Annotated in this window: 55 protein-coding genes, 3 tRNA genes and 1 CRISPR repeat array (2 of these 59 running past the window's edge); of the genes, 32 read left to right on the top strand and 26 right to left on the bottom strand. The window is 51.2% G+C overall.

Annotated features, from left to right (window positions below; translation table 11 throughout):
* A protein-coding gene (locus E3E23_RS02740) for a DUF362 domain-containing protein (RefSeq protein ID WP_167906164.1) crosses the window boundary here: on the bottom strand, positions 1 to 161 show its 5' portion. 43 nt of this gene lie to the left of the window's left edge; 161 of the gene's 204 nt are visible here — the first part of the coding sequence; its start codon is at positions 159 to 161; its stop codon lies off the left edge, out of view.
* Positions 145 to 855 carry a transcriptional regulator gene (locus E3E23_RS02735; RefSeq protein WP_167906163.1) on the bottom strand — a complete coding sequence of 237 codons (711 nt, stop codon included), beginning with the start codon at positions 853 to 855 and terminating at the stop codon, positions 145 to 147. Before E3E23_RS02735 ends, E3E23_RS02740 begins: the two co-directional genes overlap by 17 nt.
* A gap of 135 nt (positions 856 to 990) precedes the next feature.
* Here E3E23_RS02735 and E3E23_RS02730 point away from each other — a divergent pair, with 135 nt between their 5' ends.
* Both E3E23_RS02730 and cas2 read left to right on the top strand, forming a co-directional pair.
* The gene (locus E3E23_RS02730) at positions 991 to 1,671 is read left to right on the top strand and encodes a thioredoxin family protein (RefSeq protein WP_167906637.1); all 681 of its coding nucleotides are present in this window, start codon (positions 991 to 993) and stop codon (positions 1,669 to 1,671) included.
* Between the two features lie 141 nt (positions 1,672 to 1,812).
* A CRISPR array of direct repeats spans positions 1,813 to 4,249; the repeat unit is 30 nt; unit sequence GTTTCAATTCTCCTAGAGTCTTATTGCAAC.
* A 522-nt stretch (positions 4,250 to 4,771) separates the two neighbouring features.
* The gene (gene cas2 / locus E3E23_RS02725) at positions 4,772 to 5,029 is read left to right on the top strand and encodes a CRISPR-associated endonuclease Cas2 (protein ID WP_167906162.1); all 258 of its coding nucleotides are present in this window, start codon (positions 4,772 to 4,774) and stop codon (positions 5,027 to 5,029) included.
* Here the strand turns inward: cas2 and cas1b are convergent.
* The 9 genes from cas1b to E3E23_RS02680 all read right to left on the bottom strand — a co-directional run bounded on the left by cas1b (position 5,026) and on the right by E3E23_RS02680 (position 14,826).
* A complete protein-coding gene (gene cas1b / locus E3E23_RS02720) occupies positions 5,026 to 5,994 on the bottom strand; it encodes a type I-B CRISPR-associated endonuclease Cas1b (RefSeq protein ID WP_167906161.1) in 969 nt (322 codons plus the stop codon). The two genes, cas2 and cas1b, sit on opposite strands and share 4 nt — an antisense overlap.
* A 10-nt stretch (positions 5,995 to 6,004) precedes the next feature.
* Positions 6,005 to 6,517 carry a CRISPR-associated protein Cas4 gene (cas4, locus tag E3E23_RS02715; RefSeq protein ID WP_167906159.1) on the bottom strand — a complete coding sequence of 171 codons (513 nt, stop codon included), beginning with the start codon at positions 6,515 to 6,517 and terminating at the stop codon, positions 6,005 to 6,007.
* A 107-nt stretch (positions 6,518 to 6,624) separates the two neighbouring features.
* Positions 6,625 to 9,255, bottom strand: a complete 2,631-nt coding sequence (gene cas3 / locus E3E23_RS02710) for a CRISPR-associated helicase Cas3' (RefSeq protein WP_167906158.1) — start codon at positions 9,253 to 9,255, stop codon at positions 6,625 to 6,627.
* Entirely contained in the window at positions 9,255 to 10,088 is an 834-nt protein-coding gene (cas5b, locus tag E3E23_RS02705) for a type I-B CRISPR-associated protein Cas5b (RefSeq protein ID WP_167906157.1), read from the bottom strand. The genes cas3 and cas5b overlap by 1 nt, the downstream gene beginning before the upstream one ends.
* Positions 10,088 to 11,269, bottom strand: coding sequence for a type I-B CRISPR-associated protein Cas7/Cst2/DevR (gene cas7i / locus E3E23_RS02700; protein ID WP_167906156.1), 1,182 nt, complete (start codon positions 11,267 to 11,269; stop codon positions 10,088 to 10,090). Before cas7i ends, cas5b begins: the two co-directional genes overlap by 1 nt.
* Complete coding sequence (locus E3E23_RS02695) at positions 11,269 to 11,571, bottom strand: hypothetical protein (protein WP_167906155.1); 303 nt, start codon at positions 11,569 to 11,571, stop codon at positions 11,269 to 11,271. Before E3E23_RS02695 ends, cas7i begins: the two co-directional genes overlap by 1 nt.
* The gene (locus E3E23_RS02690; protein WP_167906154.1) at positions 11,537 to 13,243 is read right to left on the bottom strand and encodes a hypothetical protein; all 1,707 of its coding nucleotides are present in this window, start codon (positions 13,241 to 13,243) and stop codon (positions 11,537 to 11,539) included. The genes E3E23_RS02695 and E3E23_RS02690 overlap by 35 nt, the downstream gene beginning before the upstream one ends.
* Positions 13,224 to 14,012: a CRISPR-associated endoribonuclease Cas6 gene (cas6, locus tag E3E23_RS02685; protein WP_240920722.1), complete on the bottom strand. Its 789-nt coding sequence runs from the start codon at positions 14,010 to 14,012 to the stop codon at positions 13,224 to 13,226. The genes E3E23_RS02690 and cas6 overlap by 20 nt, the downstream gene beginning before the upstream one ends.
* Positions 14,013 to 14,127: 115 nt before the next feature.
* Positions 14,128 to 14,826: an acetate--CoA ligase family protein gene (locus tag E3E23_RS02680; protein ID WP_167906153.1), complete on the bottom strand. Its 699-nt coding sequence runs from the start codon at positions 14,824 to 14,826 to the stop codon at positions 14,128 to 14,130.
* 146 nt (positions 14,827 to 14,972) lie between these two features.
* Here E3E23_RS02680 and E3E23_RS02675 point away from each other — a divergent pair, with 146 nt between their 5' ends.
* Positions 14,973 to 16,271: a DUF4139 domain-containing protein gene (locus E3E23_RS02675; protein WP_167906152.1), complete on the top strand. Its 1,299-nt coding sequence runs from the start codon at positions 14,973 to 14,975 to the stop codon at positions 16,269 to 16,271.
* Here the strand turns inward: E3E23_RS02675 and E3E23_RS02670 are convergent, their stop codons facing one another.
* Positions 16,272 to 16,505: a hypothetical protein gene (locus E3E23_RS02670; RefSeq protein WP_167906151.1), complete on the bottom strand. Its 234-nt coding sequence runs from the start codon at positions 16,503 to 16,505 to the stop codon at positions 16,272 to 16,274.
* Positions 16,506 to 16,601: 96 nt separating this feature from the next.
* On the opposite strand from E3E23_RS02670, the gene E3E23_RS02665 reads away from it, so the two are divergent.
* The 3 genes from E3E23_RS02665 (at position 16,602) to trmBL2 (ending at position 22,112) form a co-directional block, all read left to right on the top strand.
* Positions 16,602 to 17,132, top strand: a complete 531-nt coding sequence (locus E3E23_RS02665) for an SWIM zinc finger domain-containing protein (protein WP_167906633.1) — start codon at positions 16,602 to 16,604, stop codon at positions 17,130 to 17,132.
* A gap of 53 nt (positions 17,133 to 17,185) precedes the next feature.
* On the top strand, positions 17,186 to 20,851 hold the full coding sequence (rgy, locus tag E3E23_RS02660) for a reverse gyrase (RefSeq protein WP_167906150.1): 3,666 nt from the start codon (positions 17,186 to 17,188) through the stop codon (positions 20,849 to 20,851).
* A gap of 466 nt (positions 20,852 to 21,317) precedes the next feature.
* On the top strand, positions 21,318 to 22,112 hold the full coding sequence (gene trmBL2 / locus E3E23_RS02655; RefSeq protein ID WP_167906631.1) for an HTH-type transcriptional regulator TrmBL2: 795 nt from the start codon (positions 21,318 to 21,320) through the stop codon (positions 22,110 to 22,112).
* Between the two features lie 5 nt (positions 22,113 to 22,117).
* On the opposite strand, the gene E3E23_RS02650 is transcribed toward trmBL2, so the two are convergent.
* Genes E3E23_RS02650 through E3E23_RS02640 form a run of 3 tightly spaced genes read right to left on the bottom strand, consistent with a single transcriptional unit; the run spans position 22,118 to position 23,387 of the window.
* A complete protein-coding gene (locus E3E23_RS02650; RefSeq protein WP_068666338.1) occupies positions 22,118 to 22,330 on the bottom strand; it encodes an ArsR family transcriptional regulator in 213 nt (70 codons plus the stop codon).
* Complete coding sequence (locus E3E23_RS02645) at positions 22,327 to 22,656, bottom strand: Sjogren's syndrome/scleroderma autoantigen 1 family protein (RefSeq protein ID WP_167906149.1); 330 nt, start codon at positions 22,654 to 22,656, stop codon at positions 22,327 to 22,329. The genes E3E23_RS02650 and E3E23_RS02645 overlap by 4 nt, the downstream gene beginning before the upstream one ends.
* A 5-nt stretch (positions 22,657 to 22,661) precedes the next feature.
* On the bottom strand, positions 22,662 to 23,387 hold the full coding sequence (locus E3E23_RS02640; RefSeq protein ID WP_167906148.1) for an arginase family protein: 726 nt from the start codon (positions 23,385 to 23,387) through the stop codon (positions 22,662 to 22,664).
* A 138-nt stretch (positions 23,388 to 23,525) separates the two neighbouring features.
* On the opposite strand from E3E23_RS02640, the gene hxlAB reads away from it, so the two are divergent.
* The 13 genes from hxlAB (at position 23,526) to E3E23_RS02575 (ending at position 35,207) form a co-directional block, all read left to right on the top strand.
* A complete protein-coding gene (gene hxlAB, locus E3E23_RS02635) occupies positions 23,526 to 24,746 on the top strand; it encodes a bifunctional 3-hexulose-6-phosphate synthase/6-phospho-3-hexuloisomerase (protein WP_167906629.1) in 1,221 nt (406 codons plus the stop codon).
* Between the two features lie 9 nt (positions 24,747 to 24,755).
* Positions 24,756 to 25,508 (top strand): hypothetical protein, encoded by a 753-nt coding sequence (locus E3E23_RS02630; protein WP_167906147.1) that lies wholly within the window; start codon positions 24,756 to 24,758, stop codon positions 25,506 to 25,508.
* 1 nt (position 25,509) lies between these two features.
* Positions 25,510 to 26,154 carry a TIGR02253 family HAD-type hydrolase gene (locus E3E23_RS02625; protein ID WP_167906146.1) on the top strand — a complete coding sequence of 215 codons (645 nt, stop codon included), beginning with the start codon at positions 25,510 to 25,512 and terminating at the stop codon, positions 26,152 to 26,154.
* Positions 26,151 to 26,330, top strand: coding sequence for a hypothetical protein (locus E3E23_RS02620; protein WP_167906145.1), 180 nt, complete (start codon positions 26,151 to 26,153; stop codon positions 26,328 to 26,330). The genes E3E23_RS02625 and E3E23_RS02620 overlap by 4 nt, the downstream gene beginning before the upstream one ends.
* Before the next feature lie 3 nt (positions 26,331 to 26,333).
* Positions 26,334 to 27,140 carry a glutamate cyclase domain-containing protein gene (locus E3E23_RS02615; protein ID WP_167906144.1) on the top strand — a complete coding sequence of 269 codons (807 nt, stop codon included), beginning with the start codon at positions 26,334 to 26,336 and terminating at the stop codon, positions 27,138 to 27,140.
* Between the two features lie 8 nt (positions 27,141 to 27,148).
* Complete coding sequence (locus E3E23_RS02610) at positions 27,149 to 27,769, top strand: HD domain-containing protein (RefSeq protein WP_167906143.1); 621 nt, start codon at positions 27,149 to 27,151, stop codon at positions 27,767 to 27,769.
* 102 nt (positions 27,770 to 27,871) lie between these two features.
* A complete protein-coding gene (locus E3E23_RS02605; RefSeq protein WP_167906142.1) occupies positions 27,872 to 28,384 on the top strand; it encodes a KH domain-containing protein in 513 nt (170 codons plus the stop codon).
* A 28-nt stretch (positions 28,385 to 28,412) separates the two neighbouring features.
* Positions 28,413 to 29,729 (top strand): aspartate--tRNA(Asn) ligase, encoded by a 1,317-nt coding sequence (gene aspS, locus E3E23_RS02600; RefSeq protein WP_167906141.1) that lies wholly within the window; start codon positions 28,413 to 28,415, stop codon positions 29,727 to 29,729.
* Positions 29,730 to 29,789: 60 nt separating this feature from the next.
* On the top strand, positions 29,790 to 31,835 hold the full coding sequence (locus E3E23_RS02595) for a hypothetical protein (protein WP_167906140.1): 2,046 nt from the start codon (positions 29,790 to 29,792) through the stop codon (positions 31,833 to 31,835).
* A 58-nt stretch (positions 31,836 to 31,893) separates the two neighbouring features.
* On the top strand, positions 31,894 to 32,250 hold the full coding sequence (gene pth2, locus E3E23_RS02590; RefSeq protein ID WP_167906139.1) for a peptidyl-tRNA hydrolase Pth2: 357 nt from the start codon (positions 31,894 to 31,896) through the stop codon (positions 32,248 to 32,250).
* Between the two features lie 3 nt (positions 32,251 to 32,253).
* A complete protein-coding gene (gene truD, locus E3E23_RS02585) occupies positions 32,254 to 33,504 on the top strand; it encodes a tRNA pseudouridine(13) synthase TruD (protein WP_167906138.1) in 1,251 nt (416 codons plus the stop codon).
* Between the two features lie 64 nt (positions 33,505 to 33,568).
* Positions 33,569 to 34,279, top strand: a complete 711-nt coding sequence (locus E3E23_RS02580) for a phosphoglycolate phosphatase (RefSeq protein WP_167906626.1) — start codon at positions 33,569 to 33,571, stop codon at positions 34,277 to 34,279.
* A 10-nt stretch (positions 34,280 to 34,289) separates the two neighbouring features.
* Positions 34,290 to 35,207 (top strand): GNAT family N-acetyltransferase, encoded by a 918-nt coding sequence (locus E3E23_RS02575; RefSeq protein WP_240920721.1) that lies wholly within the window; start codon positions 34,290 to 34,292, stop codon positions 35,205 to 35,207.
* Between the two features lie 17 nt (positions 35,208 to 35,224).
* Here the strand turns inward: E3E23_RS02575 and E3E23_RS02570 are convergent, their stop codons facing one another.
* Positions 35,225 to 36,373 (bottom strand): M20 family metallopeptidase, encoded by a 1,149-nt coding sequence (locus tag E3E23_RS02570; protein WP_167906137.1) that lies wholly within the window; start codon positions 36,371 to 36,373, stop codon positions 35,225 to 35,227.
* 115 nt (positions 36,374 to 36,488) lie between these two features.
* Between E3E23_RS02570 and E3E23_RS02565 the strand changes: the two genes are divergently transcribed.
* From E3E23_RS02565 to pyrG, 5 genes are all read left to right on the top strand, one after another.
* Positions 36,489 to 36,566 (top strand) — tRNA-Ala (locus E3E23_RS02565).
* 10 nt (positions 36,567 to 36,576) lie between these two features.
* Positions 36,577 to 36,654 (top strand) — tRNA-Val (locus E3E23_RS02560).
* 591 nt (positions 36,655 to 37,245) lie between these two features.
* Positions 37,246 to 37,533: a DUF357 domain-containing protein gene (locus E3E23_RS02555; protein ID WP_167906136.1), complete on the top strand. Its 288-nt coding sequence runs from the start codon at positions 37,246 to 37,248 to the stop codon at positions 37,531 to 37,533.
* A gap of 12 nt (positions 37,534 to 37,545) precedes the next feature.
* Positions 37,546 to 37,926 carry a DUF555 domain-containing protein gene (locus tag E3E23_RS02550; protein ID WP_167906135.1) on the top strand — a complete coding sequence of 127 codons (381 nt, stop codon included), beginning with the start codon at positions 37,546 to 37,548 and terminating at the stop codon, positions 37,924 to 37,926.
* Positions 37,927 to 38,124: 198 nt separating this feature from the next.
* A complete protein-coding gene (gene pyrG, locus E3E23_RS02545; protein WP_167906134.1) occupies positions 38,125 to 39,723 on the top strand; it encodes a glutamine hydrolyzing CTP synthase in 1,599 nt (532 codons plus the stop codon).
* A 14-nt stretch (positions 39,724 to 39,737) separates the two neighbouring features.
* Here the strand turns inward: pyrG and E3E23_RS02540 are convergent, their stop codons facing one another.
* The gene (locus E3E23_RS02540) at positions 39,738 to 40,631 is read right to left on the bottom strand and encodes a hypothetical protein (RefSeq protein ID WP_167906133.1); all 894 of its coding nucleotides are present in this window, start codon (positions 40,629 to 40,631) and stop codon (positions 39,738 to 39,740) included.
* Positions 40,632 to 40,746: 115 nt separating this feature from the next.
* On the opposite strand from E3E23_RS02540, the gene E3E23_RS02535 reads away from it, so the two are divergent.
* Positions 40,747 to 41,139 carry a 30S ribosomal protein S8e gene (locus tag E3E23_RS02535; RefSeq protein ID WP_167906132.1) on the top strand — a complete coding sequence of 131 codons (393 nt, stop codon included), beginning with the start codon at positions 40,747 to 40,749 and terminating at the stop codon, positions 41,137 to 41,139.
* Between the two features lie 132 nt (positions 41,140 to 41,271).
* Positions 41,272 to 42,192 carry a zinc ribbon domain-containing protein gene (locus tag E3E23_RS02530; protein ID WP_167906131.1) on the top strand — a complete coding sequence of 307 codons (921 nt, stop codon included), beginning with the start codon at positions 41,272 to 41,274 and terminating at the stop codon, positions 42,190 to 42,192.
* Between the two features lie 2 nt (positions 42,193 to 42,194).
* Here E3E23_RS02530 and E3E23_RS02525 read toward each other — a convergent pair whose 3' ends face one another.
* Entirely contained in the window at positions 42,195 to 43,274 is a 1,080-nt protein-coding gene (locus E3E23_RS02525) for an NOG1 family protein (RefSeq protein ID WP_167906130.1), read from the bottom strand.
* Between the two features lie 62 nt (positions 43,275 to 43,336).
* Complete coding sequence (locus tag E3E23_RS02520) at positions 43,337 to 44,143, bottom strand: MBL fold metallo-hydrolase (protein ID WP_167906129.1); 807 nt, start codon at positions 44,141 to 44,143, stop codon at positions 43,337 to 43,339.
* Between the two features lie 56 nt (positions 44,144 to 44,199).
* Between E3E23_RS02520 and E3E23_RS02515 the strand changes: the two genes are divergently transcribed.
* The 3 genes from E3E23_RS02515 to E3E23_RS02505 all read left to right on the top strand — a co-directional run bounded on the left by E3E23_RS02515 (position 44,200) and on the right by E3E23_RS02505 (position 47,368).
* Entirely contained in the window at positions 44,200 to 45,015 is an 816-nt protein-coding gene (locus tag E3E23_RS02515; protein ID WP_167906622.1) for an undecaprenyl-diphosphate phosphatase, read from the top strand.
* Entirely contained in the window at positions 45,012 to 46,295 is a 1,284-nt protein-coding gene (glmU, locus tag E3E23_RS02510; RefSeq protein WP_167906128.1) for a bifunctional sugar-1-phosphate nucleotidylyltransferase/acetyltransferase, read from the top strand. The genes E3E23_RS02515 and glmU overlap by 4 nt, the downstream gene beginning before the upstream one ends.
* A 65-nt stretch (positions 46,296 to 46,360) precedes the next feature.
* The gene (locus tag E3E23_RS02505; protein WP_206205605.1) at positions 46,361 to 47,368 is read left to right on the top strand and encodes a DUF835 domain-containing protein; all 1,008 of its coding nucleotides are present in this window, start codon (positions 46,361 to 46,363) and stop codon (positions 47,366 to 47,368) included.
* Positions 47,369 to 47,381: 13 nt separating this feature from the next.
* Here the strand turns inward: E3E23_RS02505 and E3E23_RS02500 are convergent, their stop codons facing one another.
* Positions 47,382 to 48,557 carry a CBS domain-containing protein gene (locus E3E23_RS02500; RefSeq protein ID WP_167906620.1) on the bottom strand — a complete coding sequence of 392 codons (1,176 nt, stop codon included), beginning with the start codon at positions 48,555 to 48,557 and terminating at the stop codon, positions 47,382 to 47,384.
* A gap of 140 nt (positions 48,558 to 48,697) precedes the next feature.
* On the opposite strand from E3E23_RS02500, the gene E3E23_RS02495 reads away from it, so the two are divergent.
* Positions 48,698 to 48,783, top strand: a tRNA-Ser gene (locus tag E3E23_RS02495).
* A 20-nt stretch (positions 48,784 to 48,803) separates the two neighbouring features.
* On the opposite strand, the gene E3E23_RS02490 is transcribed toward E3E23_RS02495, so the two are convergent.
* Both E3E23_RS02490 and map read right to left on the bottom strand, forming a co-directional pair.
* Complete coding sequence (locus tag E3E23_RS02490) at positions 48,804 to 48,956, bottom strand: hypothetical protein (protein ID WP_167906126.1); 153 nt, start codon at positions 48,954 to 48,956, stop codon at positions 48,804 to 48,806.
* 125 nt (positions 48,957 to 49,081) lie between these two features.
* Complete coding sequence (gene map, locus E3E23_RS02485) at positions 49,082 to 49,969, bottom strand: type II methionyl aminopeptidase (RefSeq protein WP_167906125.1); 888 nt, start codon at positions 49,967 to 49,969, stop codon at positions 49,082 to 49,084.
* 97 nt (positions 49,970 to 50,066) lie between these two features.
* Between map and E3E23_RS02480 the strand changes: the two genes are divergently transcribed.
* Entirely contained in the window at positions 50,067 to 51,548 is a 1,482-nt protein-coding gene (locus E3E23_RS02480) for a TrkH family potassium uptake protein (protein ID WP_167906124.1), read from the top strand.
* Positions 51,545 to 52,399 carry an energy-coupling factor ABC transporter ATP-binding protein gene (locus tag E3E23_RS02475; RefSeq protein ID WP_167906123.1) on the top strand — a complete coding sequence of 285 codons (855 nt, stop codon included), beginning with the start codon at positions 51,545 to 51,547 and terminating at the stop codon, positions 52,397 to 52,399. The genes E3E23_RS02480 and E3E23_RS02475 overlap by 4 nt, the downstream gene beginning before the upstream one ends.
* Here E3E23_RS02475 and E3E23_RS02470 read toward each other — a convergent pair.
* The 4 genes from E3E23_RS02470 to E3E23_RS02455 all read right to left on the bottom strand — a co-directional run.
* Entirely contained in the window at positions 52,359 to 53,189 is an 831-nt protein-coding gene (locus E3E23_RS02470; protein ID WP_167906122.1) for a hypothetical protein, read from the bottom strand. The genes E3E23_RS02475 and E3E23_RS02470 overlap by 41 nt on opposite strands.
* On the bottom strand, positions 53,173 to 53,727 hold the full coding sequence (cyaB, locus tag E3E23_RS02465) for a class IV adenylate cyclase (RefSeq protein WP_167906121.1): 555 nt from the start codon (positions 53,725 to 53,727) through the stop codon (positions 53,173 to 53,175). The genes E3E23_RS02470 and cyaB overlap by 17 nt, the downstream gene beginning before the upstream one ends.
* Before the next feature lie 92 nt (positions 53,728 to 53,819).
* Complete coding sequence (locus tag E3E23_RS02460) at positions 53,820 to 54,209, bottom strand: DUF86 domain-containing protein (RefSeq protein WP_167906119.1); 390 nt, start codon at positions 54,207 to 54,209, stop codon at positions 53,820 to 53,822.
* A gap of 117 nt (positions 54,210 to 54,326) precedes the next feature.
* On the bottom strand, positions 54,327 to 55,254 hold the 3' portion of the coding sequence (locus E3E23_RS02455; RefSeq protein ID WP_167906618.1) for a lysyl aminopeptidase. It continues 110 nt past the right edge of the window; the window shows 928 of its 1,038 coding nt (coding positions 111-1,038); its start codon lies beyond the right edge, outside the window; it ends in the stop codon at positions 54,327 to 54,329.

The raw sequence follows: 55,254 nt of genomic DNA, 5'->3' as shown, positions 1-55,254 counted from the left end.
GGACAGGCGTTGATGCATATGCGGCAGGATATGCACTTCTCCTGGAAGAACTCCCACTTCGTTGAACTGACCTTTATGGCCAGCGCCGGACAAACGCCAGCACATCCGCCGCAGAGGTAGCACCTGTCTTCGTTCACAACGATTCTAATCTTCTCCGGCATCTTCTCCACCGCCGAGCTTTTGTTTCAGCTTTTCCTCATCGAGTTTGATGATCCCGTCTTTTATCCTTAACGGTATGAATCTGTCCAGTTCTTGGGCCTTGACGATGACTTCCCTCTCCTTGAGGTTCAGCCTGTCGCTCAGCTCCTCAACGGTCGCTTCATCGTTGAGGAGCAGGTAGTGCAGAATAGCGAGCTGGGTCATGTCGCCTATCTCTTTGAGGTAGCGCTCCTTTATCTCCTTCATCAGTTTGTCCCTTCTGCTCTCAATCGCCTGGAGGGCTTTAAGAACCTTTTCAAGCTCTTTCCTGAGCTCGAGGAACGAATCAACCATGCCTGGGAGACTCTCGTGCTCGGGAGGTATACGGGTGAGGTCTATCTCCACCTTATCGATCGAAGGTGTTCCGAGATCGAGCCCTTTGTACCAGAAGAGGTTGGGAGTTACAGTGGTAACGTAAGTTCTGGAGATGGCTATGTCGTAGTACTTTCTAGCGGGACCAATGAACGGCCCTTCCCTTTCATAAGACTTGAGAATGCCTTCGCGTTCCATTATTTTAAGGTGTTTGGCAACAGCCGTCGAAGAGACGCTGACTTTACTGCTGAGAAAGCTAAAGTAACATTCGGTACAGGTGAGGTGACTGAGCAGATCGCGCCTCACCTTGTTCCCCAATATGTAAAAGATATCCGGTTCAGTCATGACCCACACCACCCAAATCTGTGACGCAAAGCTTATATAGTGAACATTCAACCTTAGGTTGCAAACCTGGAGATTAAACTCCACCAGGTATTGTGCTCAAAGCGTTATAAACCTTTAGCTATGGAGGTGCTGAGAATGGGATTGATTAGCGATGGAGATAAGAAGGTCATCAGGGAGGAGTTCTTCTCCAAGATGACGAACCCAGTCAAGATTATCGGATTCATCGGCAAGGATCACTGCCAGTACTGTGACCAGCTGAAGCAGCTCGTCCAGGAACTCTCGGAGCTCAGCGACAAGCTCAGCTACGAGTTCTACGACTTCGACAGCGAGGAGGGCAGGAAGCTCGCCGAGCAGTACGGCATCGACCGCGCCCCGGCTATTACCATAACCCAGGACGGCAAGGACATGGGCGTCAGGTTCTTTGGCCTTCCGGCCGGCCACGAGTTCGGTGCCTTCCTTGAGGACATCGTCGATGTCAGCAACGCCCGGACCGACCTCATGCCCGATACGAAGGAGGAGCTTGCCAAGGTCGACAGGGACGTCAGGATACTCGTCTTCGTCACCCCGACCTGCCCGTACTGCCCGCTCGCGGTCAGGATGGCCCACAAGTTCGCCATCGAGAACACCAACGCCGGCAAGGGCAAGATAAAGGGCGACATGGTTGAGGCCATCGAGTATCCGGAGTGGGCCGACCAGTACAGCGTCATGGCCGTCCCGAAGATCGTCATCCAGGTGGACGGCGAGGACAAGGTTCAGTTCGAGGGAGCTTACCCGGAGAAGATGTTCCTCGAGAAGCTTTTGGCCGCCCTCGAGTGAGGGGCTTTTTACCCTTTTCTGTTTCTGTGAGCTTTCCATAGTGCTTTTCACTTGATGCTAGCTTGCTGCGATTTCCCTCCAGGCCCATCTTTTACACAATTAGATTGTTGAAGGATTGCAGAATTATGTAATTAATCCCTGCCCAGAATTTTCCCGGAGTCTTATTGCAACCTGGAATAACCGTAAGTCATGCCAACGACGTATTAGTAAGTTTCAATTCTCCTAGAGTCTTATTGCAACAGGTGACGGGAATGGTCGAGGCTAAGGACCAGGCCCGTTTCAATTCTCCTAGAGTCTTATTGCAACCTTAAGAGTGTTTAGGCCCTCGATCTCATAAGTGGTTTCAATTCTCCTAGAGTCTTATTGCAACTCATTCAGCTATGAGATAAAGACACCCAACTACCTCAAGTTTCAATTCTCCTAGAGTCTTATTGCAACACGCGGGTCTGGTGCTTGGGGAGTTTATCATCGCGGGTTTCAATTCTCCTAGAGTCTTATTGCAACGGAGGAAAAGACGAGCTTGTTTGGGTAGGAAAATACAGTTTCAATTCTCCTAGAGTCTTATTGCAACACCCATGCCCCAGTACAAACACTTGAAACCCCTCGCCGTTTCAATTCTCCTAGAGTCTTATTGCAACGCTATTCCGTTCAGGGTCTCTGGGTTGTGAGTAACTATGTTTCAATTCTCCTAGAGTCTTATTGCAACACTTTGGAGCTCGCCGGCTTCAAGCTGTGGTTTGAGGAGTTTCAATTCTCCTAGAGTCTTATTGCAACCCACTCAAAAAGGACCCTTCACCTCACAGCTCGCAGGGTTTCAATTCTCCTAGAGTCTTATTGCAACTTGGCGTATCAGTTCCCGCACATAGTCACTGAAGTTCGTTTCAATTCTCCTAGAGTCTTATTGCAACCGCCCTCCTTCCAGCTCTAACCGGAACTTCCTCCTTGTTTCAATTCTCCTAGAGTCTTATTGCAACCATAATCTTGAACTTCCCAAACGGCGAAGGCATTTTTGTTTCAATTCTCCTAGAGTCTTATTGCAACGCCACGGCGGCGGCGGAGATGCAGACGAGGCCGCGGGTTTCAATTCTCCTAGAGTCTTATTGCAACGGAGATGAACCCGAGGGTCAAAACCTACTTTAGCGAAAGTTTCAATTCTCCTAGAGTCTTATTGCAACTTGGACTACTGCTCGGTCGGGGTGGTAAAAAGTGACCCGTTTCAATTCTCCTAGAGTCTTATTGCAACTGTCAAGTGGCGGCGCCCGAGTCCGGATTTAAACCCGTTTCAATTCTCCTAGAGTCTTATTGCAACACAACTTGCTTCCGCTGATAATAAAACCCCGCACCATGTGTTTCAATTCTCCTAGAGTCTTATTGCAACGGGCGGGGCCTGTCCACTCCACCTGCAAGGGATAAGGTTTCAATTCTCCTAGAGTCTTATTGCAACTTTGAGTAAAGCCTGAACTCGTCGAGAATGACACTTGAGTTTCAATTCTCCTAGAGTCTTATTGCAACCGCCGCGAACTGCGGGAGATAGCCCGCATCTACCGGGTTTCAATTCTCCTAGAGTCTTATTGCAACGATAATTCTCGACACGATGCATTCTGCAAAAGGAACGTTTCAATTCTCCTAGAGTCTTATTGCAACAGAAAAATCACAAACAGGTACAGGTCTCTGCACGGTAGTTTCAATTCTCCTAGAGTCTTATTGCAACCTGGCTGACCACCGAGCTCCCCAAAGACGAACTTATGAGTTTCAATTCTCCTAGAGTCTTATTGCAACCCCCACCATCTTCGCAAAGATTTCTGCCAAGTACAGCAGTTTCAATTCTCCTAGAGTCTTATTGCAACCAATCCTCACCGAGGCCAGAAAGTTCGGATTCCACAGTTTCAATTCTCCTAGAGTCTTATTGCAACGTCTATCAGCTTGTTCACCATCGTCATTGCATCTCTAGTTTCAATTCTCCTAGAGTCTTATTGCAACTGTCCTCATCGAATACTATTACGACATTCAACCAGTGTTTCAATTCTCCTAGAGTCTTATTGCAACTACTCTCCAGGTTTCAGTAGTTGAGGGCTCAGGCTAGTTTCAATTCTCCTAGAGTCTTATTGCAACACGGATGAAGAGGGCAACCTTGACGTGACGATCCTTGGTTTCAATTCTCCTAGAGTCTTATTGCAACACTGAGGATGTAGCTGCCCTCCTTACCCCTCGCCAAAGTTTCAATTCTCCTAGAGTCTTATTGCAACCCGTCCGGAAGGTCCCGGGGAAGTTCAATATAAACCGTTTCAATTCTCCTAGAGTCTTATTGCAACGCTGCAACTCCAGCGTGATTACTTAAGTGAAGTAAGTTTCAATTCTCCTAGAGTCTTATTGCAACTTCGCTCCCGTGAACCCTACTCAGCCTGCACAAGAGACGTTTCAATTCTCCTAGAGTCTTATTGCAACAAATTTCAATACAGACGCCAAACGTCACCATAACTGGTTTCAATTCTCCTAGAGTCTTATTGCAACCGCTTTTTCAAATAAATGCGCTTCATCAATCGCCAATGTTTCAATTCTCCTAGAGTCTTATTGCAACAGGGCGGTTTTCTCCTTCTTTTGCCCCTAAAAATTCTAAGAGGTCTTGAATATTATAAGTCTTTTGGCAGAGGGGTAGTAGCTAAGTCCGCCGCGGCCGTGTAGGGCGCGTTCAATTGGCTTGATTTGGAAGATGCCGCAATTCCTACCTTTGGATTTCTAAATAGGCCCTAATGTACATGAGCCTTCCAAAGCGGTCCAAGACGATTAATTTTGAATAAGAGCGTGTGAGAAGCCGGATCACGAAAATGGTCGGATTTGGTCTGGAAAGAGGTTTAAAACCCAATTGAACTCTCCCATTCGCAGTTTTCGAAAAAATTTCGTTACATTTATTTTGGCATTATGTAACGTCAGGTCATAAAACACAAAAAACTATCAATGACTTCCAACGGGTTTTTAGAATCCTGTTTCCCGTGAACGTCGCTTAAAGGCCCCTACTCGAGAATCTCTTCCTCTTGAGGCTGCATCGAAAATCCTTCGAAACCCCTAAAAGGGAAAAGGCCGTACTGTTTAAGGTGGGCCCATGTACGTGGTAATCGTCTACGATGTGGCCGTTGAGAGGGTGAACAAGGTCAAAAAGTTCCTCCGCCAGTATCTTCACTGGGTTCAGAACAGCGTCTTTGAGGGCGAGGTAACCCTGGCCGAGTTCGAACGCATAAAGGCAGGCATTAAAGACCTCATTGATGAGGATGAAGATTCTGTGATCATCTACAAGCTCCGCTCAAAGCCGAAAAGGGAAAGCCTTGGAGTGGAGAAGAACCCGCTGGAGGACATTCTCTAAAACCACGCCACAAGCGGCTCATACTCAGCAACTCCTACAAGGTGTCTTATCAGCTTATACGCCTCAAGCCTGATCAAGCGCTGCTTCGTTACGTTCTTCTTCAGCTTTGGGTGCTTCACACTCGTTCTAATTTCCTTGTTGTAGACCTCGATTACCTTCTTCATTCCGTTCTTGGTGAGCAGGATGCCGTTGAGATCCTCCCTGAAGTGCCCCTTTTTGACGATCCCCTGCTTCACGAGTCGGTTGGCTATCCTGTCCACAAGTATCGGCTTGAAAATCTCGCTTAAGTCAAGAGCCAAGGAAAAGCGCCTCTCGCTCGGCTCGTGGAGGTAGCTCACCGTTGGGACGAGCTGGGTGTTATAGAGCTCGCTCACTATGGTGGCGTAAAGCCTGGAGTTGAGGAAGCTTATCAGCGCGTTCATCTCGTTCTGAGGCGGCCTCCTCGTGCGCTTGACTATCTTGAAGCCATCGGGCAGATGCTCGTCCCAGAGGGCATGGTACTCCTGCCTTATCCTCGCCTCAATGTTCATTATTTCGGTTATCTTTTTCGCATCCCCAAGCTCATCGAGGAGATCCGAGAAGTTCGCCTCAACCTTCCAGCGCTTTAAGTTGCGCTCCATGTTTTTTGCTCCTCCGATGACAAAGAGCTTGGCTAACTTAAGCCTCTTTTCTCTGTCGAGGTAATGCTCCGCCTGCCGTATCACCAGCTCACCAGAGTGCAGGCTCTCTCTTGGATAAAAGCTGCCGTCATAGTGGCCGTAGTGGTTGAAGAAGTGAACAGCTATCCCTTTCTGAGCGAGGAAATGCAAAGCCTGGGAGGTTATTGTCACGTGGCCGTAGATGTAGATGTCATAAATGCCCTCCACTGCGAGGGGCTTTCTCCCCTCTTTGTTCTCGAAGTAAAGGGTGTTCTCCCTGCGGAAAAGCGTTCCGTCCGAAAGTATGGTGATAGAGCGCTTTCTCATAAATACCACCTCAAACCCAGCACAGCTCATAATACGCGCACTTCTTGCACTTCTTGGTCTTCACTCGCTCTGGAGGTCTCGGAAGTGACTTTATCCTCTCAACTTCCCTGATTGCCCCCTCGACTTCCTCCTCGCGGCTGTCGAGCGTTATCTCATTAATCTCCTTGAGTTGCGGATAGTGGAGAACCGCCTTCGCTTTGATGCCGTGTTGCTTGAGGTAGTAAAGGTAGTACAGCGCTTGCATCTCGTGAGCCTTCTCCATGGATTTGCTCTTTTTGACCTCGTGAACCTCTATGATGTCGCCCCTGCGGATGAAGTCTATCTTTATGCTCCCAATCTGAACTTCCTTCTCCTCGCTGCCATAGCGCCGTTCGTGGAGGAATTTACCGAGGTCAACCCACTCGCTCTCCTGCTCCATCGTGATGCCCTTAGCGAAGTACCAGAGCTTGGTAGGGCAGATGAAGAGATAGTTTATCTCGGTGCCGCGGATGAGAAGTTCGTCGTGAGGATATTCAGAGGGCATAGGACGGCCTCCAAAGAACTAAACCCACGGGTGTAACGCCTGCTACACTTTTTGATGAGTCTGTTTTTGGTGTAATTTTTGCTACACAAAAAGGTGTAAAAACAGGCTTACAAAATGTCCTCAGCATCCATGTCCTCTCCGAAAGCCGCGTCTATTCCACGTTCCCAGAGGATTTCGAGTTGTCTTTCATCCAGATTTCTGAGAACCGGGAACCCTTTGAAGCTTCTGCCTTTAATGGCGTTCAAAAGGTGAGCGTCTTTGAGTACTGTCCACACCGGGACACTCACGGAGAACTCTTGAAGGAGTTTCCTGAGTTCCCATTTGTTAGGTTTTTGGCCGTTGAGTTCTTTTGAAATAAGATCTCGAATCTCTGCCCAACTCTTGCTCCAGTTGCGAGATTCGGAGAGAACCTCACCAAAAACCTTTGCAGTTTCATCGCCGTATTTTTTGCCGTACCATACCATCAGTTGCGGAATTACAAAGTAAATGCCACCTATCTGACGGAAGACCCTCTGAGCCTCAGTCTTCTTTTCAAGTGTAAAGTAGTCGAGCTTTCTAAGGAGCTCTTTAATCTGCCTTGTATACTCTTCAAGGATTCCTCCACTGTAGACCTCGTTTATCGCGTTCCTCTCGGCTTCGTAGTCAATGGTTTTTCCTTCGAGCGATTTGATGATCTTCGCGGTTTTTTGTAAGACTTCTCTGCCGATTCCCTGGCCGTAAACTGCACTTGTCCCTCTATCAACGCCAGAGAATACAATGATATTGGGTGAGTTTACGGCATAGTCAGTATCCCTATTTCTGTAAACCCTCCCCCATCTCTGCACCTGGCTGTCTATCGGCGAGATTTCGGTTATCATGGCATCAAAGTCCAAGTCCACCGATGCCTCAACGACTTGAGTTGCCACTAGGATGACCCTTTCTCCGGCATTGAGCCTCGATTTGAGTTCGAGAATTACTTCGGACTTCCTCTTCTCCGGCAGGCGGGAGTGGAGAAGGTGCACACTCCACCCGTTCAGTTTCTCAGAGAGCTCCCTGTAGGCTTCTACTGCCTTTTTGACGTTGTTAAGTACTATCAGGACGCTTCTAAACTCATGTTCTTCAAAATCCTTGATAGCCAAAAGAACCTCCTGAAAACCATCAAAGCTAACACCCTCTTTGGAGTAGCGGAAGAGACTCCCCTCAACGAGTTTGACGCAATGCCTTTTCAGATGGAGATTCTTGACGTTAAGCCCGTGTTTTCTCGCCTCTTCAAGGACATCGACGATTTCAAAGCCCTCTTTTTCGAGAAAATGTCCTATGTGTGGTGGCAGCGTCGCGGTAATTACAAGCACTTTTCCCTTAGCTTCTTTTATGAGTTGAAGTGTCTTCAGAAAGACCGCCGCCATTTCTGGGGTGTAAGTTTGAACCTCGTCCACGACTATGGCTGATTCAGGATAAACTGAGACAACCTTATCGGAGCCGTAGTAATTTAGGGAAGTCAGAAACACCTGATCGGGCGTCGAGAGCATCACAGGCATTGCCAAAAGCCCAGCGGAGTTCACCTTCTTCTCAACCTCGATGTCGTTTCCGGCACCTTCGACGTATTCCATGAATGCCGTCGAGTGAAGCAAGCCCACAGATTCGTCGTCAAAGTACTCCTCTGAAAGCCTCTTGTAGAGGTCGTTGAGTGCAACCCTGAGCGGGAGCGTGTAAACGAGCTTGCCTCTGCTCTTTGCCCAGAGAACGCCAAGTTCAGTCTTTCCAGATCCTGTGGGTGCAACGACGACGAGGTAGTCCGAATCCTTTCTATTGAGCAGCTTCTTCTGCCAGAGTTCTTCGAGAGTGAGCCCTGTCTTCCTCAGCTTCTTCTCAATTCTTTCCCTGATTCTCTCCTCAACGTCCTCAAAGACCTTTGAAATGTCGAGCACGGTCTCAATAGGAAAGTCCCCGCTCGCAGAATAGTCGCATCTCCTAAGCATGCCGAGGAAAACGAGGAAGTCAACGTCAAGTCCCTCAGGATTGTAGATTGGAACGCTCTCTGAAAGGTCATCATCCCACGTTTCCACTTTCTCCTTTAGTGCCTCTATGCGAGAGAAATCGGGTTTTATCTCAGCTACTGCCTCCTGGATGAAGTCTTCGTCAAATTGCTGCTTTATGGCTGTGAGGTAGTCCTGCAAAAATCTCTCAAGCTCTTTACGCTTCGATGTCAAAAAGTCAAGATACTTCTCAACGTCCTCAGGGTAAAGTTCGACTATGTGCGAGAACTCTTTGTCATCTGAGAAGAACTCGTTATAGTGATGGATAAGAACTGCCGCCCTTATCTTTGCTTCCTCATCTATGTCCCCAAGAAGCCCTGCACTCCAAAGAATGGAGAGAATCTCATGTCGAGCTTTTATGTTTCCACTTCCCTCGAGAAGTTCCTTAAGTTCTTCTGGAAACTCTTTTCCGTAGAGTCTCCTTTGGAAGTCAAGGTTTATCTTGCCGAGGTCATGGAGGATTATTGCCTTTGCGAGCCCTTTGAAGAGCACGTTCCTTTTTTCTGGATCTCTGAGAGGTTCATAGGTTATCGCACTTCCAAGGCGTTCAATGAATTTATACAGCTCGGCACATCTTCTCAATGCGGTGTTCACATGGTCAATCAAGAGAGCATCTTTATCGCCACTTTTTGCCTTGAGAAGACGGAACAGCTTAGTGGTAGCGTTTTCTTCCAGATTTTTATTTTCTCTCTTGAGAAACTCGTCTATTGTAACCTGAGACATCACAACCACCCGCTCGCACTCCCATCGGTAACAACCTTGAGTGTCTTTCCTTCGATTGAATACTCCTCAAGCCTTACTTTCTCTTTGAACTTCAGGAACGTCCAGGCACCAACGTAGATTACAGATTTGAACTCAACGTCTCTGAATGTATTGGTGTTTATCTCTGCCTTGTGCCTCACGGGCTTTCCATCGTTCTTGAAGATGACCTTTACGGGAATAGCGTACGTTGGATACTCCTTTTTCCTCAGCATTTCAATGGATGCAGCAACGTAGGTTGGATACCTAATCGCAACTTCTCTCGCTGTTTTTTCTGTCCCTTCAGTGAACTCCACCCTCCTCACGAAGACAACGTCCTCGCTCCTGCCGAGGGACAGCACCTTCCTTGGCTGCTTAAGGGCTTCTTTTATCTCGTTCAGTAAGCTCTCTTCTCCCTTTAGAAGGAGGTAAATCCAGCCGTTGAAGAGCTCCTGCTGCAAAACGGGACTTCTCTGAGAGGTTACGGGGAAGCCGTAGAGGGGGAGGTTTTGGTTCCACAGTGTGGGTTTTCCCCTGAAGCGGACGAGCGATATTCCCGTTTTTGTCGCCTTTATCAGCTGCTGGTAGTTCCAGAAAACGCTCTCAAAGCCGCCGTGAACGCTGACCTTTAGATCCCACCAGGTTTCAATGCCGCGCTCAAGACCATACCAGTCGTTAAGAGCGTTTTGGAGCATGCCGATTATCGTTGACTTTGGTGGCAACGGGTAAGTCTGGGCATAATAAAAGGTAAAGGGGTTGCGATACTGAGCGAAGGGCTGGAATAGCTCTATGAACAGCGTTTTCTCGGCCATGGCCATCACTTGAGCTTTACTTCTATGCTCGGGTCTTTGAAAACCTTCACCTCTGAGAGCTTTTCTCCGTCTTGGAGGAGCTTTTCAATCGCCGACAGAACCCTAGACTCATTGAGTTCAGCTACATTGATGTCCTTTGGAAGACCCACTATCTGGAACATTGGCTTCCTGCTCTTGGAGACGACGTGCCTTATCCTGATGACCTTCTTCCCATTCTCCTCGCGTTCCTCGATTTCGTCGTATTCCTCTTCGCTGTATTCGTCTAGGAGCTGGATTCTGTCCTTAAACGTCTGGTAGGGGGTGTCCTTATAAATTCCAAGAACAAGAAGTCTCGGTCTAAGATCTTCCTCCCTGCCCTTAATGGAGCGCTTTAGATTGAGTATACCCTCGATGAGCTTCTCCATGCGCTCTTTCTTTTCTTCGGGGAGCAGGGAATACCTTATGTGGACGAGTTTGTTGTTAACGTTCTCGAAGCTTTCAAGCTTTACCTTCTCACTCTGGACGAGTTCTCTCGTCTCCTTCCCCTTTTTGAGGATGAACCTGACCTTACCATCGTTGACTACTATGTCCTCGATTTTCATCTTGACTTCCTTTCTCTCCTCGTCCCTGCCCAGGGTGACCTCGCTTCCGAGGGTTACGAAAACATCAACTGTTCCGACCTCGTCAAGGTCAACGACGAGCGAGTAGAGGTAGAATGTCTCGTGTTCCTCGGCCGTGAACGGGTTTGGCTTCATCTCGCCGTAAACTTTCCTCATCCTGTTGGCCATGCCAAGGTTCGCGTTGAAGAGCGCGTCGTAGTTAAAGGGCGTCATTGAAACCGCGTGGCTTAACTTTGCAGGGGCACTTCTGAAGTTCTGGGGTGTCGTTGAAGTTATCAAGTATCCAAAGAGGTCGAACTCTGGATAGAGGAGTATCTCTCCTGTGAGAAGCAGGTCCGTTGCGGGCTGTATCACAGTGTTATCACCACTTCCCGCGCGGTGAAGCTTTTCTCCCTCAGCCACTTCCCAGAGGCCGAGTTTTCTGCCAGTTTCGAGTAAGCTATACCTCAGCGCATACCTGCTCACGAGCGTGTACTGCCTTCCATCCCAGCGGGTTATCTTCTTGAGTTCCTGGTAATTCCCGCTCCCTTGGTCGTAGTTGAGGGAGCTACCATAAAAGACGACGTCCATAACGAGGAACCTGCTCATTAACCACCACCTCCAGCCATTATGCCAAGTATAACAGAGTAGGCAACTTTCTCAAATTCTGCCTCGGAAGAAGGAAAGACTTCCATAAGCGCGGAAGCAAGTTTTTTAGCGTTAGGGTTGTCCTTGGAGTGGGCGTTGATAGCTCTGAGCAGAATCCAGAGAAACTCGTTCTGGTCGTTTGCCTTGACTGCATTGAGTAGGTCAAACACGAGCTTCTGCTGGTAGTTGTTCGAGCCGGCCTTGCCAAGAACTTCTCCGCTCAGCTTTTTAATCTTCCACAACTTTTCCCTCTGAACCGACATCACCACCGCCTCCGGCGAGACCAATAATCAGGACGAGAGCGAAATCCTCCCAAGATTCATCGTTGTTCAGAACGCGCCTGAAGAGGTAGTTGTTAACCGTTGCAACTTTGTCTTTGCTTTTGGCTTGGAGGAGTGCTTTGAGCAGGATATTGACAAAGGCATTTCTGTTGTGCCTTCTTAGCGCTGAGAAGAGTGGATGAATTATATTCTTTCCGTTAATTTCCTGTGAGAGCTCTTTGAGTACCGCGGCAACATGAACCATATCTCTGTAGAAGTCCTTCGCCTCAACTGCCGCCCGCTTTGGACGATCGAAGAAGGCCTTGTCAAATAGGGTCCTGGAAGTTCCTTCTTTCCTTAACTTTGCGTCAATAGCGAGAGCATAGAAGCTTGCCTTCCAGTTGAGGAAACCATTGTCCTTCACGGCATTCCACACGTGCTTTGAAATCAGCGGATAGAGCGTTTTCTGCTTTATAAACTCACCGAGGAGCCAGACGTTTGAATCGCCAGTTGGTATTGAGGTGTTTATCGCATCCCTAATCTCGTTGTCTAGGATTATTGAGGCGTGGAGCTTGGGGATACCTACGTATTCGACGCCCTTGAGCTTCTGGTTTTCGATGTTTTCAAATTCAATGATGTATAGATTCTCAAGAGAAAACCTTGCCTTGGTTTCCACGATTTCGTCTATTATTGCAGACCATGTTAGTCTGAAGAGCATTGCCTTGCCATTGGAACTTTGAATGTGAACTTTCAGCCTCTTGTTTATCGCGTAGCAGCTTTGGAGTTCTGGAGTGTAAATCATTACGTAGCTTCCGGGGATCCACTGGAAAGCGTTGAAAAAGGACAGGAAAATAGCATAGGCCGGCATTCCTGCAGGGAGCATTTTTGTTATCTGCTCGACAGTTAAAGGCTTCGTGTAGCTCACGTTTGGGAATTCAACAGGGGAATAGAGGAAGGGGTTTATCGTTGAGTCAGGAATCTTTTCGTACGTCGGTAGTTTTCCTTTCTTAATTTCCTTCAGCCGATCGTAATTCATCTTGAGAAGCCAGTAAAGGTACTGGAAGGCCATTATTGGCTTCTTTTTGGGATTGTACAGGAAGAAATTCCTGTGATCCTTAGGTATCTGGAGCTCGTAGTGACCAATTGTCTGAAAAAGGCGTTCTTGTGCGTTTTCAAAATTGTTCTCTTCATCGTTGAGAAGTTCTTCAACAAGATCTTTTGAAACCTCCTGGAGATTTTTCTGTTCTTTTTCAAGGAAATGTCTCTCCTGGTCTATTTTCTTGGAAAGTTCCTCCACCTTTGTTCTCAGCTCATTTGCCTTTTTCTCACTTTTCTCAATTTGCTTTCTCAGCTTCTTTTCCATTTTTCTTGGGCTTTTTGAGAGCTCGTCGTTTAAGGTCTTGAGAGAGTTCTCGACATCTCGAAGCTTCTTCCCAATGTCGGATATCTGGGATTTCAAGTCTTGAACGTTCTTAATGTACTTGTGATAAACTGAGTGATGAAACAGATACGCCAGAGGAAAATACCCATAGTAAACTTTTTCCGGCTCCTCTTTGATGCGCCTCTGGAGCTCATTCAAGTCCCAGCCGTAAACTTCCTCCATCAAATTCACGAATCCCAAAATGCCTGCGTCAATGAACCAGTTTCCAGTGAACCTAAGTTCTTCCCCTCCCATCAACTTTCACCATCCCAAACCCGATCGAGTTCTTCTCCCCGAAACCAGCTTGGTAGCCAACCCTCAGCAGTTCATCGTCGCCGTAGGCCCTGAAGACGAGATGCCACGCGATCTGGAAGATGCCTGGCTTGACCTCGAAGCGCTTGGGCTTGGCGTTGAGGACCTTCATCTCGAACTCTTCCGGTGGCCTGTCGCCGTGAATGCGGGCATACTTCTCGCGCAGATTCTCTTTGATTCGCTCGTAGAACTCCGGCTCGTTGGGGCCAAGGTCATAGCTCCTCGGCTTTCCGAACTGAACCCTCTTCGTCGTCACGGCTATCGGTGAGAGGGTCACGAACTTCCTCCCGCTCAGTTTTTGTGGCTCAGCGAGAGCTTGGACTTCCTCAACCGTGAACTTCTCGCCCCAGAGCTCTACCTCAGGTTTCTGGAGCAGGCCGCCGATGAAGGCTTCAGCAATCTCGGCGATGGGCGTCGAGAAGTAGAAGAAGCCCCGTCTGTAGCCGAGCAGATGGCTTTTGTCCTCCGCCAACTCTCTCTTCTCGGCCATGAAGAGGGAATACGTGAAGAGCTTCGGGACCTTTGGATTGTGGAGGCTTAGGCTGAGGTTTGGATTGACGCTCTGAATCCTTCGGTAGACAAGTCCCTGGAGCTTGTGCTGGTGGTTGAAGGGTATCTTAAATGGTTCATTCTTCGGAAGGAGTCTTATTGCAAACCTCACGTGGACATCACCAACTTTCTTGTTCATGGTAGCTCGGATGTAAACACACATGGTAACGGGTTCGTGTTTATAACCTTTTCTACTGGAGCGCGTACGGAAGAAGAAATTCAAATTCGGATTGGGTCAATTGAGGTCTGAGTAAAAGAGAACCAAGAAAAAGAGGACATCAGAGAAGCATCCTCGCGTCAACGGCAACCGCGCTGTCCTCGTAGGCGAAGATCGGGTTGATGTCGAGCTCCTTGATCTCCGGAAGCTCCAGAGCCAGCTCGCCGACCTTGACGATTATGTCAGCGAGGGCCTCGATGTTCACCGGCTTCTCACCGCGGGCTCCAGCGAGAATCGGATAGGCCTTTATCTCCTTTATCATGTCAAGGGCCTCTTCCTTGGTTATCGGGGCAACGCGGAAGGAAACGTCCTTGAGAATCTCGACGAAGATTCCACCGAGACCGAACATGATGGCTGGACCGAACTGCGGGTCGCGGATCATTCCGACGATGACCTCCTTGCCGAGCGGGAGCATCTTGTAGACGATGACACCCCAGAGGTCCGCATCCGGCTTGTAGTTCTTGGCGTTCTCCATGATGGTTCTGAAGGCCTGTCTGGCCTCCTCGTCGTTCTTGATGTTGACCTTAACTCCACCCGCGTCGCTCTTGTGGATGATTTGCGGAGAAACAATCTTCATAACGACCGGGTAGCCGATTTCCCTTGCGAACTGAACGGCCTCCTCCTCGTTGGTGGCGACCTTGAAGTCCGGAACCGGGACGCCGTAGAGCTTGAGTATCTCCTTGGCCTCCGGTTCGACGAGCGGCCTGTTTTCGGCCTTGGCCTTCTCAATGATTGCCCTAGCCTTCTCAATCCTGTCCATATCAATCACCCCATCAGCTTGACAGTTGTGAATCTCCTGGGAGAGTTAAAAGGGTTTCCATTTGCCAACCTTCCGTTTCAGTCTCGTTTGAAGCAATGACGGGGTATAAATACTATGCCGCCGAAAAAGATACTGGGTGATTTATGATGAAGAGAAAAATGCTCGTCGGACTTGGGGCTGTGCTGATTCTGATTCTGGCGGTTTTTTCTTTCCAGGGAGAGAAGGCTGTAGATAGCAACACCACGGTCGTTCTGTACAACTCCGTTAAGATCGGGGTAATTGAGAAGACGATCGAGGTGGAACTCGAGGGAGGAATAAACAGCGTTTCCCTCGACGAGTTGGCGGGTTTGGATATAGCTGAGGTCACGATAAGACCGCTCGACGACGGGGCGAGAGTCCTCGGAATCTTCAGTCGAGGTTCTACTGGTGACATTTACAGCGCCAACGTCGGGAGCGAGGTCGAGGTGAAGCTGAGGAGCGGCGATACCGTTACCGGAAAGTTCCTTGGCATCAAGGACGGCAAGCTTGCTATCCAGGGCGATGCATACTACATCATCAACCCGGACGAGGTGGTTTACTTTAAAGCCAAGAACCTCGAGGGTGCTTCGAGCGTTTACGCATCCATCCAGGCCGATAATGCCGGCAGATACAGCTTCGACGTCATCTACCGCGTTTCCAACATGAGCTGGTCTTCCCGCTACAAGCTCTACATCGAAGATACCGCCAAACTCTACGGCTACATCGTGATAGACAACCCCACCGCTCAGACCTTTGAGGGTGCGAAGGTTCTCCTCGTTGCCGGTGATGTCCAGCTTTATCAGAAAGCCTTCCCACAGCCGGGGGTTATCTATGCAAAAGCTGAAGAGGGAGTCGTGGAGCTGAGTGAGCCCCAGAAGATCGAGGCCTTCTACTTGTACAAGCTCGGTATAGTCGACCTGAACCCGTCGAGCAAGATGGCCTTTCCGTACATAAGCTTCGAGGTTCCCTTCGAGCGTGAGTATCTCTACGAGAGTTATCCCTACGGCGACGGGGCGGTCTATGAGTCAATCTCGTTCAAGACGGAGCAGGTTCTTCCAGCAGGGGTTGTCGAGATTTACAGGGAAACCGAGGACGGAACTCTCCTTATAGGGGAACGCTGGATAGAGCACACGCCCAAGGACGAGACCCTCAGGATAGGCATAGGAAGGGACTACGACCTCAAGGGGAGCACGGTTATCCTTGAGGAGGAGCACGGCGATGGATACGCCTACTACAAGGTAAAAGTAACGGTTGAGAACTTCGGCGAGGAGACGAAGACGGTCATAGTGAGGCACTACAAATGGGGCAAGCTGCTGAGCTCGAGCATTGACCCTATCAATGAGACCGTCAACTACGTCGAGTTCAAGGTCACTCTGAAACCCGGAGAAAAGAAGGAGATAGTTTTCGACTACGAGAGCCGCTGGTGATTAAGACTTCCTCAGCGTTATCTCGAACCTATTTTCACCTTTTGTCACGTCCAGCACGAGGCCCTTGTCGTAGTCTATAAACCTCGTCCCAACGAGGGCGTAGCCTTCCTCCTTGAGGAACTCCACCATCTTCAGCCCGAGCTCGTCGAACAGCTTCGCCGCCATCGCGGCCATGCTCGGCTCCTTTATGTCAAGCTCATCGTGATACCTGCGCGCGAGTTCGAAGACATCCATACGTTATCACCATTAACTATTATCCCTGCTGTGATAAAACGGTTGCGGTCGAAAGGCTTAAAACCCTCCGGTCAGTTACTAAAACAAGTGGTCAGCATGGACGAGAGGACTCTCAAAAAAGGGGAGCGCTACTATAAGGCCGGTAAGGTTCTCTGGGTTGTTAAGTATAAGGACAAACTCTTCTCCAAGGTTCTTGGGACGTATCCATACTATGTCGAGCTTGACCTCTCCACCGGTGAGAACAGGTGCACCTGCCCCCTGGGTGGAGACTGCAAACACGTTGCCGCCGTGATAAAGGCCCACGAAAACGGCTTCTACTTCGAGGCCCTGGAAGACTATGCTCTGCTGTATCCTGAGGCCGTGGTATTGGAGATGCTGGCGAGCGTTCCGGAGCTGGCGCTGGATGTTACCCTCAAGGAGCTCCGCTTTGCGATGAGCACCGATGAGAGCGGCAGCGAGGTGGCGAGGCTCTTCAGAAGGGTGCTGAGGCTTGCCGAAATCACGAAAAGGGTTGAAGTGCTTCACGTCCTCGAGGAGATTCTTGACGAATACAAACACGTCTTCAGCGATTACGAGCTGGCCCTAAAGCTTGAGGATGAACTGAGGGAGCTTAAGACGAGGCTCTAAAAAAAGCCTTATAAATTCCTGAAACACCAAATAGGAACTTAGAGGGTGGGAAAATGAAGGCCGTTTATCGGGAGATGTGCCCAAACTGCGTCGGTAGAATCTCCGATGAGAGACTGTGCAGTAAGAATCCCTGCGATGAGTGCCTCCCCGAAGCTGTTCACGCTAATTCTTATTTGGAGCTTATAACTGCTGTGAGAAATGCGCTTAAGCTGCGTGGCACACTCAAGGCCTGGGAGGAGCTCTACCAGCTTGAAAGCCAAACGCGCGAGATAGAGGAGTTCTTCGAAAAAGCTACTGGCTTCACCTTCTGGAGCGCCCAGAGGACGTGGGTCAAGCGGCTGGTCAGGGGAAGGAGCTTCTCAATCATAGCCCCGACGGGAATGGGCAAGAGCACCTTTGGAGCCTTTATGGCAGTTTGGCATGCAACCAAAGGCAAGAAGAGCTATATCGTCGTCCCAACGACTCCGCTGGTAATCCAGACAGTTAAGAAAATCGAGAAGATAGCAGAGAAAGCCGGCATTAAGGTTAACCTCGCATACTACCACGGCAATCTCAGGAAGAAGGAAAAGGAAGAGATGGTCACCAGGATTCAGAACGAGGACTACGATATCCTGGTCACCAGCGCCCAGTGGCTCGCTCGGAAGTTCGACGAGGTTCTGAAGGGCAGGCACTTCGACTTCATCTTTGTTGACGATGTGGATGCCTTCCTCAAGGCCTCAAAGAACATAGACCGTTCGCTTCTCCTTCTCGGCTTCACGGAAGAAATAATCCAGAAGGCGTGGGAGATAATAAGGCTGAAGAAGAGCATGGCGCGCTATCTAAACGGCCGCGCCGAAGACAGGGACGAGAGGCTCAAGGAGCTTAACGAGGAGATAGAGAAGCTCCAGCGCGAGATAGAGGAGTTCAAGGTCAGAAACAACGTCGGCATAATGATCATCGCCTCGGCCACTGGGAGCGCGAGGGGGGACAGGATAAAGCTCTACCGCGAGCTGCTTGGCTTCGAGGTGGGGAGTGGACGTTCCGCGTTGAGGAACGTCGTGGACAGCTATCTGAAGCCGAGCAAAGACATCAAGGAGCACGTGGAGGAGCTCCTCGCGAGGCTCGGTAGGGGCGGCATAATCTTCACCCCCATCGATCAGGGGCTGGCATATGCCGAAGAACTGGCGAATTATCTCAAGGAAAAGGGCTTCCGCGTTGAGCTCGTTTCGTCCAGGAACAAAAAGGCAATTGAGAGGTTTGAAAACGGCGAGGCTGACTACTTGATCGGCTCGGCCACCTACTACGGCTCTCTTGTCAGGGGTCTCGATTTACCCCACCTCATCCGTTATGCGATCTTTACGGGCGTTCCAAAGTTCAGGTTTTCCATAGACCTCGAGAGGCCGACCATCTACCGCGCCCTTGGTTTGATGAGCGAGATTATGGACTTCCTGAGCGACGAGCAGAGGAAGGAGGCGGAAAAGCTTCACGCAAGGCTGAGGAGGCTCATCAGAAACATCCCCCAGTTTGAACTCCTAAAAATCGAGGAGGCGCTGGCAGAGGGGCTGCCGATTGAGGGTGGCTTCCAGAACCACGTCCTTGACGTTTTCAGACAGGTCGTGGAGTTTCTCAGGAGGGTTCTCAAGGACGGGGAGGTTCTGAGAAAGCTCGCCGAGGATCCCTTCATCAGCCTAAAGGAAGAGGGCGGAAAGTGGTACATCGAGATTCCAGACGTGAGGACGTACATACAAGCAACGGGAAGGACGAGCAGGCTCTTCGCGGGAGGAATAACCAAGGGACTAAGCGTCCTGATAGTGGACAACGAGAAGGTCTTCAACGGTTTAGTTAGACAGATGCGCTGGCGCTTCACCGAGTTCAAGATGGTGCCCTTCGAAGAGCTGAACCTCGAGGAGATACTCCGTCAGATCGATGAGGACAGGGAGAAGGTAAGGCTCGTGATGGCGGGCAAGATAAGCGCCAAAGTCAAGGATCTCGTTAAATCCGCTTTGATGATAGTCGAGAGCCCGAACAAGGCAAGAACCATAGCCAACTTCTTCGGCCAGCCGAGCAAGAGGAGGATAGGCGACCTCGTCGCTTATGAAGTGAGCATAGGCAACAGGATGCTGACGATTTTGGCGAGCGGCGGACATATGTTCGACCTTGTGACCAACGAAGGCTACCACGGCGTCCTCGTCGAGCAGAATGATGGAATGCTGAAGTTCATCCCAGTTTACGACACCATCAAGCGCTGCCGCGACTGCGGCCATCAGTTCGTGGATTGGGAGGAGAAAGGTATCTGTCCGCGCTGCGGCTCGACCAATGTCCGCGATGCGCTCGAAAACGTCAAGGCCATGCGCGAGATAGCACAGGAGGTTGACGAGATACTCATAGCGACGGACCCCGACACCGAGGGTGAGAAGATAGCTTGGGACATAAGGAACGTCCTCTCACCTTACACCCCGAACATCAGGCGCATAGAGTTCCACGAGGTCACGAGACCTGCAATACTGAGGGCCATCGAGGAGGCGCGCGACATCAACGAGGGCCGCGTGAATGCCCAGCTCGTGAGGAGGATAGAGGACAGGTGGATAGGCTTCGAACTCAGTCAAGAGCTCCAGCGCGTGTTTGAAAACAGGAACCTCTCAGCTGGAAGGGTTCAGACGCCCGTCCTTGGCTGGGTCATAGAGAGGTATAAGGAGTTCACGGAGAGCGAGACTTACTTCCTCGGTTTAACCCTCGAGAACGGCCTAAGCGTAACACTCGAGGTCGGCAAAGACGGCAAAGAAGTCAAGCCCCCCGAGGAGATCGTCGTTGAAGATGTTAGCATCGAAGAGCGCGAGATAAACCCATCCCCACCCTACACCACCGATGCGATGCTGCGCGATGCATCAACCTTTCTCAAGCTTTCGGCTCCAGAGACGATGCGCTTGGCTCAGGACCTGTTCGAGCTGGGTTTAATCACCTACCACCGTACCGACTCGACACACGTCAGCAGCACTGGAATAGAGGTTGCCAAGGAATACATAACTCAGGAAATCGGAGAGGAGTACTTCAAGCCGAGGCCTTGGGGTGAGGAGGGAACCCACGAGGCCATAAGGCCGACGAGGCCGATAGACACGGGCAGGTTAATGCAGCTTATCCGTGATGGCGTTATTACTCTTCCCAAGAACCTCACGAGGAATCACTACAGGCTTTACGATATGATATTCAAGCGCTTCATGACCAGCCAGATGAAAGCCGCGAAGGTTCTCTATGAAAAGGCCACCATCGATGCCAGCGTTGGGAAGGCTGAAGTGGAGGGCTACGTGGATATACTTTACGATGGATGGGCCCGCATAAGGAAGCTGCCCCTCAGGGAGCTGCCAAAGCTTGAGAAAGGACAGAAGCTCAAGGTGGTTGAGAGCAAGAAGTGGAAGGCACCGAAGGTCCAGCTATACACCCAGGGTGACCTCATTGCGTTAATGAAAGAAAAGAAGATAGGCAGGCCCTCTACCTATGCCAAGATAGTTAAGACGCTCCTCCAGCGTTACTATGTCATCGAGACCCGCGGGCGGAAGAAGCTCGTGCCGACGGAACAGGGCATTAAGGTTTACCACTACCTCATCAGCAAGTACAAAGAACTGGTCAGCGAGGAAAAGACCCGTGAACTTGAGGAGATAATGGATCAAATAGAAGAAAATAAAGTTGACTACCAAACGGTGCTTAGGCAGCTTTACAGTGAGATACAGGAATATCTGAAATGAAACCTGCGATCTAGATAGATGGCGCGCTTGACGCGAGCTTTTTTAAAATCTTTTAAACTTCTAAAATTTATCTTCTGGACTTTTGGTGTTTATGCCCTGACTCTGTGTTTGTATGGTATTCGATAATGTGGTATCAGCACTTGATGGTTTGTAAGTTTTTTGGAGAGCTAATGTCTGTACGGATTATTGTAAATCATCCAAATAACTTACATTCCGTTTCATTTTTCCTTAATATTGTTTCATTTAGTACGCTATCTTTCACTATAATTTTGCTTTTCAGTAAGACCAAAAATTTTAAAATCTCTCTGTAGTAATAGGTTTGCATGTAGATGCAACGGCCGTAATATCCGGCGAAGTCATTGCCGAATAATCTTCGAGACATAACTTAAGACACTAATGAGCCGTGGAAAAAATTTATATGTGGTTAAACCTACATAAAAACATAGAAAATGTGGTGGTGGTAAAAATGGTTAAGGACAGGATGGTAGAGCTCCTTCAGGAGCACTTTGAGTTGAACCTCTACGAGGCCAGGGCATACGTTGCATTAGTTGGGTTCGGAGTACTAACCCCAGCGGAGCTCGCCAGCGTCTCTGAAGTTCCGGCTCCGAGAACCTACGATGTACTCAGGAGCCTTGAGAAGAAGGGCTTCGCCATAAGCCAGCCGGGCAAGGTCAATAAGTACAGGCCAGTTCACCCGGAGAACATCCTCGAGAAGTTCATCGAGGAGTGGCAGGAGCGTGTTAAGGAAGAGCTCGAAGCCAAGAAGAAGGCCAAGGAAGAGCTCCTCGAGCTCATGAACCCGCTCATCGAGACGGAGATTCCGAAGTACGGCGTCGAGAGGATATGGGTCGTCAGGGGCATAAGGAACGCCACCCTCAAGACCAAGGAGATGTTCGAGGAAGTTAGGGAGCAGATACTCCTTGCCGATGATGGCTACATAGCCATCAACCTCGAGAGCGACATCATAAAGGCCATAGACAACGGCGCCAAGGCTAAGATAATCGTCACCGAAAACGTCTATCACAGGCTTGGAACTTCTAAGATAATGGACTACTACAAGGCCGGAAAGCTCGAGCTCAAGGTCATCGACAAGCTCGAGCTTCCGATGCTCATCTGCGACGACGAGGTCTTCTTCGCCCTTGAGGACATGGCTGCCAGGTACTTCAACTACGAGACCCAGATCTGGATAAAGGACTTCCGCGTCAAGGCCCTCTTCGAGGGCAAGTTCAATGAGTATTGGGAGAAGGCGAAGAAGGCCTGAATGGCCTAAACGTACTTGAACTCTTCCTCTTTTTCGTCTTTCTCCTTAATCTTCCAGAAGAGCTTCCCGTTCTTTTGATAGCTTTCGACCTTTCCCTGCTCCAAAAAGCGGAGCAGGTAGCGCCTGACTTCCATCTTTGGAAGTTTAGTTGCCTCGACTATCTCCTCGATGGTCTTGGGGCCTTCCTCCAGAGCCTTCATAACCCTGACGTTCTTCATTCTCCTCCCTCCAGCCTTTTGTATCTCTCCAGCAGCCCTATTATTTTTTCCATGACACTTAAGTGTTTCTCGAGCTCGGTTAAATCCTCGGGAAGCGAGTTGGCGAGTTCGGTTAGCTTCTCCATTAACCGTTCCTCAATTCCCCTCATCTCGGCCTTCCTTTGCCTGGCCCTGTGCTCGCAGATTGGACAGAACACCTTGTCATCCTTCTCGAAGAGAGGCGAGCCGCACCTAGGGCAGTGCTTGTCGAGCATCTTGGCTCCCGAAAGCATGAGGGGCATGAGGATCGTTCTTATCTCTTCTTCTGTAGGGCCCTTCAGTGCCATCCTCTTCACCCCATCAGGAGCTGGAAGACCTCCACGAAGGCCTTCTTTCCTAGGCGGGAGCGTCTAATTCTATCAGAAACTTCGGCCATGTCAAAGGCCCTTATCTTAAAGTTTTTCTTTATCTCCTCGAGGATTTCCAGGAGCTCCTCCAGCGTGAGCTCCCCGTGCTGGAAGCGGGCTATCTTGTATTCTGGCCTGAGAACGTCCATATCGACCGTTAGATATATCTCCTCGCCGAGGTACTTTTTAATTTCGGCCAGTATCTCGTCGAGGGAATTAGTCTGGAGGTTTTTGTAGGCCTTCCACTTTCCGCGCACCTTCCTGCTCCTGAGCAGTGCGGGGAAAATCTTCACGCGCCTCGTCCAGAGCTGAGTTCTCTCGGTGGTCGGGATCATGAGGACTGGTGCGAGGACGACGGCCCTGTTAACTAGGCGTTCCTCGAGGGTGTAAGCGAGCCAGGAGCCGTGGTCGAGGTAGTCGTGCATCAAGTCTGTGTGGCCGTCTATGCTGAGAAGCGAGTTTGGCCTGAGCTTTTCCACTATGCCGTAGGTTGCCAGGTGCTCACCGACGATGTAGGCCCGGTCTTGAGGAATGCGCTCCGCTAAAAGCTCAACCCTGCTCGATTCAACTATCATGTAGTCCTCTATGAGCTTGTTCCGTCTGAGCAGCTGCAGAACGTAGAGAACGCCGTCCCGGTTGGGCTTTTCGCCGAAAGGGATGAACGTGACCATGATTCCACCCGTCGAAAATTAGTCCTCTTCTTTTTAAATCTTGGTGAAGCCCTTCGACAAAATTATGTCAAATTTCAACGCCAAAGTTTAAAAAGTAGCCTGATGAGGTTAAAACGAAAACTCCTTGGAGGCGAGGAGATGATACTTCAGGTTGCTTTAGACTTAACCGACATTGAACAGGCAATTTCTATCGCCGAGAAGGCCGCTAGGGGTGGCGCTCACTGGCTTGAGGTTGGAACTCCCCTCATCAAGAAGGAGGGCATGAGGGCAGTGGAGCTTCTCAAGAGACGCTTCCCAGACAGGAAAATTGTCGCCGATTTAAAAACCATGGACACCGGAGCCTTGGAGGTAGAGATGGCAGCAAGGCACGGTGCCGACGTCGTTTCTATCCTCGGCGTTGCCGATGATAAGACCATCAAGGATGCAGTTGAGGTGGCCAGAAGATATGGAATCAGGATCATGGTTGATTTAATTGGCGTGAAGGACAAGGTCAAACGTGCCAAGGAACTCGAGAAGATGGGTGTTCACTACATACTCGTCCACACAGGAATAGACGAGCAGGTCCAGGGCAAGAGTCCGCTGGAGGATCTTGAGAAGGTCGTCAAGGCCGTCAGCGTTCCAGTTGCCGTTGCCGGTGGCTTGAACCTCGAAACCATTCCAAAGGTCATAGAGCTCGGTGCGACGATAATCATAGTTGGTGGAGCCATAACCAAAGCGAAAGACCCGGAGGACGTCACTAGGAAGATAATCGACCTCTTCTGGGGAGAGTACATGATGACCATCAGGAAGGCCATGACCGATATCCTCGAGCACATCAACCAAGTTGCTGAGAGCATCAGGCTTGAGCAGGTCAGGGGCTTCGTCGATGCCATGATAGGGGCCAACAAGATATTCATCTACGGTGCAGGAAGGAGCGGTTTGGTCGGCAAGGCCTTTGCAATGCGCCTCATGCACCTCGACTTCAACGTCTACGTCGTTGGAGAGACCATAACGCCTGCCTTTGAACCGGGAGACCTGCTCATAGCCATCAGCGGTTCAGGCGAGACCAAGAGCATCGTCGATGCCGCGGAAATAGCCAAGAAGCAGGGCGGAAAGGTTGTCGCCATAACCTCCTACGCCAACTCGACCCTTGGAAAGCTCTCGGATGTCGTCGTTGAGATTCCTGGAAGGACGAAAGCCGACATACCGACGGACTACATAGCGCGCCAGATGCTTACCAAGTACAAGTGGATAGCCCCCATGGGCACGCTCTTTGAGGACTCCACCATGATATTCCTCGACGGCGTCATAGCCCTCCTCATGGCTACCTTCCAGAAGACCGAAAAGGATATGAAGAAGAAGCATGCGACCCTTGAGTAAGGGGTCGCTATGCCGTCTTTTACCCACATTTTTGTTGGAATAGGAAACATGGGCGCGAGGATAACAAACAGCATACGCGCCGATGGAATTGTGAAGGTAACGGTTAATCCTGCCTACTACCTTCTTCCCCGATCGGAGAAGTATAAGGAAAGACTCAGAAGCTTCTTCTCAAGCCTTCCAGAGAACACTTTCCTGTGGCTTGTGTTCGAGGACAAGGAAGTAAATCACGAACTCCTGGAGATAATCGTTGAGAGTGCTCCGAGCGATACCATAAAGCTTGCCTATGTCCTGACTCCAAGAAAGGAGCTGGTTACCGGAAAGAAGCCCGAATGGGCCGAGCCGTTTGAGACCGTGTTCTATGATTCCCTCTGGGACTTCCTCAGGGAGAGCGATTCCTTATCACTAGCCTTCAGCAGGGCCTCCGAGAACATCGCCGAGATGTTCTCCAAGCTCTACTACTACCTTGAGACCCAGATGCTGGTTAACATAGACTATGCAGACCTGTTCAACATGATACGCGGAGGGAACGTTGGAATACTGCGCCTCCTCAACAGGGTGGACTTCAGCTGGCACTGGGGCCTCTGGGACAGGGGACTGATTGGAATCCTCGTCGGGAAGGAGTTCCCCCTCAAGGATGCCCATGAGGTACTCGAGCGCTTCCAGGAGATACTACAAGAGAAGGACATCATCTGGGGTGTCATCATGGAGGAGAGCCTAAAGAACGAGGTCGAGATACTGGCACTTCTCGTTAAGAGGTGGTAAAATGGAGGCCGTTCTGTTCGACATCGATGGGACGATACTGACGGAGAAGCCCCTCGTAATGCTCTTCCTCCCGCAGGTCTACGATAGGCTCTCCAAAAAGATGGGAATCAGCAAGGACGAGGCGAGAGAGCGCTTCCTAGCAGAGGTACTAGGTAGGCGTGATACATACGACTGGCACGACTGGAACTTCTTCTTCAGGCTCTTTGACCTTGATCTGAAATATGAAGAACTTCTTGAGAGGTATTTCCACAAGCTCGTGATTTATCCTGACACTGTTCCTACCCTCGAATGGCTGAGGGAGGCTGGCTACAAGCTCGGTGTCGTGACGAGTGGGCCTTCCTATCAGCGGCTTAAGCTCAAGCTCGTCGGCCTTTTGGAGTACTTCGACGTTGTCGTCACCAGGGATGACGTTGGGACAATAAAACCTGAACCCGAGATCTTTCTCCATGCCCTCGAAAAGCTTGGTGTTGAACCCAAGGAGGCCGTTATGGTCGGGGATTCCCTTTCACAGGACGTTTACGGTGCCAAAAACATCGGCATGACCGCCGTGTGGATAAACCGCAACGGGGATAGGGGCTACAATATGCCCGATTATGAGATAAGAACCCTTTATGAGCTGAGAAAAGTCTTGGGTGGTGAAAAATGAGGGAGATATTCAATGCGGAGGGTGTTTTTGTTAAGTATGCCGAGAAGAAGGTGCAGCTCGAGAACGGCGACGAGCTGACGCACAGGATCGAGGAACCGACGGAGCTCTGGTGGAAGCTTAAGGAGGCATTGAAGGGTAAGAAGGTTCGAGTGGTCGTCTACGAAGTTGAGGAATGAGAGATGATAGCCCATCTAATAAATACGGATATAGGTGACAGGGGCATCCTGAGTGTCTACCTCGAATATCGTAAGGAGAACTTTAATTTTTTACATAATTCTGCAAAGCTGTTTTTAGACAACATCGAGAGGGTTCTCATCGTTACTGGCTTTCCGATTCCCCCCATGATGCTAGCTGAAACTGATGGGCCGCCGGGAGCGCTGGCGCTTTACAGGGCTGTTGAGATGCTGGGTGGAAAGGCGGAGATTTTAACGTATCCAGAAGTCGAGATGGTCCTTGAGCCATTCGGGGTATCCTTCGCAAGAGTTCCAGAGCCGAGTGATTACTCCCTCATAATCAGCGTTGAGACTCCAGGAAGAGCGGCTGATGGCAAATACTATTCTATGAGCGCTATGGAGATAAAGAGAGAGCCACTTGATGGGGTATTCATTGAAGCTAGGAGTCTGGGAATCCCGACCATAGGCATAGGCGACGGCGGCAACGAGATAGGCATGGGGAAAATCAGGGAGTTGGTTGCAAAGTACGTTTCTCACGGCGAAAGGATAGCGAGCACCGTCGAGACGGACGAGCTTATAGTTTCTGCCGTCTCCAACTGGGGTGCCTACGGATTGCTGGCCCAGGCTTCCTTTGAGGTAGGAAAGAACCTCTTGGAAAACTGGAACGAGCGCGGGATCATTGGAGTGCTCGCTAAGGGAGGCCTCATAGATGGCGTCTCAAAGACCCGCTCTCAAAGCGTTGATGGAATAAGCGCTGAGGTTCATGAAAGAATCGTTGAGCTTTTAAAGGCAATCGTTAATGAGGCCCTTTAGGTGGTGGAATGAAGCTGGATAATTTCATAACCGATGAAGAGAGCCTCAAGCTCATAGAACGCACGAGGGAGTTTGCGGAGCACTTCTTCGAACGCGAAGGGACGCATGGCTTCAGCCACGTAGAGCGCGTTTTCAACCTGTGCATGCACATAGGCAGAGAGGAAGGTGCCGATTTAGAGATTCTGGCCCTGGCGGCCCTCCTTCATGACGTTGCGAGGCCCCTCGAGAGCGCCGGAAAGGTCGAGGATCACGCTGCCGAGGGGGCGAGGATAGCGAGGCACTACCTGAGGAGCTTGGGCTATCCGGAGGAAAAGGTTGAAGCCGTTGTCCATGCCATAGAAGCCCACCGCTTCTCCCGCGGTCCGGAACCAAGAACCCTGGAGGCTAAAATTCTGAGTGATGCTGACAAGCTCGACGCAATAGGCGCGATAGGCATTGCTAGGGTCTTCATGTATTCCGGCGAGCACGGCAGGGATATAGATGCATCACTGGAACACTTCGAGGAGAAGATACTCAAGCTGAAAGACCTCATGTATACCGAAACCGCCAGAAAGATGGCGGAAGAGCGGCACCGCTTTACCGTGGAGTTCATAGAGCGCATAAGGCGCGAGATAGAGGGAGAAATCTGAACTCCCTTCTAGCCTTTTCTTCCATAATAAGGTTTTTAAACAACCCTCGGAATTAAGGTTTAGCCCTTCAAGGTCATTCTTCAGGCAAGGGGAGGTGAGGAGATGAAGGCACCAATCTGTGAGGTGTGTTTGAAGACCGACGACATTCTGTGCCCGGCTGACGAGAAAAAACTTCAGGAGGGGGTTATCTCCGAGCTTGACGTTACCGTTGCGAGACTCCTCTACAAGCTTATTGGCGACGTTGATATTGAGTTCAAGAGGGCCGTCGAGGCTGGAGACCTTATAATAATTATGGTCGGAGAGGGCGACGTGCCGATAACCATCGGAAAGGGCGGCAAGAACATCAAGGCCCTCATGAGGGAGCTCGGAAAGAGGATAAGGGTCATCGAGAGCGTTGAAGTGAAGGGAACCGACGACGTCAAGAAGCTCGCCACCGACCTGCTCTACCCAGCGAGCGTCTTCGGTGTTAATATCGTCTACAAGCCTGGAGGAGGAACCTACTACAAGGTCCTCGTCCTCGGCAGGGACAGAAAGAAGCTCCCAGAAAAGGCCGAGGTGCTCGAGAGCATACTCTCCCAGATAGTTGGGGAGGAAGTTAAAATGGACTTCATCTGACTTCTTTTTTCTTATGGAGGTTGTGGAGATGTACAGGACGCACTATTCGAGTCAGATAACCGAGGAGTTAAACGGCCAGAAGGTTAAAGTTGCCGGCTGGGTCTGGGAAGTTAAGGACCTCGGTGGAATAAAGTTCCTTTGGATAAGGGACAGAGAAGGTATAGTCCAGATAACCGCACCCAAGAAGAAGGTTGACCCCGAGATATTCAAGCTCATACCCAAGCTTAACAGTGAGGACGTAATAGCTGTTGAGGGCATCGTGAACTTCACGCCAAAGGCCAAGCTCGGCTTCGAAATTCTCCCCGAGAAGCTCGAGGTCCTAAGCAGGGCCCAGAGCCCGCTCCCGCTCGACCCGACGGGAAAAGTCAAGGCGGAGCTGGACACTCGCCTTGACAACCGCTTTATGGACGTCAGAAGGCCGGAGGTAATGGCGATATTCAAGATACGCTCAAGCCTCTTCAATGCCGTCAGGGACTTCTTCCACAGCGAGGGCTTCGTAGAAATCCACACGCCAAAGATAATAGCCACGGCAACGGAGGGCGGCACCGAGCTCTTCCCAATGAAGTACTTCGAGAAGGACGCCTTCCTCGCCCAGAGCCCGCAGCTCTACAAGCAGATAATGATGGCTAGTGGCCTCGACCGCGTTTATGAAATCGCCCCGATTTTCAGAGCCGAGGAACACAACACGACGAGGCACCTCAACGAGGCCTGGAGCATAGATGCCGAGATAGCATTCATCGAGAACGAGGGGGAGGTAATGGAGCTCCTCGAAAGGCTTGTGGCTCACACCGTCAACTACATCCGCGAGCACAACGAAAAGGAGCTCCAGACCCTTGGCTTCGAGCTGGAGGAAGTCAAGACTCCATTCAGGCGCGTCACCTACGATGATGCCCTTGAAATCCTAGCGGATCTTGGCAAGGAGATTCCCTGGGGCGAGGACATAGACACTGAAGGCGAGAGGCTCCTCGGAAAGTACATGCTCGAGAACGAGAACGCGCCGATCTACTTCCTCTACCGCTATCCGAGCGAGGCCAAGCCATTCTACATAATGAAATATGATGATAAGCCAGAGATCTGCCGTGCATTCGACCTCGAATACCGCGGTGTCGAGATAACCTCGGGCGGCCAGAGGGAGCACAGGGTAGATGTCCTCGTTGAGCAGATAAGGGAGAAGGGACTGAACCCGGAGAGCTTCGAGTTCTACCTCAAGGCCTTCCGCTACGGCATGCCACCACATGGAGGCTTCGGACTTGGAGCCGAGAGGCTCATCAAGCAGATGCTTGACCTGAATAACATCAGGGAAGTCATACTCTTCCCGAGGGACAGAAGAAGGCTCACACCGTAACGCCTTTATACTACCTTTTCCTTTTGGTGATTAGTTGACTACTCTTTGGAGGCTGGAAATATGAAAAAGGCTATCACTTTAATCCTGTTGGGTCTGCTGCTTCTCTCCCTGACACCTATGGTGCACTTAGTAAAATCCGCGACGGTGCCCGAGTACGCGAGCATCACAGGAGTCTCCCTGGGACTGAAAGACAAGGCAGTTCTGGGCCCGTTTGAGATACAGTTCATTGACGTTGATATGTACTGGAGCAGGCTGAGCTTCCAGGTTAACGGGCCCGACGGAGAAAAGCTCTACGTTGTGGGGCAGGGCGAATCGTTCGTTTATCCTTCAGCAGACAACCAGTACCTGAACGTTTCCGTGACATGGATTAGGTCAGACACCAAGACAGTCCTTCTTGAGATCCAGTCTCCACTTCAGAAGCTCCTCTCAGGCCACAGCCTGAACGTTGGGGAGAGCGTAACCCTGCCAGAGGGCTTCCCCCAGATAAGCATAAAACTTACCTCCGCGTCCGACACTCAGGCTACGTTCCTCGTGACCCTCCCATATGGCGAGACCCAGACCCTCGTGATAACCGAAGGTGCCGGTGGAAGCGTCAGGTACAAGCTCGGTGACGTTTACTCTTACTCGAACTACGTTTACATCCAGCTCCTGAACACCACCAGTGACGGTCCGGCAGTAGTAGACGTCTACGTCCCCAGAGTGGCCTCAACAGACTTCAAGATAATAAGGGAAGGAGAAGAGACAACTCCCTCGACAACTCCCGTTGAGACGGTTCTCGTCTACAACGACATCCTCTACGTCAATGAGAAGCTGCCGATAACCGTGGACAACACCACTTACTACGTCAAGTTACTCTCAACAATCCCAGATGTTGCCAAAGTCGAGATCTTCAAGGGCGACCAGAGCCTTGGAACGATGTTCCTGGAGGTTGGAGACGTTCCAAAGGATGCCCCCAGCGCCCCGCTCAAGCTTTCCGTCCAGAGTGTCGAGCCGGATTACAAGCGGGCCATCATCAGGATTTACGCTCCCGTTGGTGCCCAGGTAACTCCGATACTCAGGCAGGCCAACGTCATTGCCAAGATAGACGCCACTCCCAAGGAGATACTCCTCAATGACAACCTGGTTGTCGTTATAAACGTCGAGAACCTCGGTAGGGGTGACGCCTACGACGTCAGCGTCGCGGCCCCGATACCGAGCGACTTTGAGCTCGTTAGCATGACCAAGACCTGGAACCTCAAGACGCTTCCGGCGTTCACCAACATGCCTGCGCTTATCTACGTCCTCAAACCGACCAAAGTCGGGGAATTTGACATCGGAAAGGCGATGGTCACTTTCTACGATGAGCAGAGTCTCGAGACTGGACAGAAGAGAACGGTCTATTCCTCTGTCTTAACCGGGATTAAAGTGTACAACATCCCCGATATTGACGTTACTGCCGTAGCGTACAACGGAACCTGGGGCAACTACGTCACGGCCAACGTTGGCGACACAGTCAGCGTCAAGTTCACCCTTAAGGCTGCCGATGGGAACCCGGACTATGAATTCATCCAGAATGCCACGCTCGTTCTCAGCCTGCCCAGCAGCGTCGATGGCCCAACCGAGGTTGATGTTGGAACCATAAAGGCGGGAGAGACCAAGACGGTCCAGGTGGATCTCAAAGTCCTCAAGGAGAACCTCACCAGCATAAGGGCAATCCTCCTCTATGCAGACCCGCTCGGCGGGGAGCACAGAACTGAGTTCGGAAACCTCGTCACTATAAACAGCATCCCGCCGAAAGTTATCGTTAAGGAAGTTCCGGTTTATCCGAGCTCCGAGGAACTTCCGAAGTACATCGACCAGGTTCTCGCCAACATGAGCGATCCTGCTCCAGTCGCCGAAAAGATAGAGGCCATCGCCGCGAGGTACAACCCAACAACCAACATATGGAAAGGCGTTGGAATCGTCTTCATAATCCTGACCGCTGTCTTCGCGGGTCTGACATACAGGTACTGGAGTGAATCCGAGAAGCTCAGGGAGAAGCTCGAGAGGAAGAAGCACAGGCGCCCAGGTGGACTTCCCAAGAAAGCTGAAGAAGAGCAGAAAAGCTCCGAGATAGTCGAGCTCTGAGCTTTTTTCCTCTCCTTAAATTTATAAGCCCCTTTTCTCACTCTCCACGGGATGGGAGATGTTCAGGTACAAGCAGGTCATGGTCATAAGGAAGGATTTGAAGCTTAGTAAAGGCAAGTTGGCCGTCCAGGTGGCACACGGAGCCGTAACCGCGGCGATAAAGGCGCAAAAAGAGAAGCCGGAGTGGTTCAAAAACTGGTTCCACGAGGGGCAAAAGAAAGTCGTCGTTAAAGCAGAAAACGAGAAGGAGCTCTTCGAGCTGAAGGCCCACGCAGAGAAGCTCGGTATTCCAACGGCCCTCATACGCGACGCGGGCCTGACCGAGATACCGCCCGGAACGATAACATGCCTCGCGGTCGGCCCTGCCCCGGAGGAGCTCGTGGACAAGGTTACGGGACATCTGAAGCTGGTGTGAGAGATGGACTACTGCGAGTTCTTCTCCCAGTTTAAGTATTTGAGCGAAAAGCCCGGCATAGGCGGGAGAATTAAAGTTGAGCCCGAGGACTTCATCGTTATGGAGGAGCCCCTGCCGAGCATCTTCGAGGGAAAAAAGCATGCTATCTTCCTCCTCAAGAAGCGCAACTGGGACACCATGGCAGCCATAAAGGAGATAGCCAAGCGCGCGGGGATTTCTCATAGGGAGATAGGCTTCGCCGGGACAAAGGACAGGCACGCGGTAACCTACCAGTACATCAGCGTGCCGGGGGAGGCCAAGGAGAAGGTTGAGGCCGTTCAAATCAGGGATGTAGAGTTGAAGTTCATCGGCTACGGAAAACCTTTAAAGCTCGGCCATTTGCTCGGCAACCGCTTCAGGATAATCGTCAGGGATGTGGATGAGGGCGCCTTTGAGAGGACGAAGGAGATAGTGAGGGAGCTTCGGTCTAAGGGCGGCTTCCCCAACTACTTCGGCTACCAGCGCTTCGGCGAGAGGCGCGTTACGAACCACCTGATTGGGAAGCTCCTCCTGAAGGGCGACTTTGAGGGCGCTGCGAGGCTTTTCCTGGGGGCCCACGGGGGGAACATGGAGGGGGACGAGGCGAGGAAAACCTTCTGGGAAACGGGAGACGTTAACAGGGCTCTGGAGGAGTTCCCAAAGTTCCTTCGCTATGAGCGGGCGATGCTGTACAGGTACCGAGAGACCGGCAGCTGGAGAAAGGCATTTCTCTCGCTTCCGTTGCCCATAATGCGCATCTTCATCCACGCCTATCAGTCCTACCTCTTCAACCTCTACATCTCGCGCCGCATCGAGGAGGGTCTGCCGCTTAACGAGGCCCTTGTGGGTGATATTGTCATCCAGGTTAAGGGAGGAGTACCTTACCGCGATAGAACCTACCGCGTGACTGAGACCAACATTGGATTCGTCAATGAGAAAATCCACAAGGGTCAGGCGATGGTCTCGGGCCCTCTCTTCGGCTTCGCCATGAGGCGCGCCAGAGGTATTCCTGGAAGACTTGAGGAAGAGCTGCTCGATGCCGAGGGGATAACACTGGACGACTTCAAAAGGCTCCCAAAACCAATGGCCGAGCCCGGTGGCAGGAGAGAACTTCTCATAAGGCCCCTCGGCCTGACCTACGGCTATGTCTCAGACGTAGGAATGTGCTTCCGCTTTTTCCTGCCCAAGGGGGTTTACGCCACGAGTGTCCTGAGGGAGATAATGAAGGACCATTAGCCACCACAAGAATGGGAAGAAACCCTTTTATCGGTGGCCGTTGAGTGGCCTTAGGGTGAAGAGAATGATTAAAGCCATATCTCTCGACATAGACGGCACCATCACTTATCCAGACAGGCGGCTCCACGAGGATGCTCTAAAGGCCATAAGGCTCGCTGAGAGCCTCGGTGTTCCGGTCATGCTCGTCACGGGCAATTCTATACCATTTGCCGAGGCGATGGCAATAATGATAGGGACCACCGGGCCGGTCGTGGCTGAGGATGGCGGTGCCCTCTCAGTAAAGGACGGCCGTTTGAGAAAGAGGATATACCTCACAATGATGGACGAGGAGTGGATCCTCTGGAGCGAGATAAAGAGGCGCTATCCCGAGGCCGTTCTCAGCTTCTCGATGCCTGAAAGAAAGGCGGGTCTCGTGGTAATGCGCACGATTCCCGTCGAGAAAGTTAGAGGGCTCATAGAAGAGCTGGGACTCAACTTGATAGCTGTTGACTCCGGCTTTGCCATACACATCAAGAAGCCCTGGATAAACAAGGGGACGGGCATAGAGAAGGCCTGCGAGATTCTCGGCATAAGTCCGAAAGAGGTTGCTCACGTTGGCGACGGTGAGAACGACCTCGATGCCTTCCGCGTTGTTGGCTACCGCGTGGCCGTTGGACAGGCCCCGGAGACACTGAAAGCTGAAGCCGACTACGTGACGCGGGCGACCTACGGCGAGGGAGGGGCGGAGGGAATAGTACATATCCTCCGGAAGTTCGGGTACCTCGCGAAGGAATAGAGGGGAGCTTATGGCTATGGTCTCGACCCTGAACGTGCGGATTGCGACGCTTGAAGACGTGGCTGGAATAGTTGACGTCCACCGATCCGGAATTGAGCGGTGGCTTAAACGAGAAGGCGGAAGGGTTGAGGAGGCCCACTATGAGGAGCTGAGCGTAAGCGAGCGCTATCTCCACGGCGGCCCCTGGATGAGCATCGAGAGCTGTGCGGTTCACCTAAACAATCTCCTTCTTGAGGGGCAGATTGCAGTGGTGGCTGAAGTAGATGGGAGGATCGTTGGCGAGGCCGAACTTCTGATAAGCGAAGAACCCGTGCATGGGGAGATTACCAAAATAGCGCACCTGGATGTTATCGAAGTTCACAGGGAATTCAGGGAACGTGGAGTTGGACGGGCAATAGTGGAGTTCTTGGAGGAACTTGCTCTGGAGAGGGGGTGCAGACTTTTCACCGCAACTCCCGATCCAAGTGCCGTCGGATTCTACAAGAAAATAGGCGTTTCAGAGGTCGTCTATAGGGCCAGCATCGTCGAGTTCGATACTTCAAAGTTCCCTGAACCTCCGAAAGATCCTGAAACATTCGAGTTCTCTTGGGACGACGTGAAGGCCCTCGAAATGGTCGCGGGAAGGTTCCAGAGCTCGTACCACTACTGGTTCGTTTCCTTCAGGGACAGGATAGCCGGTGTGGACGATGTTATACCTTTTGAGAGCGGAATGCTCGGTGAGTCCTACTACGTGCTCAGGGGATTGCCCTCTGGCGATGGGGGCACGCTGTTCCTGTGGGGCAGGCGGGAGGACCTTCCCCTTATCCTGGGACGGGCAAGGGAGATCGGGTTCAAAAAGGTTCGCACCGTCGTTGATGAAACCGTTCTGGGGGAACTCAAGCCCAGGGTTCTTGGCGAAAACATAATACTCGGCAGGCATCTCCAATAGGGTAAAAAGGAAATGGATCATTCCCTTAAGAACTCGAAAGCCAGAGCGACCTCCATTGCCGTTCCGAGGTGCAGAACTTCCTCATCGACGTCGAACTTGGGATGGTGGTGGGGATAGACTATTCCCTTCTCCTCGTTCCTTATGCCAAGGGCCAAAAACACCCCGGGAACCTTCTGGAGATAGAAGGAGAAGTCCTCTGCGCCCATCGTCGGCTTGACCTCGCCCCATGTAAGGCCGTATTTGTCGGCCACTTTCCTCGCAAAGTCTGCCATTCTCTTATCGTTCACCGTCGGCGGCGTCAGCTCCTCAATGTCGAGCTCGTATGAAGCGCCGTGGGCCTTCGTTACACCCTCAAATATCTCCTTCATTCTCCTCACTATTAGCTCGCCCACCTCTGGCTTGAAGAACCTTATCGTTCCTTTAAGCTTGACCTCCTCGGGAATCACGTTGAATGCCGTCCCGCCGCAGATGGAGGTAACGCTGATGACGCCACTCTCTATCGGGTCAACGTTCCTGCTCACTATGGTCTGGAGGGCCAGTATGGTTTCCGCAGCTATTGGAATTGGGTCGATAGTCTCGTGAGGCGAGGCACCGTGGCCGCCCTTGCCCTTAATCAGGGCATTGAATATTCCAGCTCCAGCCAGGAATGGGCCATCGCGTATTCCTATAACTCCGCTCGGCAGGTCCATCCAGACATGGAAGCCGAAGATTGCATCTACTCCATCCAGAGCTCCGCCTTCGATCATCTTCAATGCTCCGTTTCCGCCTTCCTCAGCCGGCTGGAAGATGAGCCTAACCCTTCCATTGAGCTCCTCACTGTGCTCGGCTATTATCTTGGCCGCTCCGAGGAGCATGGCGGTATGTGCATCGTGTCCGCAGGCGTGCATCTTGCCTGGAATCTTCGACTTGTAGGGAACGTTGTTCTCTTCCTGGACCGGCAGAGCGTCCATATCCGCGCGGAGGGCTATCGTTCTTTCGCCCGCTCCTATGTCTGCTATGATACCAGTGCCGACGCGCTTGATCCTGTAGCCCCACTCGCGCAGGTGCTCCTCAACTATCTTGGAGGTTCTCTCCTCCTCGTACTTGAGCTCTGGGTACATGTGGAAGTCCCTTCTCCACGCGATTATCTCCTCCTTAATCTTGAGGGCTTCTTCAACTGGGTTCATGCTATCACCATCATTAATCTTGCAAGCCCCAATATTAGCTTTTCGATGCTCATCTGAAAAGACCAAAAAATTTATAAATCCACCTTGGTAGGTGATTACGGCGTCGATGGGAAGTGGGCCGGTAGCTCAGCCTGGTATGAGCGCCGCCTTGGCAAGGCGGAGGCCCCGGGTTCAAATCCCGGCCGGTCCACCATCCTTGGGTTGGGCCCGTGGTCTAGACTGGTTATGACGCCACCCTGACAAGGTGGAGGTCCGGGGTTCGAATCCCCGCGGGCCCACCATAACAGCCCTTTCTGACGAAAGCGCTGGCGGAAGATTGGGTGCTTCTCTAAAAGTTTTCGAGTTTTAGTGAGAGTTTGCGTTTCACTTGCTCCTTTTTCAGGGTTTCACTTTCAAAAAGCGCCCTTTGGGCGCTGAAATAAGATGTGAAACCTTTTTACCCGCTCATCTTCGAACAAACTCTAGTTAGAAAAGCCCTTGGGCAGTGCATGACTGTTCTCGGGCAATTGTGAAAAAGGACACTCTTTTGGTCAAGCTTTTTCTAAAAGCTTGTTCGCCTGCGCGAAGTTTCATCAAAGTTAGTATGTCGCTTTTGGAATTGCTAATTCCTAGGAGTGGTTTCTACAATCAAAGGCTATTTTGCAGTGTTTCACTTCAATACGGCGCCCGAAGGACGTCAGAATAAAAATGAAACCCTACAAGTTGCCGTTTATATTGATAAACTCGTTAAGGAGTGCCATATTAGAGTTGCACGCTGTTCTGATTTTATGTTGTATGAGCAGTAAAAACTTTCCGCCAGCGCTTGCCGAAGGCAAGGGCTGATGGGATAAGGTTTATAAGATTCCTTCCTTACCAACCGTGAGGCGAGACCGGTGGAGCGAGAGATAACCGAGGAAAAGCTCCGGAGGTATTTTAGAATCACCGAGGAGGCACTTAGGACGCTTGAAATAGCCGTCCACCAGAAGAGCCTCCTGAGGAGCGTTGCGGATGACTTTTTGACTATGGCGAAGAGCTATTTTGAGGACGCTAAATACTACTACGAGAAAGGCGACTACGTGACGGCTTTTGCCGCCCTCAACTACGCACATGGCTTTATCGACGCTGGGGTGAGGCTTGGAGTCTTCAAGGGGGAAGATGACAGACTGTTTGCTTTTGGTTGAGAGGTGGGAGCAATGGGAGACTACGTAGTTGTTTTGGAGGCACCCATCATAGTCAGGGACGTTGAGACGAGCGAGGATGCGATAAACGTGGCGGTATCAAAGGTCGCCAAGGCCCTCAACAAGGAGAAGCTCGATTTTGTTAGGGTCGAGATTGGTTATTCTCAGTGCCCAGTCTGTGGGGCGCACTTCGAGAGTGCCTTTGTGATTGGGAGCGTTGGCCTCGTCGGGATGTACCTCACTATAAAGGTCTACAACGCCCAGACGATTGAGCACGCTGAGAGGATAGCAAAGGCCGTTATCGGCAAGGCCCTCAAGAAGGTGCCGCTCAAGGTTTATGAGATAAGGGAGCTGACTGAAGAGGAAGGAAAAAACGGCGTTGAATACACTGAATAATTCAATCCGTTCTTTATTTCCTGTTCATACCTTCTTGACGATAGGTGTTCTTACACAAAACCAGAGGATTCCCGGGGTTTCCTTCAAGCTTTTTCGGTGGGGTTTATGAGTTAGTCCCGGGGGCCTTTTATCCTTTTCTAAACAAAGCTTTTAAGCACTCGTCAATCAACCAACGACATAACTTGTGGAGGTTTTGCCATGGCCAAGTTCATATTTGTCACGGGTGGTGTCGTTAGCGGTCTCGGGAAGGGTATAACCAGCGCCTCCCTTGGAATGCTCATGAAGGCGCGCGGATTTAGAACCACCAACATCAAGATAGACCCTTACATCAACTACGACGCTGGAACCATGAACCCCTACCAGCACGGAGAGGTTTTTGTCCTCGACGATGGCGGCGAAGTTGACCTTGACCTCGGCAACTACGAGCGATTCCTCGACACCAGCCTGACCTTTGACCACAACATAACCACCGGCAAGGTTTACTCGGCCGTCATCGAGAAGGAGAGAAAGGGTGAATACCTCGGCGCGACGGTTCAGGTCATACCCCATATCACCAACGAGATAAAGGAGCGCATAAGGCGCATTGCCCGGGACTACGACGTTGTAGTAGTTGAAATCGGCGGAACCGTTGGAGACATAGAAAGCATGCCGTTCCTTGAGGCCGCCAGGCAGATGCAGCTTGAAGAAGGAAGAGAGAACGTCGCCTTCGTCCACGTCACCTACGTTCCCAAGCTCAGGGTCGTGGGCGAGCAGAAGACGAAGCCGACCCAGCACAGCGTCAAGGAGCTGAGAAGCCTTGGTATTCAGCCAGATGCCATTGTTGCGCGCTCCGAGGATCCGCTGGAAGAGGACGCGAGGAGGAAGATAAGCCTCTTCACCAACGTTCCGCCGGAGGCGGTTATAAGCGCCTACGACGTCGAGGACACCTACGAGGTTCCACTGATGCTCGAGAAGGAGGGCCTCGCGAGGTACATCACCAAGAGGCTCGGTCTTCCTGAGAGGGAGCCCGAGCTAGATGCTTGGCGCGAGATGGTGGAAAGGTACAAGTCCCTCACCGACACCGTTGAGATAGCCATCGTTGGCAAATACGTCAAGCTCTCCGACTCGTATCTCAGCATAAAGGAAGCTCTGAAGCACTCCAGCGTGGCCAACGGCGTCAAGGTCAAGATCCGCTGGGTAGAGGCAGAGGACGTTGAGAAGCACGGGGTTAAGCTCCTCGAAGGCGTGGACGGAATAATCGTCCCCGGCGGCTTTGGGGCGAGGGGAACTGAGGGCAAGATGATGGCGATAAGGTACGCGAGGGAGAACGACATACCCTTCCTTGGCATATGCTTCGGTTTCCAGCTGACTGTCGTTGAATTTGCGAGGAACGTTCTCGGTCTTAAGGGAGCTCACTCGACAGAGATCGACCCGCAGACACCCTATCCCGTCGTTGACCTCATGCCGGAACAGAGGGGCCTCGACAAGCTCGGCGGAACCATGCGCCTCGGTGCTTATCCGGTCAAGATAAAGCCGAACACCCTCGCAAGGGAGCTCTACGGCAAGGAACTCATCTACGAGCGCCACAGGCACCGCTGGGAGGTCAACCCGGAGTACATCGAGCGCTTTGAGGATGCTGGCATGGTTTTCAGTGGAATCGCTGGCGACGATAGGAGGAGGATGGAGATACTCGAGCTTCCAGAAAAGCGCTACTTCATAGCCACTCAGTTCCATCCGGAGTTTAAGTCGAGGCCCATGAACCCAGCGCCGGTTTTCAGGGGGCTTGTTAAAGCAGCAAAAGAGAAGAAGTTTGAATGAAGTCTGCGAACACATTAGAGCTCAAGACCAAGATCTTCCAGCTCTGCGTCCACCTTTTTTATATCCTCCATTCTTTGGAGCTCCTTGTAGAAGGCCACACCTCCAGTCCAGAGGAAGAGGTACATGAGGGCATCCAGCGGGGCCTGAACGAATGCCGAGACGTAGGGGGCTATGTTCTCTGGAACTGTGAGCTGGATTATGAAGGCCAGCGGGCTCGCTATGATGACAATGCCCATCACCGCGATGGTCATTAGTACCCCGAATCCGATTGTTGAGAAGACGTTTCTGAAGACCAGGCTAAAAGCTTCGAAGGCTGCGCCTAGGTTTTTCCTTTCTACGTAGAGGGGAACTGGTAAGGAGGTGAGTCCTATCGAGAAGGCAAGGACTGCGAAGAACAGCAACACTCCCAGGAAAATCAAAATCCAACCCACTGGAAGTCCTATCAGGGCGCCAACGCCTATGGGGATGATGGCTATCCCGATGAAAACAGCCACGATCAGACCGAACACTATGTTGATTGCCAGCACTCCGGGGAAGTGTTTGAACCCGTCCTTAAGAAGTTCTCCTAAGCTGTAGTCTTCGCCCTCTAGGTATTGGAGGACTCCCTTTGTTGTTCCGTATTGAAAGGCCGAGCTGAGAAGGACGCTCACAAGGAAATAAACCGCCAGGCCAGCGAGGAGCTTGAGCATAACCTCTGCCTCGTCTCCCGCTATTGGTGTTCCATACTCCTCGACTATCACGTCGCCCCTCTGGATTGATGTCTGGTTGTAGGTGTATTCAAAATCTTGGGGAATAACGTAGACTGACAGTGGCGCGAGGATGAGCGTCATTATCAGGACGAATAGGTAAAGCTTTTTGTTGGCGAGTACTATGCTGAATGTCCTTGAGAAGGCATCTATCGCCCCCATACCACCACCTGGAAGAGTAAGTGGGTAAAGAATTTAAAAACCCTTCCAGAAAAGCTTATAAATGCACCGCCCAAAGTGGCGATAGGTTGAAGATTAAGCTCATGAGGTGAGATAAATGGCTATCTGGCAGGGAAGGTCACTCAAGAAGCCTTCGGGCGGAAGGATTATCCTCGCGAGGAAGAAGAGGAAGAGGGAGCTCGGTAGAGAGCCCGCTTTCACCAGGGTCGCCGAGAAGAAGGAAAAGAAGAAGATCATAAGGACCTACGGTGGCAACAGGAAGGTTCGCCTTATAGAGGCCCTCTACGCGAACGTTTTCGACGGCGGTAAGGGCAAGAAGGTCAAGATACTCAACGTCGTCGAGAACCCGGCCAACAGGCAGTACGTCAGGAGGAACATCATCACGAAGGGTGCCATTATCGAGACTGAGATCGGCAGGGCCATTGTCACCAGCAGGCCCGGCCAGCACGGCGTCGTTAACGCCGTCCTCATCAAGGAGGAGAACGCCTGATTTCTCCTTCTTCCTTTGGGCTGACTCTTTTAGCTTTCCTTTAGGTGCTCGGTTCTGATGTCTTTGTGCCAAAGTTTCATGGGCTCCAAACCCTTATATGGTTTGGCGACCAATTTGTAATGATGGTGTCCTATGGAAGGTGAATATTCCCGAGCTGAGAAAGTACTTGCGACCCTTTTCGTTTTGTTTCTCCTTCTGGCGAGCATCAACTTTCTTCGCGAGCTTGAACGCATCCCTGCAGAGCCAGACTATTCTGATTACCAGACCAAGTACGGAATAGACGAGCTCCTCGACAATCAGAGCAGGCTAATTTCCCTGGAACGGGAGCTATTCAAAACGTATCAAGCGGCCGAGAGCAACCTGACTGAGGCGGAGAGGGTTTACCTCTTCAAGCGTGAGGAGTACCGCCTGGCCATTGAGAGCGGCAACGCCACGGAGGAGCTGAGGCAGGAATACCTTCAGGCAAAGGAGAACTACGAAAGGACATACGCGAGGTATTTGGCAGCTAAAGGCGCTTATGAAGAGGTTCATCGGCAGTGGATAGAGTTGAATGCGCTTGTAGGTGAGATGAACGCAAAAATCTGGGACGAGTACAATCGGGAGTATCAGATTTACAGGCTCAAAGTCCTGGCGTTAAAGCTCCTCTTCGCCCTGCCGATTTTCATAATCTCGTTCCTGCTCTTCAGGAAAAGGCAGAACATATACACGGTATCTCTCATAGCTTACTCTTCCCTGCTGCTGATTTACCTGATACTCTCGGCGATATGGAGTACCCTCCAGGTCATAGGGCTGAGTCTCTTCGGCGCCGGTGCCTCCATTGTGGCCCTTTACTACCTCAGGCGCGAGTACTTCAAGGGGGAGAGAGTTTACAGGCGCAGGATTGGTCAGAACAAGTGCTACAACTGCGGCTTTCCAGTCAAGGACGACTACCTCCACTGTCCTAACTGTGGGGCAAAGCTGAAGGAAAAGTGCGAGAACTGTGGGGCAATGAGACCGCTCTATCTGGAGTTCTGCCCCTACTGCGGCGTCAGCACAAGGAAAGATGTCAAGTAAAGTTAGAGAAACTCCTCTTCCCTAAACTTCCTTATCTCCTTCTCCATTATTTTCCTTGCCTGCTCTTCGACCATTGGCTGTACCAGCTCTATGACGCGCCGCTTTAATTCTTCCAGCCCCTCGCCGTTCAGCGCCGAAATCCTCAGCGGCTCAAGACCTTTACTCCTAACGAACTCCTCGACCTGCTTAATCTTCTCCTCGTCGGCGATGTCCACCTTGTTGAGGACGACTATGAACGGGAAGTCCCTGAACTCTTCGTAAATCTCATCGAAGAGGTGCATCTGCTCCTCAATGGGGAAGCCGCAGTACTCCGACGGGTCGAAGATATAAACTATCACCCTTCCAAGGTGCTTCAAAGCGAGAATTGCCTGCCTCTCGATTTCATTCCTCTCGCTTAACGGCCTGTCAAGCAGTCCCGGGGTATCAATGACCTGGTACTTGAGGTAGTGCTCCTCGAACTGGCCGACGTTGATGCCCTTCGTGGTGAACGGGTAGCTGGCAACTTCAGGCTTCGCGTTGGTCAGGGCTCTCAACAGGGTGCTCTTGCCAACGTTTGGGTGGCCTGCTATGACAACGGTTGGAAGCTCGAGATCAACGACTGGCAGGTCCTTCAGAACGTTCCTCGCCTGGTTGAGGTACTCAAGGTCGTCTCCTATCTCCTTAATAATGTCTGCAACTCTTCCGTAGAACTGCCTTCTCAGCTTGGCTATTTCGTCGGGGTCTCTGGAGTAGCGTATCTTTTCAACGTATCTCTGCTCAAGGTTCCTTATCGTCTTTATTGCCCAGTTGACGTGGGCCAGCGAGCGGTGGAACTGGTCCCGGTCGACGAGTGTGTCAACCAGGTCCTGGTAGAACTTGGGGAGCGTCGAAACGCCCGGCGTTCTGTCGAGTATCTTTCTGAGGTTGTCCCTCACGACATTGGAGACCGTTCTAACCCTGAGCTCCTCCCTCTGCCTGGCCTTGCTCACCCTGTTGCCCTTGGGGGTGAATGCCGAGGCGGCTTTTTCAGCCCTTCGGAAGGCCTTATCGATGAGCTCGTCAGCGGTAAGGACAGTTGGCATCTTCTCGAATGGGTTCTTCATCTCTCTCACCTCTCCTTTTCTCTCGCGGTGGTTAGCTTTTCGGCTGGGTATTTAAAGGTTCGCTAGAGCTCTACCGTTTTGCCCACGTGGAGGTGCTCTATTCTATCCCCAAGTCTCGCCTTCAGATAGGCGTAGGAGTCTATGCCCGTGCAGTGGCCTGCGTAGAGCTTTTCGGCGTCAATTTTCTCAACTACGTCATCAAGGAGCTCTTTGCTTGCACCGCTGAGATGCAGGCCTCCGATTAGCGCTTTAACGGGCTTCCCCAAAACGTCTTCGGCGTGCCAGGCTATGTTGAGAACGCCTGAGTGTCCGCAACCGGTGATAACCGCTATGGAATCGCCGAGGTCAACGATTAGAGCGATGTCGTCTATGACCGGATCTCTGAGGAGCTCACCGTTCTCTTCGAGATAACCGACTGCCCGGTCCCAGGTTCTTCTCTCAATTTCGCCGGAGCTGATGAAGCCTGGCGCGAACTCGAAGGGCTTCTCACTGAGGATGAACTCCGCCCCGAGTTCTTCCAGTTCCTCTCGGGTGAATGGAATTCCTATCTTCCTCCTGTGTGGCTTCAGTGCTATCCTCCTCCGGAATATTCCAGGGTGAGCTATGACCTTTATCCGCTTCCCTCTAGCCTCAAGAAACGCTTTAAGCCCGCCTGTGTGGTCGTAGTGGCCGTGGGTGATAAAAAGGTAGTCAATCTCTTCCGGCCTTATTTCCAGCGCCTCCATGTTGCGGAGGAGCACCTCTCCGTCGGTTCCAGTATCAACTAGGACTTTAATTCCACCGTGTTCAACTAGAGTCGAGAAGCCGTGTGCGCCCAAGAGGTTCCTTTTGAATCCCGCGTGGTTCTCGTAGATTACCGTTAGCTTCATGACCTTCCCTCGAAAAGTTTATTTTTCTCGAAGGTTAAAACCTTTTAGTGATTGCCATGGTTCACCCGTACGATTACTACAGCTCAGCGATTTCGGGGGTTATCGTCGCGCTATCCTCGTGGCTTCCAATAAGTTCCGATGGGTACTTCTTAAAAACGGTTCTCGCGGGAATCAACCCGCTCTACGAGGCTTACCTCGTCCCGGCTTACCTCGGTATCCTCTTCGCAGTCCTCTTCCACTTCAGGGAAAAGATAGCCGAGGGCGCCCAAAAGGCCATCAAAATTAACATAGATGCCGATGGGAGATTCCTCTTCTACGCCTCAATCTTTACGATTCTCGTTGGGTACTCCGTATGTATGAGCCTCTCCGATGTTCTTGGTCCAAAGACTGCAGACATGGTCAATGCCATCATTGGTGCTCTCCTCATTGGTATGGGAATGCTGACCTCTAAGCGCATTAGGGCCCCACTAAAGGACGTTGAGAGCAACCTGCGCGATAGTGAAAATGAGCCCACGTTCCTCGATTCCCTGATAGTCGGTGTATCACAGGGAATTGCGTTCATAGATGGAATATCAAGGACTGGGCTTACAATAACATCCCTTCTGGGCACGGGTGTCAGCGTAAAACGTGCCCTTGAGCTGAGTTTTCTCATAGCACCCGTCTACATCGTGATGAGGTTGATCTTTCTCGATGGCTGGGAAGCCCAGCTCCCATTGGGCATCTCATTTGTCGCGTTCCTCACTTCTTTTGTGACCAGCATACTCACGATGAGTCTGCTCCTGAAACTCGCTAATATCCTTGGTAGAAAGGTATTCGTCACTATTTTTGGTTCCATCGCGGTGATTGTATACATCCTGGGGGTGGTCCTTTGAAGGCTGTAGTGCTTGCCGCTGGGAAGGGTGAGAGACTGAGGCCCTTGACGGACGACAGACCAAAAGTAATACTAAAAGTCGCCAACAGGCCGATAATAGAGTACATCTTAGAGAACCTCTCTCCGTTCGTGGATGAGTTTATTCTCATCGTCAGGTATGAGAAGGAGAGACTGGTTAAAGCCCTAGGGGACGAGTTCAACGGAAAGCCGATAACCTACGTTGACCAGCTCGAAGGCGACGGTACGGCGAAGGCGATAGAATCTGCTAAGGATTACATCGAGGGCGAGGAGTTCATCGTGGCGAACGGTGATATCTATTTCGAGATAGATGGCGTTAAGGAGCTCATCCAATCCTTTAAGAAGGAAAAGGCGGATGCCGCGATACTGGTTAAAGAGTTTGATGACCTGAGCCACTTTGGGAAGATAGAGGTTGATGGGAACCTTGTGAGGGCCGTCAGGGAAAAGCCTGGGAAGGTACCCGGCTACGCCAACCTCGGCGTCTACATATTTAAGCCAGATGTCTTTGAGTTCATTGAGAAAACCCCAACAAGCGAGCGTGGGGAGTACGAGATAACCGACACCCTCAACCTGATGATCAACGCGGGCAAACGAATAACCTACGCAGTTTATACAGCCTACTGGAACGACGTTGGGAGACCGTGGAACCTTCTTGAGCTTAACGAATACCTCCTTAAAAACTACCTCCGGCACGAGATACGGGGTATCGTGGAGGAGGGGGCAACCATAGTTCCGCCCGTGGAGATAGGCGAGGGAACAGTGGTACGTAGTGGGGCCTACATCATCGGGCCGGTTAAGATAGGCAAAAACTCGCGCATAGGCCCCAACTGCTTCATAAGACCCTACACAAGCATCGGTGACAACTGTCACATCGGGAACGCCGTCGAAGTGAAGAATTCCATAATTATGGACAACAGTAACGCTCCCCACCTCAACTATGTGGGTGACTCGATAATAGGGGAAAACACAAACCTTGGTGCTGGAACGATCACCGCAAACCTCAGACACGATAAGGGGAACATAAAAGTCGAGATAAAGGGCAAACTCGAAGACTCTGGAAGGAGAAAGCTCGGGGCGATAATAGGCCACAATGTTAAGGTAGGCATACACGTGACCATCTATCCGGGGAGGAAAATCGGGAGCAACTCATTTATCGGACCCGGGGTCATCGTCGATAAAAATGTGCCAAGCAACAGCCTCGTGGTAGTGAAGCAGGAAAAGGAGGTTAGAGAACTGTGGTATGGGTATACGCCCTCAACCTAATTTCAAGGTGGATACTCTTCGGAGTGGCAGCGTATAAAACATATAAAGAGCGCAGTAAAGGCTGGATGCTCCTGATGGTGGCCTTCCTTCTTTCGGCTATCTCCCCAGAGCAGCTCCTTCTGGAGCCATTGGGGCTCAAGCTTGTTCTAGAGGTGGCGTTCGTTCTGGATATGGTAAACACCGCACTCCAAGGAATATTTTTGCTCTTGGCCGCGAGGTATCTGGAAACCCCGAACCCATCGATGAGGGATTCTATTGTCATTTTGGGGTTTGGTATTTTCTCATACCTATGGCTGGTCGTTACAAACACGACTCACTTCTATCCCGACTTAACCATAAGGGCCCTAGGGCCATTCTTGGTCTACGCTCTCGGTTATGTTTATGCGGGGATTGTCTTCTACCGCTACATCATAGTCAAGAAGTTCGGACAGCTGCTGTTTCCTGTGGGGATGATGCTCCTTGGACTGCTGAACGCTACGTATCCCGTAACCGCCACTTGGAAGTGGTTTGTCCCGTACGGCTTTTTCTTGGGCACAATGTTCAGAATAATGATGGCGATTGGGGCATTGAGCTTCATGTTCTATCCGTTCTTCCACATTGAACCCGAAGTTGAACGTGATATACCCCCCGGAGCTTTTCTGTATCCCACCAGAGAATCAGTGACTCGGGAGTTTGGAGACTGGGAGCTTGAGCCGGGCCTAGTGATGATAACCCGTAAGGATGTCAACAAGCTCAAACAGCGAATAAACCCCGAGGCCATAGTGTTTTGGATCACGAGAGCCAAGGAAGGTAAGCTCCACGACTCTCCCACAATCTACGCCATAAGCCCAACTAAAATAGACATCTTGACTGACCTTATAGCAAGGGCCGTAGAGAGGGGATACAGAGTAGTCTACATAGACGCCTTTGAATATCTCATCTTGGAGAATGGCTTTGATAACGCCATTAAATTCCTCTTGAACGTGAAGGACAGGGTCTTGGCCAATAAGGGCACGCTGATACTCGTTGTGAATTCCAGTGCACTCGAGACGTTCCAGAAAAAAATACTGGAAAGGGAATTTTCGAGGGAGTGACTGCATCAAATTTTCAAGCCAGGCCTATTCTCTCAAGGAAGCGCTTGTAGTAGTGGGTGTCCCTTTCCAGCTCTGCCTTCTGGAGTAGTTGTCTCTCGATGGCTCTAATGGCATCGTGGACGGCCTGTATCGCTCCCCAGGTTTCTCCGGTTGCGATGAAGATGCCTCTGTCGGTGACCACTCTCATCCTTGCCTGGTAGAGGTAGACTCCCCTGAACTTCTCGCTGAAGCGCCGGAGGTGGAGGTATATTATGCCCTCGTTGCCGAGCAGGTCTTCATAACCGTCCACAAAGCGTTTGATGTCCTCTATAATCCTCTCCCTGGTGAAATCGCTCAGTATGGCGGCGTCTCCTCCGAGCTGGAGGTAGAACTTTACCTCTTTTTCGACCATCCTTGAGATTGGTAGGAGCAGATCCTTAATGGTCAGGACTCCCTTGACCCTGTCGTTTTCATCGACCACTACGAGGCCATCGATGTTGCTGTCTATCATCGTTGCAACGGCTTCTTGGACAGTGGCATCGGGCAGTATGGTAATGACGCCCCTTATCATGACCTCCCTGAGCTGGGTCGAGAAGGGCGGTATCTTCTCGCCGACGAGTTCACCAGTCTGAGCCCTGAAGCGCGGCTTTATAAACCTGACTATGAGGTCGTGGAGCGTAACGAGGCCCTCAAGCCTGCCCTCTTCGTTAACGAGGGGAATCCTCGAGATGGCGTGGTCGCGCATCGTCGCTAAGGCTTTGGCAACCGTGTCGTCCGTTCTGAGGGTGATAACATCCTTCGTCATGAACTCCTCTACCTTTCTCTTTCCGAACTCTTCCTTAGCGATCCTGTTCAAGAGCATTAAATCGCTTATGACTCCGATTATTTCAGCTTTGCTCTCCCCAACAGGGAGGGAGCGCAGGTCAACCTCAATCATAAGTTTGGCGGCCTTGCTCAGATCCTCGTTCGGTTTGATAACTGGAGCGGTCTTATAAACATCCTTAACCTTAGCCTTGGTTGGGTTCCACTTGAGATGGGAGTGTATAATAAGGTCCTGGGTCAGGACACCCTTGTACACGTTTCCATCGAAGACCAGAATAAGGTCCGGGTCCTCCTTCTCAAAGATGCCAATCGCCTCAGAAAGCGGGGCGTTGATGTCTATCTTCTGGAACTTCTCAGTTATAACCTCCTGCACAAGAATACCGACCATTTCTGCCACCTCCTTCACTTTATTATTGGGTGCTCGATAATTTAAACCTTTGCAACTTCTCCGAGGGGATTTTAGTTAAGTTTGGTTAATAAATGTTTCGCGGAAAGATTTATAAAACTCGCATGAGAACTCCAAACCGCGCCGGGGTAGCCTAGCCTGGGAAGGCGCGGGACTCGAGATCCCGTGGGCGTTGCCCACCAGGGTTCAAATCCCTGCCCCGGCGCCATCTGCCGAGCCCGTTGGGGGTTAGCTCCTTTCCCCTTCTCTAACCGGCTTCAGCACTCTGATAACTGGGCCAACGAGCGCCACTGAAATCCCGATTAACACAAGGACCATCCATAAAAACGCTGTGCTGCCTTTCTCGATAAAGGCTGTCACCTGGAACTTGAGGGAGCTCATCACTGCTATGACAACTCTTGGGAGAAGGCCCCATTGTGTACAGTACGAGCTTTAGGGTACGGGGCAACCTCATCGTTTCTCAGGAGGCCCCTCTATGTGTGGTGAAAAAATAAAATAACGAATAATCACGTGGTTATCAGCGCGCCGTCCTTCTCGACTATAACCGTATGCTCGAACTGAGTCACCAGTCCTCCGCGAACCTCTCTGAGTATTGGGTAGCTGTATATCGCCCCCACCCTGTCGAGCTGCGCTAAAGCGAGCTTGAGCTGATTGTCGGACATGAAGCCCTGGAGCCAGCGGTAGGCGAAGGGAAGCGTGTTGTATTCCCTCTTGATGTGCATCAAAAGCCTCCTTGCCTGGATCATCCTCACGGGCCTGTCGCGGAGGTACACGAATATCAGCGCGGGCGGAACCTCTATGACCTGGCCTGCACCAGTTGTAGCGAAGGGCTCTATGGCTATTACGTCGCCCTCCTTGAGCTCGTAGCTGTCCGCCGGGCGGTAAACGTTAGGTATGGAAATGCCAGCATGGAGCTTGTATCGCTCAATCTTGTGCCCGCTGAGGTTCACTATGGGATTGAAGCCGTAGCCTCTGATGGTCTCCTCTATGGCCTTTCCAATCTCGCTTATCTTTACCCCTGCACGAATAACGCTTATCGCGTTCTCAAGGGCTTCCTTGGCTGCCGCCATGAGGTCGTCCTCTTCCATCCCGACACGAACCGTTAAGGCAGTGTCCGCTATGTAACCGTCGACGTGGACTCCAATGTCTACCTTTAGGTAGTCGCCCTCCTTGAGAACGGTCTCGTCGCCCTTATACGGTGTGTAGTGTGCAGCAATCTCGTTTATGGAAAGGTTGCATGGAAAAGCCGGTTTCCCGCCGAGCTCGACTATTCGCTTCTCAATGAACTCCGCTATATCGTAGAGCCTGGCGCCTGGCTTTATGAGGTCAATTACCTCTTTTTTAACCTGTCTGGCTATCTCCCCAGCCTTTATGAAGGCTTCCCTTTCATTCACGTTCTATCACCGAGCTAAGAAAGCTCTCACGCCCCTTAAACCTTTCCACCTGAGAAAACCTTTTATTTGGTGCGAACCCTTAATCTACGGTGGGCCCATGCTAGAGCTAGGGAAGTACATCAATATCTCGGACGATCTATTCGTAGTTAAAAACCTCATTGGAGCCATACTTCAGGGCGTTGGCCTTGCCTACCTCTTTCCGGTTCTGTTAGCCTGGATCTATCCGAATGAAATTCAGTACGTCATATACTTCGCCGTCCCTGGTGTTTTCAGCATCCTCCTTGGCGCATGGCTTGCCAGGCATCTGGGGAAAGTCGAGGACGTTAATCTCAGGCAGGCCATGGTTTCTGCCGCTTTCACTTGGCTCTTTGCGTCATTTATCAGCGTCGTCCCCTTCATGAGCATCGCCAACATGCCATTTATTGATTCCTACTTCGAGAGCATGTCCGCCTGGACAGGCACGGGCCTCACCATGATGAGCAACCTAGAGAGCTATCCCCATATCCTGCTCTTCTGGCGCTCTTGGATGCAGTGGTTGGGAGGTATAGGTATCGTCCTCGTCGCGCTCACAATACTCATCCGCCCAGGTGTTGCAGCGGCGAGGCTTTACAGGGCCGAGGCGAGGAGCGAAAGGATTCTGCCGAACCTCGTCAACACCTCCAAGGTAATCTTTGAGATATACTTCGTCCTCACGCTGGTTGGAGTTTACCTCTACTACATCAACGGCATGACGCTCTTTGATGCGGTAATCCACGCCATGACTGGTCTCGGAACCGGCGGTATGAGCAGCCATGACTTAAGCATAGGCTACTTCAACAGCACCGCCATAGAGGCCGTTACGATATTCCTCATGATTATGGGTGCCGTCAACTTCACCGTCCACTATAAAATCTTCCGGGAGAGACACCTCAAGCCCTTCTTCGAGGATGTTCAGGTTAGGTACATATTCTTCTTCCTCCTTCCAACGGTGGCAATAATGACATTCAGCCTGACCCAGATTGGTGATACCATCGGCCAAGCCCTCAGACAGTCTATCTTTCACTCGGTATCGGCGATAACATGTACTGGATTTGGAATAGCGGATCTGAGCAAATACCCCGAGCTGGCCAAGTTCATGATAGGTATGCTGATGGTCATAGGTGGTGGAGCGGGAAGCACCGCCGGTGGAATAAAGCTCATCCGAGTCATCCTGATGTACGAGAGTCTGAAGTGGACCATTCAGCAGGCCCTGCTCCCGAGGGGGGCCATTATCAAAAGGAAGGTTGGAAACTACATCTTCAGTGAGGAGGATCTCCAGGAGGTCATGAGCTTCACCATGACGTACTTGGCGTTTCTGCTCTTTGGAACGATCTACACCATGCTCCGCCTTGGAACAAAACTTGTGGATTCGTTCTTTGAGGTGGCTTCCGCTCAGGGAAACGTCGGACTGAGCGTTGGAATAACGTCTCCCAGCCTCCCCATCGATATGAAGATCCTTCTCATTCTCCACATGTGGATAGGCAGGCTGGAGATATTCTCCACACTGGTGTTCATAATAAGCGTCCTCTTCCTCGCGCCCAGGGTGGTGGGCAAGAGATGAAGGTGATAACCGTTGAGGATCTAAGCTTCAGGTACCGCAGGGCGGTGAACTATTCACTGAGGGACGTTAGCTTTGAGGTTAAAAAGGGAGAGCTCCTGGGCATACTTGGGCCAAGTGGAAGTGGAAAATCAACGCTCTGCCTGACCTTTAACGGCATAATCCCTCATTCGATAAAAGGGGACTTTTCGGGGGATGTAATTGTACGGGATCCAAAAACTGGGGAGGAATACAACACAAAGGAGACGCCCGTGGCAAAGCTCTCGACAATCGTTGGTTTGGTTCTTCAGAACCCCGAAAGCCAGCTCTTTAACATGACTGTTGAGGACGAGATAGCCTTTGGGCTTGAAAATCTTGGTCTTGACAGAAACGAAATTATGCGACGTATTATGTGGGCACTGGAAGTCTCCGGGTTGAAGGGCTTAGAGAAGGAGTTCCCCCCCAACCTAAGTGGCGGACAGAAGCAGCGCTTGGCTATAGCAGCAATTCTGGCAATGAAGCCGGAAGTCTTGGTTCTCGACGAACCCACGTCCCAGCTCGACCCCGTTGGAAGGGAGGAGGTTCTTGGACTCATCTCTCTCCTCAGGAAAGAATACGGCATCACAGTCATCTTGGTTGAGCATCACACGGGGTACATACTCCGCTTTGCAGACAGGGTAATCGTCATGGATGGGGGTAGGATAGTACTTGAAGGCAAGCCAGGGGAAATAGTGGAGGAAGTTGAAGTCCTGAGAAAGCTTGGCGTAAAGCTCCCACCGAGCCTTGAAATCTCCCATGAGCTCAAGAAGAGGGGATTGATAAAGCGGCTGGCTTTTACTGAGGAGGACCTCCTTTTCGAGATAAAATCTCTTTAAGACTGAATGTGTTACCGAGGATTGAATGCTTCAGTTCATAGAGCTTGAGCGTAAGTTCAAACCTTGCCTCTGGGTCTTCGACTTTCTCTGCCATTTGAAAAGCTGCATCCAGTATCTTGAGCGCTTCTTCTTTGTTATGTTCTGCCTCTATGGCGGCTATGTAGTAGAGGGCCATCGCTTTGTGAAACGGACTGGCTATGTGATCGATTATCAGCCTTGCCTTCTTCACGTCCCCGGCACGGTAGAACATCTCCGCCAGCTGGACGAGAACGACGTCGAGCTTCTCGGGTTCTCTGACCATCTTCATCGCATAGCCCGCCTTGTTAAGAAGACCCTTCCTTATGAGGCACATCATTATGTCCCTGAGGATGTCGTCGTGGTTCCTTGCCAAATCGATGGCAGTGCGGAGGGCCATGTCTCCGTTGAGTTCATCATTAAGGCGGTAGAAAAGCACGGCTAGGTCTGCCATGAGAAGTGCCCTATACCTGGAGTTGAAGACAGTGTTCACGATGGGTATCAATTCCTTAACTTTCTCGTGGACTTTCTGAAGATCTTCTTGGGTGATGGTGCCCAACTGGTTCAGCTCGTCCAGCTGGCTCACAATGGAGCGCATGATCATTCTGAGGGCTAAAAAGATGTTCTGTTCCTTCTCAAGGTTTTTAAGCTGGGCTATAGCCTCATCTACCCCTCCTGTCTGGAGGTAGCCCTCGATCTCCTCGAGTATTTCCAGGTCAGATTTTCCATTCCTCTCGCCCATCAGGGACTTAAAAAACTCATCTAGCTTCTCCATGGCTTCCCTCCTTCTCCAGTATCAGCTCGAGATAGGAACGCCTCTCAAACTTTTTAACTCCAAGTGAGATCAGGATTTCCCTTAATATTTTCACGGTCTCCCCTACGGCTTCTTCACTTTCGGCGAGTGCCTCTATCTCGATGAACTTCCCTAAGCCCTCGACCTCGTCGAGCATTATAAGGATACCCTTGTCGACGTAGTACTTTTCCCTGGTCTTCTCGATGGTCATTACCTCCTCGAAGCCGAGGCTCTCAAGAATCTCTACATGCCTGTCCGGGTCGCTCAGGGGGACCTCTATTTCCCGCCTTGTTTTTGAATTCGGATCGATCTTCGGTCCTTTGTATGTCATGAATGCCTCAAAATGTCCGTTGAACTTTCGTATCCTTATCCTGAGTGCCTCGTCGGTCTCTGCGAAGTTCCGACAGGGGTGCTGAAAGTAGGTGTCCTCGTGGTATTCTCGTCTAATCAGCTTGAAATTTCTCCTGACACGCTCGAACACCTTATCGTCCGCGTAGCCTTTAACCTCAATCTCAATCATTGCCAACGCCTCCTCAAAGCTTTTTAAAGGGATATTATAGTATCCCATCTCCCTTTATTGTAGCCTTGCCGAAAGAATTAACGGGTCTAGGTTCAGTCCCTCCTCCACGGCGCCTCCTTCAGGAAAGCTTCAAGGTACTCGATGTACTCGGGCATGTTCCGGAAGGCTATCTCATCGCTCATCAGGTCGTAGTTGTATATCAGTACCTCCCTCAGATCCACGAGGAAGGAAAGCTTCTTCTTCAACTCGGGGGATATTATTCCGTTTTCGGCCAGATTGTTCACCAGGTCTTTGTAGCCAAAGCTCACTATCCCCCGTTCCCGCGCTATTTGAGAGCAGATGTCTAGAACGCACTGTATTGCGAACTCGAGCCTTTTGTAGATTCCATCTTTCACAAGGCCCAGTGCTTGAAACTCCTCAAAAGAATTGGGCATGGCTTCCTTTATCAGTTCAATGCTCTCAACCACGAGTTCGGTTTTCACACCCACACCCCGACAGAAAATTTGGGAAATGATGAAATAAACTTTTCCCAGAGTATCTCGACAGAATAACAATTCGAAAGGTAAAGGAGAAAAGGGATATTTCAATCGGCCGTCATATCACGGTGTCAGGTCCATGGGTTTGAGCTCCTCAAGGAAGTGCTTGGCGAACTTTATCGTAAGGTCTATATCCCTCAGGTCAGCGGTCTCAACCTGGCTGTGCATGTACCTTATGGGTATGCTCAGAACTGCCGTTGCGACACCCTCACGGTTAATCTGCATTATGTTGGCATCCGTACCGGTTGGCCTCGGTGAAGCCTCGACCTGGAGCGGTATCTCGTACTTCTTTGCCACTTCATCGGCGAAGGCCCTTATCTTCGGGTTGATGTTTGGCCCGACGTCCATAACCGGACCGCCGCCGAGCTTCGGAACGATCTTACCCTTGTCGCCAACCTGCCTGGCGAAAGTGACGTCCATGGCTATGCCTATCTCGGGGTCAATGGCGTAGCTGGCAACCCTGGCACCGCGGAGGCCTACCTCTTCCTGGACGCTGGCCACGAAATAGATGTCAGCCTCGTGCTCTTCGAGCTGTCTTGCAGCTTCGAGCATCGCGTAGAGGCAGACGCGATCGTCGAGATATGGCGTAGCGATCCTGTTCTCGTTGAGCTGGGTGAAGGCAGGGGCAAACTCTCCGATTGTGCCGACGCGGAAGCCTAGCTCTTCGGCTTCTTCCTTGCTGTCAACACCGATGTCGACCACTATGGTATCCCAGTCGGCTGCCTTCTTCCTGTCCTCGGGCTTCTGGAGGTGGGGTGGGATGTGGCCGACAACGCCAAAGCGCTCGCCCTTCTCGGTAAAGAAGCGAATCCTCTGGGCAACTAAAGTCCTCGGGTCAACGCCGCCAACTGGAACTACGTGAAGGTAACCTTCCTTGTCGATGTGGTTTACCATGACGCCTATCTTGTCCATGTGGGCTGCTATCATGATTTTTGGCCCGTTGCCCTTCTTGTGGGCTATGACGTTGCCGAGCTTGTCAACATAGATTTCA

This window comes from Thermococcus sp. CX2, assembly GCF_012027555.1.
Taxonomy (GTDB): Archaea; Methanobacteriota_B; Thermococci; order Thermococcales; family Thermococcaceae; genus Thermococcus.
This window is presented reverse-complemented; position numbering and strand designations above follow the sequence as displayed.

What these genes read in the sequence shown, in the direction of transcription:
- E3E23_RS02735 (WP_167906163.1), bottom strand. Translation starts at nt 855, where the DNA reads ATGACTGAACCGGATATCTTTTACATATTGGGGAACAAGGTGAGGCGC.
- E3E23_RS02730 (WP_167906637.1), top strand. Translation starts at nt 991, where the DNA reads ATGGGATTGATTAGCGATGGAGATAAGAAGGTCATCAGGGAGGAGTTC.
- cas2 (WP_167906162.1), top strand. Translation starts at nt 4,772, where the DNA reads ATGTACGTGGTAATCGTCTACGATGTGGCCGTTGAGAGGGTGAACAAG.
- cas1b (WP_167906161.1), bottom strand. Translation starts at nt 5,994, where the DNA reads ATGAGAAAGCGCTCTATCACCATACTTTCGGACGGAACGCTTTTCCGC.
- cas4 (WP_167906159.1), bottom strand. Translation starts at nt 6,517, where the DNA reads ATGCCCTCTGAATATCCTCACGACGAACTTCTCATCCGCGGCACCGAG.
- cas3 (WP_167906158.1), bottom strand. Translation starts at nt 9,255, where the DNA reads ATGTCTCAGGTTACAATAGACGAGTTTCTCAAGAGAGAAAATAAAAAT.
- cas5b (WP_167906157.1), bottom strand. Translation starts at nt 10,088, where the DNA reads ATGGCCATGGCCGAGAAAACGCTGTTCATAGAGCTATTCCAGCCCTTC.
- cas7i (WP_167906156.1), bottom strand. Translation starts at nt 11,269, where the DNA reads ATGAGCAGGTTCCTCGTTATGGACGTCGTCTTTTATGGTAGCTCCCTC.
- E3E23_RS02695 (WP_167906155.1), bottom strand. Translation starts at nt 11,571, where the DNA reads ATGTCGGTTCAGAGGGAAAAGTTGTGGAAGATTAAAAAGCTGAGCGGA.
- E3E23_RS02690 (WP_167906154.1), bottom strand. Translation starts at nt 13,243, where the DNA reads ATGGGAGGGGAAGAACTTAGGTTCACTGGAAACTGGTTCATTGACGCA.
- cas6 (WP_240920722.1), bottom strand. Translation starts at nt 14,012, where the DNA reads ATGTGTGTTTACATCCGAGCTACCATGAACAAGAAAGTTGGTGATGTC.
- E3E23_RS02680 (WP_167906153.1), bottom strand. Translation starts at nt 14,826, where the DNA reads ATGGACAGGATTGAGAAGGCTAGGGCAATCATTGAGAAGGCCAAGGCC.
- E3E23_RS02675 (WP_167906152.1), top strand. Translation starts at nt 14,973, where the DNA reads ATGAAGAGAAAAATGCTCGTCGGACTTGGGGCTGTGCTGATTCTGATT.
- E3E23_RS02670 (WP_167906151.1), bottom strand. Translation starts at nt 16,505, where the DNA reads ATGGATGTCTTCGAACTCGCGCGCAGGTATCACGATGAGCTTGACATA.
- E3E23_RS02665 (WP_167906633.1), top strand. Translation starts at nt 16,602, where the DNA reads ATGGACGAGAGGACTCTCAAAAAAGGGGAGCGCTACTATAAGGCCGGT.
- rgy (WP_167906150.1), top strand. Translation starts at nt 17,186, where the DNA reads ATGAAGGCCGTTTATCGGGAGATGTGCCCAAACTGCGTCGGTAGAATC.
- trmBL2 (WP_167906631.1), top strand. Translation starts at nt 21,318, where the DNA reads ATGGTTAAGGACAGGATGGTAGAGCTCCTTCAGGAGCACTTTGAGTTG.
- E3E23_RS02650 (WP_068666338.1), bottom strand. Translation starts at nt 22,330, where the DNA reads ATGAAGAACGTCAGGGTTATGAAGGCTCTGGAGGAAGGCCCCAAGACC.
- E3E23_RS02645 (WP_167906149.1), bottom strand. Translation starts at nt 22,656, where the DNA reads ATGGCACTGAAGGGCCCTACAGAAGAAGAGATAAGAACGATCCTCATG.
- E3E23_RS02640 (WP_167906148.1), bottom strand. Translation starts at nt 23,387, where the DNA reads ATGGTCACGTTCATCCCTTTCGGCGAAAAGCCCAACCGGGACGGCGTT.
- hxlAB (WP_167906629.1), top strand. Translation starts at nt 23,526, where the DNA reads ATGATACTTCAGGTTGCTTTAGACTTAACCGACATTGAACAGGCAATT.
- E3E23_RS02630 (WP_167906147.1), top strand. Translation starts at nt 24,756, where the DNA reads ATGCCGTCTTTTACCCACATTTTTGTTGGAATAGGAAACATGGGCGCG.
- E3E23_RS02625 (WP_167906146.1), top strand. Translation starts at nt 25,510, where the DNA reads ATGGAGGCCGTTCTGTTCGACATCGATGGGACGATACTGACGGAGAAG.
- E3E23_RS02620 (WP_167906145.1), top strand. Translation starts at nt 26,151, where the DNA reads ATGAGGGAGATATTCAATGCGGAGGGTGTTTTTGTTAAGTATGCCGAG.
- E3E23_RS02615 (WP_167906144.1), top strand. Translation starts at nt 26,334, where the DNA reads ATGATAGCCCATCTAATAAATACGGATATAGGTGACAGGGGCATCCTG.
- E3E23_RS02610 (WP_167906143.1), top strand. Translation starts at nt 27,149, where the DNA reads ATGAAGCTGGATAATTTCATAACCGATGAAGAGAGCCTCAAGCTCATA.
- E3E23_RS02605 (WP_167906142.1), top strand. Translation starts at nt 27,872, where the DNA reads ATGAAGGCACCAATCTGTGAGGTGTGTTTGAAGACCGACGACATTCTG.
- aspS (WP_167906141.1), top strand. Translation starts at nt 28,413, where the DNA reads ATGTACAGGACGCACTATTCGAGTCAGATAACCGAGGAGTTAAACGGC.
- E3E23_RS02595 (WP_167906140.1), top strand. Translation starts at nt 29,790, where the DNA reads ATGAAAAAGGCTATCACTTTAATCCTGTTGGGTCTGCTGCTTCTCTCC.
- pth2 (WP_167906139.1), top strand. Translation starts at nt 31,894, where the DNA reads ATGTTCAGGTACAAGCAGGTCATGGTCATAAGGAAGGATTTGAAGCTT.
- truD (WP_167906138.1), top strand. Translation starts at nt 32,254, where the DNA reads ATGGACTACTGCGAGTTCTTCTCCCAGTTTAAGTATTTGAGCGAAAAG.
- E3E23_RS02580 (WP_167906626.1), top strand. Translation starts at nt 33,569, where the DNA reads ATGATTAAAGCCATATCTCTCGACATAGACGGCACCATCACTTATCCA.
- E3E23_RS02575 (WP_240920721.1), top strand. Translation starts at nt 34,290, where the DNA reads ATGGCTATGGTCTCGACCCTGAACGTGCGGATTGCGACGCTTGAAGAC.
- E3E23_RS02570 (WP_167906137.1), bottom strand. Translation starts at nt 36,373, where the DNA reads ATGAACCCAGTTGAAGAAGCCCTCAAGATTAAGGAGGAGATAATCGCG.
- E3E23_RS02550 (WP_167906135.1), top strand. Translation starts at nt 37,546, where the DNA reads ATGGGAGACTACGTAGTTGTTTTGGAGGCACCCATCATAGTCAGGGAC.
- pyrG (WP_167906134.1), top strand. Translation starts at nt 38,125, where the DNA reads ATGGCCAAGTTCATATTTGTCACGGGTGGTGTCGTTAGCGGTCTCGGG.
- E3E23_RS02540 (WP_167906133.1), bottom strand. Translation starts at nt 40,631, where the DNA reads ATGGGGGCGATAGATGCCTTCTCAAGGACATTCAGCATAGTACTCGCC.
- E3E23_RS02535 (WP_167906132.1), top strand. Translation starts at nt 40,747, where the DNA reads ATGGCTATCTGGCAGGGAAGGTCACTCAAGAAGCCTTCGGGCGGAAGG.
- E3E23_RS02530 (WP_167906131.1), top strand. Translation starts at nt 41,272, where the DNA reads ATGGAAGGTGAATATTCCCGAGCTGAGAAAGTACTTGCGACCCTTTTC.
- E3E23_RS02525 (WP_167906130.1), bottom strand. Translation starts at nt 43,274, where the DNA reads ATGAAGAACCCATTCGAGAAGATGCCAACTGTCCTTACCGCTGACGAG.
- E3E23_RS02520 (WP_167906129.1), bottom strand. Translation starts at nt 44,143, where the DNA reads ATGAAGCTAACGGTAATCTACGAGAACCACGCGGGATTCAAAAGGAAC.
- E3E23_RS02515 (WP_167906622.1), top strand. Translation starts at nt 44,200, where the DNA reads ATGGTTCACCCGTACGATTACTACAGCTCAGCGATTTCGGGGGTTATC.
- E3E23_RS02505 (WP_206205605.1), top strand. Translation starts at nt 46,361, where the DNA reads ATGCTCCTGATGGTGGCCTTCCTTCTTTCGGCTATCTCCCCAGAGCAG.
- E3E23_RS02500 (WP_167906620.1), bottom strand. Translation starts at nt 48,557, where the DNA reads ATGGTCGGTATTCTTGTGCAGGAGGTTATAACTGAGAAGTTCCAGAAG.
- E3E23_RS02490 (WP_167906126.1), bottom strand. Translation starts at nt 48,956, where the DNA reads ATGAGCTCCCTCAAGTTCCAGGTGACAGCCTTTATCGAGAAAGGCAGC.
- E3E23_RS02480 (WP_167906124.1), top strand. Translation starts at nt 50,067, where the DNA reads ATGCTAGAGCTAGGGAAGTACATCAATATCTCGGACGATCTATTCGTA.
- E3E23_RS02475 (WP_167906123.1), top strand. Translation starts at nt 51,545, where the DNA reads ATGAAGGTGATAACCGTTGAGGATCTAAGCTTCAGGTACCGCAGGGCG.
- E3E23_RS02470 (WP_167906122.1), bottom strand. Translation starts at nt 53,189, where the DNA reads ATGGAGAAGCTAGATGAGTTTTTTAAGTCCCTGATGGGCGAGAGGAAT.
- cyaB (WP_167906121.1), bottom strand. Translation starts at nt 53,727, where the DNA reads ATGATTGAGATTGAGGTTAAAGGCTACGCGGACGATAAGGTGTTCGAG.